This is a genomic window from Altererythrobacter chaiwopuensis (genome assembly GCF_054957755.1).
On record NZ_JBTXJG010000002.1, the window covers coordinates 340,085 to 395,825 of the forward strand.

The window sequence follows — 55,741 nt, forward strand, 5'->3', positions numbered from 1 at the left end:
GCGGCAGCGGCACCGCCTCGGCGATCTCGGCCATGGTCGCGCCCCGGTTCATCAGCCGCACGGTCTGGTCATGCAGATAGCGGTAGTTATCGCGTTGTGCGCTGAGCCACGCCACCCCTGCCTCGCGCCCAAATTGCGGCCAGCAGTGGCTCGAGATCACGACGTCGCTTTTCGGCGCGAAATCCTGCACTGCCTCGTCGAGGAAATGCGCCCAGGCACGTGCATCGCGCACCTTCGCCCCGCGCGGGGTGAGGATATTGTGCATGGTGCAGGTCGCGATCTCGGCCGCAAGGAATGTCTTGGCGGGCGTGACAAACACATTGAGTTCGGCGGGCGCCTCGCTGCCTGAAACGATCTGGAACTCCAGTTCCACGCCATCGACTGTGCGGGTCTCCCCCGTGCGGGTGATCGTGTCGGTGGGCGGGAGCAGGCTGATCGTGCCGCGAGATACGGCTGCACCAATTCCGCTGCCCATCTGGCCACTATTCCCCGGCACCAGCCCGGCACCGAACTGATAGGCCGCGCGGCGCTGCATGGCGCCGCCAGCCATCACGTTCTCGGACGCTGCCTCTTCCATGAAATGTTCGGGCGCGATGATCTGCGTGCGCCCCGCCGCCACATCCTCTGCGCTTGTCACGCCGCGCACGCCGCCAAAGTGATCGGCATGGCTGTGGCTGTAGATCACTGCGGAAACGGGGCGCTCGCCCAGTGTAGCATTGACCAGCTCGAGCGCCGCAGCTGCAACCTCGCTGGTGGTCAGCGGATCGATCAGGATCCACCCGGTTTCGCCGCGCACCACCGTCATGTTCGAAAGGTCAAAGCCGCGCACCTGCCACACGCCGCCTGCTACCTCGAACAGGCCGTGGTGCCTCAGATAGCGCATGTGCCGCCACAGGCTGGGGTTGACCGTGGCGGGCGCCTCGCCCTCGACAAAACCATAGGCATCGAGGTTCCAGACTGGCTCGCCTGCCGCATTGCGGATGATCGGGTCATCGCGCGTGGCCACGAAGCCGCGCAGGGCGAAATCCGCATCGCGCGTGCCGTCAGCCGGCAGGGCTGCTGCCACGGCCTGCTGCGCTTCCACCGTTGCCGGGGAGGCGGGCTTTGCTCCCTCTTGTGCCGCTGCAACGCTTGTGAGCGAGATCCCGGCCAGGAAGCCTGCCAGCATGGTTCTTGTCATTTCCCTCTCCCCTTGTCTTGTTGCCAGATTGCTCGATATGGGCTGCGGCGACAAGCTATCATATCAGGAGGCGCCGCATGGGAAGCTCGCCATTCATCGTCACTGCGGCGCTGCCCGATGACATCTTCGCCTGGGCCGATGACTTGCGGCGTGCCCACTTCCCGCCCGAGCGCAATCACCTGCATGCCCACGTCACCCTGTTCCACGCCTTTGCCCCGGCCTTGTTTCAGGAATTGCGCGACTATTTGCCGCGGGTTGCGCGCGAATTTGCGCCTCCGGTGGGGCGGATTGCCGGGTTGATGAATCTGGGCAAGGGGACCGCGATCGCGCTTCACAGCCCCGAACTGCTCGGGATCAGGGCACAGATTGCCGATCATTTTCACGGCAGCCTGACCGCGCAGGACCTGCACGAGCCAAGGCTGCACATCACCATCCAGAACAAGGTGACGAAGGAAGAGGCGCGCGCGCTGCAGGCGGGTTTGCGCGGTGCGATCGAACCGCGAGAGTTCGCCTTTCCCGCGCTCGAACTGCACATCTATCGCGGCGGCCCGTGGGAGTTTGTGAAGCGTTGCGCCTTTCGGCGGCAATAGCAGTTGACCGGGGCGAGGCTGCGCCCTAAATGCGCCGCCTGCCGAGCGGGCGTTTGCCCCGGCAAGCCTTTCGGGGCGGAGTAGCTCAGGTGGTTAGAGCAGCGGAATCATAATCCGCGTGTCGGGGGTTCGAGTCCCTCCTCCGCTACCATTTCGTCCAGGATTGCGGTCTGGTTTGCGTTGTCGCCGCTGGCCATGAGCGCTGGCTTAAGCTCGGCTTGTAAGCATCGATCCAGTCGACGCCCGGAATTTCCATCATTTATGCGCTTGCCCCTGAACCAATTGGCCGAAATCGGGTGCGGCGCGAACACCCGTTTGGCGAATTAACGATCTGTAGCGTTACCGGCATCAAGGCTTTCAATAACTTTGGCGAGTTTTGCCCGCACCTCGCCGGCAGCGCTGACAAGATCCGGGTTCTCGATAGCCTGCATCGATGCAACTGGATCAATCGCCGCCACTTCAGTGTGCCTATCATCGATCGCTTGCACAACGACATTGCATGGCAGCATCGTCCCGACCTTGTCCTCGATCTGCAGTGCCTGATAGGCCAGCTTCGGGTTGCAAGCCCCAAGGATTGTATAGGGGCGGAATTCCACCCCGATCTTGGTCTTGAGAGCCTCTTGCATGTCGATGCGTGAGATGATGCCAAAGCCTTCGGTCTGAAGGGCCAGTTCGGTCCTTTCGATCGCTTCGGAGAACGAGGTCTCCAGAATTGTCGCTAGATAGTAGGTCAATGGATAGTCTCCATTCGCTGGAAGGTGAGACGTGTGTGTCTGGATTCATTCTGACCCAAGCTGAACTACACCCTTTCAACGCAAAGATCGAATGGCGGCCATCTGGCTCTACGTTGAAGGTCGGCTTCAGATCACCTTAGAGGGAGGCCTCTTGCGCGCCAGCGCCGCGTCAAATGACCTCTTTCTTGCGGTAGGATCGGCCGATCGGGACTTCCATGCCGTTGTCGAGCGTCACGGACGCCCGGCGCTGTTCGAAGATCCGGTCGCGCCGCACGACAAAGGATCGGTGGACTTGGACGAAGTCCTTCTCGGGCAAGGTCTCGAGCAGGTTTCGAAGCGTGGTCGTGGCGAGACAATTTCCTTCGTCGCTCCAGACCTTGACGAAGTTTCCCTCGGCCTGAAAACCGGAGATGCGGTCCAGCCTCAACCGGCGGGTTGCACCGTCGACCCGCAAGGCCAGATATTCCTGCTCGCTTGGCATGTCCTGTTTCTGCTCGGCCAGGCGCCGCCGCGCCTTGTCCAGCGCCGCAGCGAACCGGTCCGAGCTCACCGGCTTTAGCAAGTAGTCGACCACGTCGAGTTCGAAGCCGTCGAGCGCATGCTCGCGGTGCGCGCTGACGATGATTGCGAGTGGAGGGGCCTCCAGCCCGCGCAGCAGGTCAAGGCCGCCGAAGCGCGGCATGCGGACGTCGAGAAACATCAGGTCGACGGGAACTTCGCTGATCTTCACGAGGGCTTCGGCAGCGTTGTGACACTGGCCCACAACCCGCAAGTCAGGATGCGCGCGGCAATGGTGCAGCAGGACTTCGTGCGCCAAAGGCTCGTCATCGACCAGAAGCACGTTCAGCATGGGCGAAGTTCCAGTTCCAGCACTGCGCGCCATCCTTCCCCGCTTCGCTCGCTGCTCAGACCGGAACTGTCTCCGAAAATCAGTTCAAGCCGGCGGCGAAGATTGGCCAGGCCAAGGCTCGATGTCTTTGAGCGCACTGTATCTGGGTCGAGCGAGTTTTCGCAGACAAAGCGCATATGGGTGGCAGAAACACTCAGGTCGATCGTGAGTTCACTCGCCCGGTCCGTAGGTTCGATACCATGCTTGAACGCATTCTCGACCAGCATGATCAGCAGCAGCGGCGGGATACACAACCGGTCCGAAACTTCCGGCCAATTACATCGGACCACGCAGCGATCCCCCAAACGCAACAGCTGCAGGGCGATATAGTTGCGCAAATATTCAATCTCTTCGTCGAGACGGACCAGATCACGTTGCCCGTCATATACAGTGTAACGTAGCAGATCGGACAATTTGACAACGGCATCGGCGGCGGACGAGCGATCCTTGAGACACAGGGCGTATAGCGTGTTGAGCGAGTTGAACAGGAAGTGGGGGTTGATCTGTTGCTGCAGGAGAGCAAGCTCGGCGCTCACCTGTTCGTGGCGCCCGGCCGCATCGCGCTGCTCGGCAAGCAAGCGTTCGCTCGCCAGCACGATGGGCATCGTCACCGCGAGAAAAACGAAGGTGAAGCCATAATTGAGCGGATCGAATAGTTGGCGATCTTCGGATGGCAGAAGGCTCCATTCCGGCAGGTTGATCGGCAGTTGCAGGACAAGGCTGGCCATAAGCGGCGTCGCGATGATCCAGTAACTCAATGACGACAGCGCAAAGAATGTCCAGCCATGGCCGCCCAGCGCGCGCCGGACCAGGAGATAACGGCTGCCCCAGTAGAACGCGTAGAGGAGCAATGCCACGATCGCGAACTGCCAGAGGTAATACAGGGCTTCACCCGGATGACGGGCGAGGCGCACGGGATCGAACCACACGGTAAACGGCTGGTTCCGCACTGCGTCGGCGGTCGATGCGAAGAGTGAAGTCGTCGCCAGTGCCCATCCCATCAGAAGTGCGAGCATCGAACCGTCCAACGTGACCGGCAAACGGCGCAAAAGCGACGCAATTTCACCGGCGCGGAGGCGATAGCTGGACCTGCCGCCTGCCAGTAATGCCATGGCACTGAAGGCAGCTGCGGTCGCGCACTCGCGCATGCCTGGCAGCAGACTGTCGAATTCGCCGCGTGTGGGAACCCAAAAGACGGCGATCGGATAAAGCGCGAAGCCTGCCAGCCAAGCGGCCAATGCCGCAAGCGGTCGCAGACGAAACGCTGAGAGATGCGCAGCCACGAACGGCAGGCTCACCAATCCAGTCTGTGCCACATGCAGCGCGAAGCTGCCCAGCGTTTCATCGCCTGCGGCGTGATGCCGCCATAGCGCAGAGAGCAGGACTGCGGCGATCATAGGCATCAGCTGCACCGACCAGTTCGTCACCGACGCAGGGATGGTTTGAGGCCTCGTCATTACTCCTGCCTTGCCGCTACCGATTGGGTTGGCACGTTCTGCACTTTCCTTCGAATCAAATTCATTCGTGAATGACGAACGGCGCAAAAACGATGATGAGCGGCCGTGTGAACCGATTCTGGTCAATGACGGGTCGTTTGTCACTACCAGCGTCCACTTGGTCATTCGGCAATTGCGAGTTGGCCGGTCGCCCGCAAGGCCAGTGCTCCTGCAATTGGAGGCACCATGCTGGCAATCCGCAATCTCTCAAAGACCTATCGCGGCGCGGTTCGTGCACTCGATGGGCTCGAACTCGACATCGCTGCCGGTATGTTCGGCCTGTTGGGCCCCAACGGAGCAGGCAAGAGCACTCTGATGCGCACGCTCGCCGGGCTTCAATTGCCCGATCAGGGGAGCATCCATTTCGATGGCGTGAGCGTGCTTGATGATCCATTCGCGCTGCGGAAACGCCTTGGCTACCTGCCGCAATCCTTTGGCGCATACCCCTACATCGGCTGTCGCGCGTTGCTGCGCCACATGGCCGTGCTGAAAGGTTTGCCAGATTCAATCGAGACCCAATCCGAGGTGGATCGGCTGCTCGAACTTACCAATCTCACACAGCACGCGCGGCGGCCAGTAAGCACCTTTTCGGGCGGTATGCGCCAGCGTTTTGGCATCGCGCAGGCGCTGCTGGGCGATCCAGCGCTGCTGATACTCGACGAGCCGACTGCCGGGCTCGATCCGGAGGAGCGGCTGCGGCTTTACAACCTCTTGAGCCAGCTAAGTGACGACAGGATCGTGCTGCTTTCGACCCATATCGTCGACGATGCCGAGCAGCTCTGCCCCGAAGTCGCGATCATAGTCGGCGGGGGCATCAGGGCTCGTGGTGGCACGGAGCAGTTGGTGAAGGAACTCGAGGGCTGCGTCTGGCAGGGATCGGCCGAGCCGAGTGCGCAAAGCGGCGCGGTCCTGCTCAACTCGGCCTATCGCCAAGGCGTTCAAATTTACCGCTACTTCAGCCGCACCTGTCCAGCTGCAGGTTTCGAGGCGGTCCGGCCGAATCTTGAAGACCGCTATTTCCTTGAATTGCGCGGATGCGAGGTTGGAGCGTGTTAGGCCGGCTACAGCTGGGCAATGAATGGCGGTTCCTGAGCCGCCAACCGTTGGTATGGCTGGCACTGGCCGGTGCTGTAATAATGAGCGCGGTCATGGCCGGGGGCAGTCCGGCTCCCTCCGGCAGCACGCCAGCTGAGGCGCTTCTGCGGGTCAACCTGTTCATCCCGGCCTTCATCCTGCCATTCCTTGCCGCAGCACTCGGGCCGACGGTGTTTCTCCGCGAGGTCGAACATGACATGAGCGAGATCGTCGGCAGCTATCCTATGACTGTCAGGCACTGGCTGGGGGTGCGGCTGGGTAGCTGCCTGATCTTGCTTGTTGCGGCCTGCGCGCTGGCGCAGCTTGCCATGCTGGCCACGCTGGCATCTGCCGATCCCGCTGCCGTGCCAGGGCTAGCGCTGCAGTCGCTGGGCTGGTTGCTCGTGATCCATGCTCCAGCCTGCCTGATCTGGTCTTGCCTGCTTGCGCGGTTGAGCTGCGCAACGGGGCACCCCGGCATCCTCTATTTCGCCGCCGGCTTTGGTTGGGTAGCCTATATCGCGCTCGCAATGCTGACAGGCACACCGCTGATTGGCGGAAGCTATGTCGCATGGGAACCATTGCGCCAGGCTCTGATCATCTTTGACCCTTACGCGATCACCGCGCTGGTGAACCCTATGCCCGAGAACGGTATGCTGCAATCGCGCGCTGCGAACATCGCGCTTGGCCGGATTGCATGGCTTGCGGTGTGCCTGTGGATGCTGCGCGGGATTATCGACTTGCCTGCCCGCAGCCGGCGAGAAGAGAAGGCCGGCAAGATTGAAAATCCAGACCAGTCACTTCTGCCCGATGTGGTCAGCAGGCTACCTGGCTGGGCAAGGCACGCCGGCCTTCACCTGCGCCATGTCATGCGTGATAGGGCCTTCCCCTTGATGGTCGGGGGGTGGCTCCTGCTGCTTGGCCCTGAAGTCTATAGCGGGCTGGACTATGCAGAACCATTGGCGCAGGTCGATCCGGACAGTCGCGACGCTCTCAACCGTGTGATGTGGGACATTGTGCCGATTGCAGCAGCCCTCTTGCTGCTCTACGCGGCAGACCGGGTTTGCCGGATGTATGGCGCTGTTCGGATGCATGAGCTGGTTGCGGCGACGCCCTATCGTTCATGGCTGATGGTTTGTGTCCAAATCCTCGCCTTGTGGATTGTAGCGGTATTTTTCCTCGCACTTGCCGGGTTGGCGGTGGCGGCGGCGCAGCTGACAGCGGGAAGTCCGATCGAGCTGCGGGAATATATGCTCCAGCTGGGGCTCGCGCTTCCGCAACTGCTGCTCTTTGGCATGCTGTTTGCGGCAGTTCACGCGCTCATTCGGCTGCGATTTGCAGCCAACTTGGTCAACCTCCTGCTGGTCATTTTGGGTTTCTCCAGCCTCGCGCCGTCACTCGGTTTCCATCACCCGCTCTGGCAGCCCCTTGCATCCCCGTTGGCCGCGCCGGACCATTACTGGGGCTTCGAAGGTAGCATTGCGGGCTACGCGCCATACCTCGTCTTCTGGTCTGCGGTTTGCCTGGCGCTAGTCCTGCTGGGGATGGTGTTAAACCATCGGGGCATGGCATTTCGTCAAATGTATTGGCGTAGTGCTCTGCGGCATCCAGCCATTGCGCTGGTCCTGGCCCTGGTTGTCGGCAGTGCCATTCAAGGGCGCCTGATCCATGTGGCACTTGCCGATGAAGGCTTGCTGGTCAGCCCAGACGAGCGAATTGCACAGCGCGCTGATTATGAGCGGAACTATGCGCAATGGGATGCGGTGGCCCAGCCTGATGTCGCGGCAGTGCGTGTCCAGGTCGATTTTCATCCGTCCTTGCGCAGCGCGCAACTGCGCGCGTCGATGACGCTGGTCAACCGCACGAAAGTGCCGATCGAACAGGTGCTGGTGGGCCGCAACCAGATCCCCTGGAATGGCGATGTCCACATGGGGGACGCAGCGTTGGTGCAAGCCGATGCACGATTGGGGCAGGATATCTTCCGCTTTCAAAGGGCGATGCAACCGGGCGAGACACGCGAACTGAGCATGGCGGCCTCGTTCAGGCAATCCGGGCTTGTGACGGCGTCGATGCCGCTTGTGCTGCGTCCTACATTCAGCAGTCTGCCTGCGCATGCATTGTTGCCCGTGATCGGTTTCGAGCGGGAATTCACCTTGCGTGACCCTGATCTGCGCCGCGCGCAAGGGCTGCCCGAGCGGCAGTTGACGCCGCCCAGCCTCTTGCCTCCACAGCCCGCGCGACTGTCAGCGGACCTAGCGAATATCGAGACCCTGATCACCACCGAAAAGGAAAATCACGCGATCGCCCCGGGAGAGCTGGTGAGCAGCTGGCGGGCGAAAGGACGCAATCACTTCCTCTATCGCAGCGAGGGCGCAATGCGGAACCTTCCCGCTTTCTATTCGGTCCCCTGGCAGCCACAGACATGGATGGCAGGCCCGATTGCGCTGGAAGTGCATGCCCCGCAGCGACTCTCTGCCGATGATCCCAATCTGCGTGCCATGCGTGACACGCTGGACTGGCTCGGTAGCGAAGTCGCGCCCTATCAGTCGCGCACCTTGCGCCTGGTCGCGGTGCCGGAGGCGGGGCTGAGCGGCTATGCCTTGCCGCAGACAGTTCTGCTGTCACATAGACTGGCAATTCGCGCGCATCCAACGGCCGATGCGGGGTTTAGCCAGGCCTATCGCCGCGCGGCGCATGAGACCGCGCACCAATGGTTCGGTCACATGATCGGACATGGCATTCCCGAAGAACACGGATTTCTGGTTGAATCGCTCACCAAATACGCCGAACTCGTGATTCTCGAGCGGCATGAGGGGGGCGCTGCCATGCAGGCGCTCGTCGCTTACGAATGGGATCGGTATCGCGGGGCGAGGCTGGATCTCGCTACACCCGTTGCGCCGCTAATCGATGCCGAAGAGATCGAAGACATGTATTCGCGCGCGACGCTGGTGTTTGCCTGCCTTCGACAACAGATTGGCGACGAATCCATACTCAAGGCGCTCCGGACAATTATCAGCCAAGGCGAGACGGCTGGCAGGCCGGTGCGATCGGTCGATTTCGTCGATGCCCTCATCGAAGCAGCCAATCCCATGGCAGAAGAAACCATCCGGGCACTCTTACTCGATCGTGCGCCTATTCCGGTTACCTTGGCAAAGTCCGGTTGCGACCTGAATGGCCCACAGTTTCTTGCGCGGTGACATTCTCAGGTCCTTTTCCGGTGCCGTCGGATCCGTTCCCTGACCAAGAGCAGGCAAATTGGGCATTACGCGAAAGGCGATTGCCAGCCCGTTTGTCTCGCCATCCGGATGCGTGTGCGACGCTTTCCTGCGGAGTCATAATCCGCGTGTCGGGGGGCGCCCACCTCCTCGGCTACCAGGCTTTTCAGAAATTGCGGGCTTGCGACCGTAGCTGCTGGGGCTGTTTGGAGCTTACTTTATGGCATCTGATTGCATGTAGTTGAAAGAACCCGCCTCTCTGGAGGAGTGCTAGTAGCGTGGTTGAGGTAGAACAGCCGACGTTCCTTGTGGATTGAGCAAGGCCTGTCACAGCATTAAAGCACGGCTACGGCGTGGAGCTTGATCTTGATTTGAAGCCCGTCATTCGGAGAACCCAGGATAAATTGTCAAAGCCGGGAACCTTGCCGAACTAATACCATCCAATGTTTGCACGATTGCTTGGAGGCAAACATTGAAAACGACATCGCTGGCTGACCAGACTTTTACGGCTTCCCTTCACGAGAAAGATTCGCGTCATGGCATCGAGGCTTATTCGAGCGGCTATTCACCCCTGCAGGACGCCATTCGCGCATTGATCATCGCCGCCGGAGACGATCCTGACCGCGAAGGTCTGAAGGAGACGCCCGCAAGAGTTGAACGGGCATATTCGGAGTGGTTTGCGGGTTACTCGATCGACCCAGGCGACCTGCTTCGCAAGACGTTCAGTGAAACCAGCGAATACGAAGAGACAGTGCTGCTGCAGGATATTCCCCTAGTGTCCACTTGCGAGCATCACCTGGCACCCATAATCGGCAGAGCACATGTGGCCTATCGTCCGCATCGGCGCGTAGTCGGTATCTCAAAACTGTCGCGACTGGTCGATGCATTTGCAAGGCGGCTACAGCTCCAGGAAAGGCTTACGCAGCAGATCGCGGGGGCAATTGAGGCCGCGCTTCAGCCGCGGGGAGTGGCAGTGGTCATCGAGGCTAGTCACGCCTGCATGTCCACTAGAGGTGTCAACCAGCATGGGGTAACAATGAAAACGCAATGCTGGCTGGGTGATTTCAAATTGGACACTCGCCTACGAGCCGAGCTGCTTGGCTCGCTGACTGCTGCATAGGAAATGACCGTGACCGGCAAGCCCAATCGCGCGATTGATTATCACAACATCAATGATCTCGAGCTTGCAGCGCTGGCTGCTGATCGTGATCCGCAGGCCGTGCGCACCATTACGACGCGAAATAACCAGAGGCTTTTCAGGGTTGCGTGGGGGATTCTCCGTAACCGGACAGAAGCGGAAGACGCTGTGCAAAGTGCGTATCTTCGTGCGTTCTCTTCGCTCGACAAGTTCCAAGGCCGCTCGGCTCTTTCGACCTGGCTGACCAGGATCGTCATAAACGAGGCGCTTGGTGCAAAGAGAGCGCGCGAACGGCAACGCCAGATGCTGGAGACAAATGAAGTGGCCGTATTGGATCTGTATCGGGAAGAACTCATGCAAGGATCACTTGACCGAGCCAGCAACGGAGAGCAGGTCGCGCGCCTACAGATCAGGGGAATTCTGGAACGGGCGATTGCAGCCTTGCCCCAGGAATTCAGGCTGGTCTTCATCCTGCGAGAGGTTGAAGGACTAAGCGTCAAGGATACTGCCGATGCATTGGGAGTGGTCGAGGGAACGGTCAAAACCCGCCTTCACAGGGCCCGGTTGAGACTTCAGGAAATGCTTGCACCGGAAGTTCGCGACGTGTTGCAGGGAACATTCCCGTTCGCAGGGCCGGACTGCGACAGAATGACGAGCGCGGTAGTTGCCGAAATATGCGGCTCAGTATCCCGAAAATCCCAGGCAAAAAGGAAAAATCCAACCCCTGCATGGTCGCCGGGGAACCTTTGAGCGTCAATCCCATCCAATGAAGTGACCGCCTGATGCGGTAGCTTAACGAGGAGATTGAAATGCTCAGGGTAATGTTCTTGGGGATGGCTATTGCGTCCAGTTCGCTCGCAGCAGCATCAAACGATAATGCAAGCAGCGCCGCCAGCACTCAAGAGACCAGCATTGGCGACGCCGAGATTGCGCACATAGCCTATACCGCCGGACAACTGGACGTCGTGGCTGCACAGCAGGCGCTAGAGCGATCGACCGATAAAGACGTGCGCGCCTTTGCCGCCACCATGCTGCGTGATCACAAGGCCGTGAACGATCTGGCCCTGGCGCTGGTCAAAAAACTGGGCGTCACGCCTCAGGCGAACCCCGTCAGCCAGAACCTGACTGACGAGGCTGATGCTGTGCGAGCACGCATCGCCAAGCTCTCGGGCAAGGCGTTTGACCGCGCATATATCGACAGGGAAGTCGGGTTTCATGCGGCAGTCAACGAAGCCCTGCGGAGCACGCTTATTCCGGCTGCGCAGCATCCCGAACTCAAGGATCTCCTTGAGCAAGGTCTTGCCTTGTTCAGCGCTCATCAACAACATGCCGAGGACCTCGCGAGAGAACTTCAATGACAGCGGGGCGCGGATTTGTCGGAGTGCTCGCCTGGGCGGCCTTGGTAATTGGTTCTTCCACGCTACTCGCGACGAATTCCCAATCGCGCAGGGTACATGTGATTTCGATCGAGAAGATGAAGTTCGCGAGTGTGCCTGCGAACCTGAAGGTTGGTGATACGATCAGGTGGGTCAATCGTGATGCCGTTCCGCACACGGCCACTGCGCGTGACCGGAGTTTTGATGTCACAATACCGGGTAACAGCATCCGTGAAATGAAGATTCTGAAAAAAGGGCAACATGAATTTTTCTGCCGCTTTCACCCGGCCATGAAAGGCGTCCTTTCTGCTGCCCCCTGAAGGAGGTCCTTTCTGTTACCCGCAGATGGATTTGCCTGCACGGCAGCCAATCTGCGGGGTTCCCCTCTGCGATACTCCACGTCGCAGAGGGGAATTTTTGGGGTTCGTGTTGTCCCTGGTTCGGTACCAGCTTCTGATGAGAAAACTGTGAGTGGCGGTATTGTCGCAAGGCTACTGCGAAGTGCAACAACAAGCCGAAGACTTAGATTGCCCACGAGCCGTCGCGCGGTTTGCGAAGCAATTCGTCTGCTTGGAGGAGTGCTTACGGGGCACAGGCGGGGGCAATTCAAAACGTCCGAAAATTACGCCGCTAGCGACGGTGTAGCCTGGGAGTGTATGTCGCCTCAACCGATCACGCCTTGCTGCTGATGGGCGCCTATGGCCACTCGCCGATCCGCCGCATGATCGTGGGCAGCACGACGACCGAGATGGTGCGCACGGTGAAGGTTCCGGTGCTGATGGTGCGATAGCGCCGATCGATCCAGCCCGTTTCCGCGATGGACTGCGCCGCCGTTCAGATCGCCAGCACAAGCCCGCCCCAAGGGGGCAGCACAGCCTTGCTTCCTTCAACAGTTCCGGGCAGGCCATAATCCAGTTTCTCGGCCGGACAGGGAAGTTGATATTCAACCTCCTTGTCGCCGAGATTGAACAGGCACAGCAGCGGGCCATCACCTTCTGCCTCGCCGCGCTCAAACGCCAGGATCGGCTCGGGCGCATCAAGGAACCGGCTGCTGCCAAGCCGCAAGGCCGGGTGGGCCTTGCGAAAGGCGATGAATTTGCGGGTCAGCGCCAGGGTGGAAGCCGGATCGGATTCCTGAACATCCACGGCATAGTCATGATGCAGGGGATCCACCGGCAGCCATGGCTCGACGGTGCTGAATCCGGCATTGGGCTGATCCTTGGCCCAGGGAATCGGAGTGCGGCAGCCATCGCGCCCAAGGCTGTCAGGCCAGAACCGGATTCCTTCCGGGTCCTGCAGCCTTTCGAACGGCACATCTGCCTGCGGCAAGCCAAGTTCGTCACCCTGATAGAGGAATATTGTGCCCCGCAGGCACATCAGGATTCCCATCAGCAGATTCGCAAACTCATCACCGGCTGCCTCGCCGCCCCAACGGGTACGGGCGCGCACGACATCGTGATTGGAAAACGACCAGCTTGGCCAGGACGTTTCGCTGGTCCAGCTTTCCAGCGCATTCCTGATGAGTCCCGTCGTCAGCGGTCCATTTTCGAGCAGCAGGAAGTTATACGCTGTGTGGAGCCTGCCAGGTTCGGTATATTCGATCGAGCGGTCGATATAGGAATCGCTGCCGATCTCCGCCACGGTCATCAATTCGCCATAGCTGTCGACCACGCGCCGCAGTTCGCCCATGAATTCGAGATTTTCGGGTTGTGACCGGTCATGGAGATGCCGTTGATGCCAATAGGGGCGGGCGAACCCGCCGTCCGGCGATTTGGGCGGATTGTCGCGCAATTGCGGATCGCAGTAATAGAAATTGGCGACATCAAGGCGGAAACCGTCGACCCCCCGCTCAAGCCAGAATCGCGCGGCATCGAGTATCTCCGCGCGCACTTCGGCGTTGTGAAAGTTCAAATCGGGTTGTTCGGACAGGAAATTGTGCATGTAATACTGCTTACGCCGCGAGTCCCATGACCAGGCCTGCCCTCCGAACAGCGAGATCCAGTTGTTCGGTGGCCCCCCGTCGGGCCTGGCATCGGCCCAGACGTACCAATCGGATTTGGAATTATCGCGCGAGCGGCGACTTTCCTTGAACCATTCGTGCTGGTCGGAAGTATGCGAGTAAACCTGGTCGATCACCAGTTTCAGGCCGCGCGCATGCGCCCCCTCAAGAACATTGTCGAAATCGGCAAGCGTGCCGAAGATGGGATCGACCTTGCGATAATCGGAGATGTCATACCCGAAATCACGCATCGGCGATTCGAAGAACGGCGAAAGCCAGACTCCGTCAACGCCCAGTTGCGCGAGGTAATCCATGCGCGATAACACGCCGGGCAGGTCGCCCACGCCGTCATTGTCGGAATCGCAAAAGCTGCGGGGATAAACTTGATAGATTACTCCGCCACGCCACCATTCGGTCATTTTTGCTCGGTCCTCCGGGGATTGTTGGATGGCATGTCGTTGCAAACCGTTGCAAAGCCAGCGATGCAATTCTTATGATATGCATTTCATAAATGATATGATAGGGCTTTTGCAAGTGACCTTGGACGAATGATGGGCGGAGCAACCGCTGGTCCGGGCTAATTGAGGGGGGAGCAAGCTCGATGACGTCTGACGCAAGCGCTGTTGATCCAGCTGGCGCATCGGTGAAAAGCCGGATGACAGGACTTTTTGCGACGGCGGCCATCTTGAGTGCAGCCTACGGAGTGTTCGCGATCCTGCTCAATAGCGTGGGAACGGTCATTCTTCAGTCGATCGTCTATTTTCGGGTCGATAATGTTACAGCGTCAACGCTTGAGGCATTCAAGGACCTGACCATTGCGGTCGTATCATTCATTATCGCGGCGCAATTGCCTCGCTTCGGGCTCAAGCGATCGATGCTTGCCGCCTTGGCGATAGCCGGGGCGGGTTGCGTGCTGGTTCCGCTTGCAGACGTGTTCTGGGCAACGCAGGCGATGTTCTTTTGCACCGGTTTCGGTTTCGCCCTGATGAAGGTGTCGGTCTATTCGGCGGTCGGGCTGCTTAGCGACAGCACGGCCACCCACGCCCGCTTGCTTGGTATTATCGAGGCGGTCTTCATGACCGCTGTTGTCGCCAGCGCGTGGATCTTTGCATACTTCATTGATCCGACCGATGCCGCTTCGTCATCCTGGCTCGATACCTATTGGTTGCTGGCAGCGTTGTGCCTTGTGGCCGGTCTGCTTGTCGCTGTGATGCAGATCGATGAGAGCCGGCTTGCAGAAGAAGCAGAAGGCAAACCGGCGTCGGTTGCATTTCGCGAGATGATCGCACTGGTCGTCTTGCGAATAACGCAGATTTTCGTAGTCGGTGTGTTTCTCTACGTATTCATCGAGCAGGGCCTGGGAACCTGGCTTCCCACTATCAATCATCAGATGCTTGGGCTTGATGGCCAGATTGCCGTGCAGGCGGCTTCGGCCTTCGCGCTGGCGATAGCAGCCGGGCGTTTCTGTGCAGGACTGGTTGTTACGCGGGTTGGATGGTTTCCGCTTCTGATGGGGTGCTTCATTGGAATGGCGCTGATTCTGGGAGTGGTTCCAAGCATGGCTGCCGCCGTCGATGGCAGGCAGGTGACGAACTGGGGCGATGTTCCATTCGTGACATTCGTTTTGCCGGCGATCGGCTTTTTCATGGCTCCCATCTACCCAACGCTTAATTCGGTTGTGCTTTCCACCATCCCCCCGGCCAAGCAGGCGGGGTTGATCGGGTTGATCGTGGTCTTTTCGGCATTGGGCGGCACCGCTGGCTCGCGCATGGTCGCGGAGCTGTTTTCCGCCATTCCCAGTGCCGATGTGCTCTACAGCCTGCTGCTTCCGATCATCCTGTTGGCTGCGGCCACTGTCTGGCTTCGCCGGCTGGCCCAGGCTTGACGGTTGACGGCATGGGCACTTTGCCAAAGGGCTAGCTCGGGCTGATTGGCAGTTTCAGGTTTCCCGCTCTATCAGCCGGGTCGGCAATAACGTTGAATTGGCCCTGCCGCCTTCGACGAGTTGCATAAGCTTTTCGACCAGGATGGCGCCCGCGAGGTGGGTCTCCTGCTCGACCGTGGTGATTGCGGGTGTGAAGTCCGCTGCGGGCGGAATGTTGTTGTAACCGACCAGCGAATAATCTCCAGGAGAGTTCAGGCCTGCTTCGCGCAATCCCGAGATTGCTGCCATTGCGGCAGTGTCGGAAAAGCAGAAAATCGCATCGGGGGCCGGATTCCGGCCGATATAGGATTTCACCGCGTCAAATGTGGCGGAATAGGACATAGCCGGCACCGGCAGCGTATCGATGGTGACTTCAGCGCCGGATTCGTGCGCCGCCGATTCAAGTCCGGCATGTCGCATGCGAAATTCGATATGATTGTCATTGCCGACATAAAGCCAGCGCTTGCGATTTGAACGGAGGAAATAACGGCCCGCCAGTTGCCCTCCCAGAAAATTGTCACTGCCCACCGCGCAATAGGGTTCAGACGGGTCAACCGCGCCCCAAACCACGAAGGGAACCTTGGTTTTTGCCAGTTTACGCAACAAGGGATCGCGTTCGCCCTGGCCCAGGAAAACGAAACCGTCCACCACCCTTGCGTTGATCTGGTCCAGATAGTCGCGTGCGTCCCCTGAAGAAGGTGGGGCCAGGAGCAAGTCAAGATTTCGGACCGAAAGGGCTTCGGCTACCCCGGCGAGCAATTCGAAAATGAACGGATCGGCAATGCGGCCACCGCGGAACGAGCCGAAATCGAGCACAACTGCGATCGTGTCAGTGCGGGTCTGGCGGAGTTTTTGTGCATTGCGATTGACGGCATAGCCATGTTCGCGCGCGATCCTGAGCACATGCTCGCGCGTTTTCTCGGTTACCAGCGGGCTGCCAGAGAGCACGCGCGACACGGTGGGCTTGGACACATTGGCCAGCCGGGCAATGTCCGCCATGCTGACCCCCATTGCGCGCGACCTTCCGTGTCGCGTTGGCGGGCTTTTTTCACTGGTCATTCAATCATTCCCCCGGGTTCGCTCAATGCTGCGCTCCTCCCCCGATGCAACATGGCACTCCATGCCACAATGTGGAATAAGTGCAACTGATGCTTGAAATGCATTTCACAATTGGTTACAGGACGCCAGTTCCCAATAAGGGTTGTCTTCAAGGGAGAGTGTATCGTGAAGAGCCGTCGCATAAAAATTATCAACCTGATGGCTGGCGCAGCCACCTTGGCCATCACAGCATTGCCGGTTTCGGCATATGCGCAAAGCACGGATGCTGCCGGCGGTGAGAGCGCTGATACAGCTGGCAACGAAATCATTATTATCGGTACGGCCGGCGGTAAGGGCATCAACAAGCTCGACGCGAGCTTCTCTGTCACGACCTTCAATCAGGAAGACCTGGCAATCCTGAGCCCGAAAAGCTCGGCCGATCTGCTCAAGGGCGTTCCCGGCATCTGGTCTGAGAGCTCCGGCGGCGTTGCTGGCGCGAACATCATGGTCCGCGGCATTCCTTCGGGCGGTGATGCTCCGTTCGTGACATTCTCCGTCAACGGTTCGCCCTTGTTCGGCACAAATACGCTTTCGTTCTTCGAAACCAGCACCCTGTTCCGGCCTGACCTGACGGTCAGCAACGTCGAAGTGCTGCGCGGCGGCCCCAATGCGGTGTTTGCGCGCGGTGAGCCGGGTGCGACAATCAACTTCCGGCTCAAGGAAGGCACCGATGTAACCGAAGGTGCGGTGGAAGCGTCGATTACCGATTTTGGCGGAACACGCTTCGATACGGTGCTCAGCGGGCCGCTGGGCAATGACTTTTATTACATGGTGGGTGGCTACGTCCGCCGTTCCGATGGTGTGCGCGACGCTCAGTTCACCTCTGAAGAGGGGCAGCAGCTGACCGTTCAGCTTACCAAGCACTTTGATAACGGCAAGTTGAACCTCTACGGGCGGTACACCGATGATCACGGTCAATGGTATCTGCCGTTCAACCTGGCCAACCCGAATCTCGACCTTGGCGAGTTCTCGCAATTGGGCAATGCCACGCGGCTTCGCACACTGCAGGTCGACCCCAGCGGCACAACCGAAACCTTCGACTTCGCCGACGGTCGCGGCTGGGACGGCTATGTGGTCGGCGCCAATGCCGAGTTTGAAATTGCCGACGGCCTGACGCTGCGTGACAACTTCAATTACGTCAACGGCAACGCGGATACTTTCGGGTTCGTCCCGGCAGGTTCCGCGGTAACCGTGGGCGCGGTTGAAAGCGTGATCGGCGGCCCTGTGGAAACCACTGGCGGTGTGACACTGGCATCCGATGACTTCGTGCAGACCTATGGTCACTGGGTTGTGCTCAAGGACATCGAATCGTTCTCGAACGATCTCAGCCTCACGCAATTGCTCGGTGATCGTGATCAGCACGAACTCACCCTTGGTGTCTATACCTCCTCGTTCAGTTCGGATGACTGGTGGTCGATCGGCAACCCGATTGCCGTTCACAATGCGCCCAATGGCGATACGCTGGCGAATGTCACTCCCGGAGATATTGCCACAGCTGGCGGCAATGGCGGGTTCAACTTCGGCCTGGCCGATGCCGGCGATGCCGATATTCTGGCCTTCTATGCCGGTGGAACCTTCGAGCTGGTCGAAGGGCTCAAACTGGATGGCGGTGTTCGTTTCGAGAACATCGACATCAATTTCGTGCTCGACACCGGGCCGGGCTTTCCTGACGGCGTACGGGATCTTACCTTTTCGGAATCGGATGATGAAATCGCCTGGACCGCAGCGCTCAGCTATGATCTTACGCCTGATCTGATGGTATATGGCCGTTATTCAGACGGTTATCGGTTCCCTGATTTTGACCAGATTCGCGATGGTTCGACTGCTGTTCAAAGCATCAAACAGGCCGAAACCGGCGCCAAATTCAACAATGGCACCGTTGGCTTGTTCGTTACCGGTTTCTACACCAAGACTGACCAGTTCTCGAACACGGTTGGCGGTAGTGTCCCCGCTTCGTTCTTCACCGCAGAAGCCTATGGGGTGGAAGTCGAATCGACCTTGCGGTTTGGCGGTTTCGGCCTTGCCGGCACGCTCACCTATCAGGATGCGGATATCACGCGATCGACCATCACGGCGGACATCGGCAATCAGGTTCAGCGTCAGCCCGAATTCCAGGCCCGCTTTTCGCCAAGCTATGATTTCGATCTCGGAACGCTATCTGGCACGCTCTATGGCAGCCTGACCCATGCCGGGAAGCGGTTTGGCGACAATGCCAATACCGTCGATTTGCCGAGTTATCAGAAGCTTGATCTGGGCGTTCTGGTTCGCCATGAATCGGGCCTTTATGGCCAGGTCCATGCGGATAATCTGAACAATTCGCATGGCATCACCGAAGGCGATCCGCGCAATCCGACGGCACCGAATGGTCGCCCGATCCTTGGGCGTTCGGTCAAGTTCACGGTCGGATACAACTTCTGAAGCGGTTGAACTCAGCTCTTGCAGGGTCGCATTGCTGAGGCTGGCGGGTCAGGGAAAAATCCTTGGCCCGCCAGTTTTCTGTTGGTGAAACGAATTTGTGGCGGTTTGCCGGATTGGCCGGGTCACACCACTGCCATGAGGCTGGCGTTGCCGCCTGCTGCGGTGGTGTCGACCGAGATGGCGACTTCCTCGAACATCCAGTCGGTGCGGTAGGCGCGGGTTTCCCCGCCTAGCTGGACGATCGGGATCGGCCCGTCTTTGGCGGCAATGGCGGCGAGGGTGGGTCGGATGTCCTGCCCCGCATCCTCGACCAGCACATGTGCAAAGGGCGGCTCGGCAGTCCAGTCGGCGACCCAGATGGTGTCCTCGATCACCTCCACGGGCAGATCGCCGTGCAGTTGGCGCGTCTGCGCGTCATCGGGCAGCGCGGCGCTATTGCCGCTGGCCGCGACCGCTTTCAGCTGGGCGTACAGCCCCTCGCTGGTTTGCGGCAACAGCAGCACCCGCCCGCGCGGCTTGACGCTGTAGAGATTGCGTTCGCCCACCGGGCCGGGCAGCCCGGTCATGTGGCCCAGCATCGGTGCGCCCTGTTCGTCGCGCAGGATCGCCGAACTGGGCTCCGCATCCTTGACCAACCGGCCCAGATAAAGCGGCCCGCCAGCCTTGGGGCCGGTGCCGGACAGGCCGCGCCCGCCGAAGGGCTGGACGCCCACGATCGCGCCGATGACGTTGCGGTTGATGTAGATATTGCCAGCATCGGCGTGCGAGATGATCTCTTCGATCGAATCGTCGATCCGGCTGTGCAGCCCGAAGGTGAGGCCGTAGCCGGTGGCGTTGATCTGCCGCATCACTTCGGGCAGATCTTTGCGCGCATAGCGCAGCACATGCAGCACCGGCCCGAACACCTCGCGCTCCAGCTGGCCTATATCGTCGATCTCGATCATCGTGGGGGCAACGAAGGTGCCTTGGTAAGCTGCCTGATCGAGCTCCAGCTGCTCGATCCGGTGCCCGGCCTTGCGCATGGCTTCGATGTGAGCGGTGATGTTGCCCTGCGCTTCGGCGCTGATCACCGGGCCGACATCGACCCGCAATGCGTCGGTCGGGCCGACCCGCAGCTCTTTCAGCGCGCCGCGCAGCATCTCCATCAGCTCGTCGGCTATGTCTTCCTGCACGCACAGGATCCGCAGCGCTGAGCAGCGCTGGCCGGCGCTGTCGAAGGCGCTGGCGATGACGTCGCGCACCACCTGTTCGGGCAGGGCAGAGCTATCGACCACCATCGCGTTCTGTCCGCCGGTTTCAGCGATCAGCGGAATGGGCGCGCCACCGCGCAGGGTGCGGGTGGCCAGTTGGCGCTGGATCAGCTTGGCCACTTCGGTCGAACCGGTGAAGATCACCCCGCAGGTCTCGGGGGCCGATACCAGCGCGGCACCGATCTCGCCCGCGCCCGTCACCAGCTGCAGCACGCCCGGCGGGATCCCGGCCTCGTGCAATATCGCCGCCGCCTGCGCGGCGATCAGCGGGGTTTCCTCGGCCGGCTTGGCGAGTACGGTGTTGCCAGCCGCCAGCGCGGCGGCGACCTGCCCGGTGAAGATTGCCAGCGGGAAGTTCCACGGGCTGATGCAGACCATCGGCCCCACCGCCTCGGCGCCCTGCAGCCCGGCGCGCGCCTCATTGGCGTAGTAACGCAGGAAGTCGACTGCCTCGCGCACTTCGGCAATGGCATTGGAGGCAGACTTGCCCGCCTCGCGCATGATCAGGCCCAGCAGTTCCTCCATCCGCGCGTCGAGCAGGTCAGCGGCCTTCTCCAGGCAGGCAGCGCGGGCATCAACCGGCGTTGCCGCCCAGGCGGGGAAGGCCGCGGCCGCGTTGCGCGCGGCGAGCTGCGCATCGCGGGCAAGCGCATTCTCGACCTGGCCCACCACATCGCGGTGAGCGGCCGGGTTCAGCACGGCTTCGGCCTTGCGGGTCGCCTGCAGGCCTGGGATGAGCGGCGCAGCGCGCCACATTCTGCCCGCACTTTCGCGCAGGGTCTCCGAAAAGCGTGCCAGCACCATCTCATCGGTCAGGTCGAGCCCGCGTGAGTTGACGCGATCGGGATAGAGCTCGCACGGCAGCCTGATCATCGGATGGAGCGAGCCGACAGGATCGATCGCTTCGGCCTCTGTCACCGGATCGACCGAGAGTTCATCTAGCGACACCTGCTCGTCCCAGATACGGTTGACGAAAGAGGAGTTGGCCCCGTTCTCGAGCAGGCGGCGCACCAGATAGGCCAGCAGCGTCTCATGCGTGCCGACCGGGGCATAGATCCGGCACGGGCGATCGAGCTTCTTCTTGCCCACCACTTCCTCGTACAGCGCTTCGCCCATACCGTGCAGGCACTGGAACTCGTAATCGCCGGTGCTGAAATCCTCGCCTGCCAGGTGATAGATCGTGGCCAGCGACTGGGCGTTGTGGGTCGCGAACTGCGGGAACACGTGCTCGCGTGCGGCCAGCAGCTTGCGGGCGCAGGCGAGATAGCTGACATCGGTGTGGACCTTGCGGGTAAAGACCGGGAAATCGGGCAGGCCGTCGACCTGCGCGCGCTTGATCTCGCTGTCCCAATAGGCACCCTTGACCAGCCGCACCATGATGCGGTGCCCCGATCGCCGGGCAAGATCGATAATCCAGTCGATCACGAAGGGGCAGCGCTTGCCATAGGCCTGCACCACGAAGCCCAGGCCGTCCCAGCCCGCGAGCTCGGGATCGAGCGCCAGCGCTTCGAGAATGTCGAGCGACAGTTCGAGCCGGTCGGCTTCTTCGGCATCGATATTGAACCCGATGTCATATTGCTTCGCCATCAGCGCCAGTTCGCGCACCCTGGGCAGCAGCTCGCCCATCACGCGATCGGCCTGCGCGCGGACATAGCGCGGGTGAAGCGCGGACAGCTTGATCGAAATGCCGGGGCCTGCGTAAACCCCGCGGCCCTTCGCCGCCTTGCCGATGGCATGGATCGCGCGCTCGTAATCGGCGTAATAGCGCTCTGCATCGCGCATCGTCATCGCCGCTTCGCCCAGCATGTCATAGCTGTAGGCAAAGCCCAGTTCCTCTTGCTTGCGCGCGCGCCGCAAGGCCTCGGAGATGGTCTCGCCGGTGACGAACTGTTCGCCCATCATCTCCATCGCCATGTTCACGCCGCTGCGTATCACCGGCTCGCCCGCGCGCTTGATCAGGCCGGAGAGCGAGGCGGCAAGTCCGCGCTCGCGCACCGGCGAAACCAGCCGGCCCGAAACCACCAGGCCCCAGGTGGCGGCATTGACGAAGATCGAGCGCCCATCGCCCAGGTGCGCGCGCCAATTGCCATGCGCGATCTTGTCACGGATCAGCGCATCGCGGGTGGCCTTGTCGGGCACGCGCAGCAGCGCTTCGGCAAGGCACATCAGCGCGACGCCTTCCTGCGTCGACAGCGAGTATTCCTTGACCAACCCCTCGACCCCGCCGCGCTGCCCCTTGCGGCGCAAACGCGTGATCAATTCGCGCGTGATCGCAGCGATGGCCGCATTGTCCTGAGCCGATACCCGTGCAGCCTCGATCAGTGGCAGAACCGCCTCAGGCTCGGGCAGGCGATAGGCTGCAGTAATCGCGCGCCGCAACGGCGTGGGGGCGCTGATCGGCGGGGCAAAGCGGGTGAAGGGGGAGGAGTGAGTCAACTGGTCCACGGCGAATCCGGTGTGGGTGGGGGCAATTTTTCCAGGCCGGGGAAATTGGCTGTCCCTCTGGCTGAATTGCGCGGCAACTTTGCCCGAGGTGCGGATGAGACAGCGCAATGTCAAGGCCAGCGTCCAGTCCTGCGGTGGCGGGCTATCGATGCCGCGGCCATGACCGCGAATGCCCGCTACAATGTCGGATGCAATCGTTCTGGAATGGCTATCAAGCACCGCCCGGACCGTCATTATTATGGCGCACTGCAATCGTTTTGCTATCCCACTCGCAGCAGATAAGCTTGCGACCCGAGATTCGGCGAAGGCGCGGCGAGCCGGGACAAGGCGAGTTAGAAAGGTACGCAATGAACCTGAGGCTGGAAAAATCGGGGACCGTTGCCCGGCTGCTGATCGACAGGCCTGAGGCGCGCAATGCGATCAACATGGCGATGTGGGAGGCATTGCCCGGCCTTATTGCCGACGCTGAAAGCGATTCCGCGATCCGGGTGCTGGAGCTGCGCTCAGCGGAGGGGACGGGCGCCTTTTGTGCCGGGGCCGACATCAAGGAAATGCTCGCGCACAAGGATGATATGGCCTGGCGCGAGGCCAACCAGGCGGAAATCAACCGTGTGCAACACGAACTTGCGCGCGTCAGTTTGCCTACCATTGCCTTTATCGATGGGGATTGCATTGGCGGCGGCTGCGGATTGGCGCTGGCGTGCGACATTCGCGTTGCCACGGGCCGAGCGCGCTTCGGCATCACGCCGGGCAAGCTTGGGCTGGTCTATCCGCTGCATGATGTGAAGCTGCTGACCGATCTGGTCGGGCCCGGCCAGGCCAAACGCATTCTGTTTACCGCAGAGCTTCTGAACGCGCAGGAGGCCCAACGTATCGGACTTGTCGAAATCCTGGCGGACAGTTCAGACGCATTGATAGAGCAGATTCTTGCCACTTCCACGCACTCTGCCGTCGAAAACAAGCGCTTCGTGCGCCGCGTGCTCGATGGGCAGGCGCAGGATGATGCAGAAACTCTGGGGATCTTTGGCGCTGCCTTCACGCGGCAGGATTTCGCTGAAGGCGCCGCAGCCTTTGCAGAGAAACGCAAACCGGAATTCAGCTGATGAAGCTATTCGCCTTTTACTGCCGCGACGGCGAGCACGGCGAGATTTTTCGCGAGCATAGCCATGACGCCTTGCTCAAGCACTTCGAAGAGCATGGCGAGCATTTCGCGGTCGCCGGCCCGCTGGCCAAGGGCGACAAGATTGTCGGTTCGCTGCTGATCATCAAGGCCAGGGATGAAGCCGAAGCCCGCTCCAGGCTTGAAGCCATCCCCTATTTCTCGGTTGGGGTGTGGCAATCGATTCGCGCGGACGAATTCCAGCCGTTGTTCGGTGATTGGGCTGGCGGTAGCGGGCAATAGCGCGGAACGCCGACGCGGCCGACCGCCAGGATACGGTCAATTGCCAAACAGCATCTGCAGGAGACCACGCCGTTTCGGCCTGGATTGGCCGGTCACTTCGTAGAGGTAATTCGCCAACAGGACTGCCTGGTTGCGATCCAGCAGCACCGCACGTTCGCGCAGCTGTTTATCTTCTTGTTCCGTCCGGTGCATGGTTTGCAGTCGCAGCACCATGCGCTGTCCCAGATCATTGATCTTCCAGCCTACCAGCGCGCCGGAATCGAGTGGATCCATTGACCACCTCCCAGATTGTGCGACCCTGGTTGTGCCGCAGTGAATAGCGTGCTTGCGCCCCAACGCCAATATCGGTCAATGCTGTCATATTAGCCAAGTTTTGTTGTCGCGTCTGTGCTGGCATGGCACAGTTCGGCCTGACTGCCGTGAACAGCGGCCACAAGTTCCAATCCTGAGCCTAAGAAAGCCAGATCAATGCTCGATACCAGCAAGCGCACCGCCTACAATGAGGACCACGAGGCCTTTCGTGACACGGTTCGCAAGGTCTTTGCCCAGCACCTCACTCCCTATCTCGATGAGCATGAGGAAAAGGGAATCGTCCCGCGCGAGACCTGGAAGGCAATGGGCGAGGCAGGACTGCTTTGCCCCACGGTCAGCGAAGAGAATGGCGGGCTGGGGCTCGATTTCGGCTTCAACTGCGTGCTGTGCGAGGAACTGTCCTATCTCGGTTCATCTGCCGGCTTCACGCTCCAGAACGATATCACCGCCAATTATTTCCAGCGGCTGGGCACCGAGGAACAACGGCAGAAGTATCTCCCCGGCATGGTATCGGGCGACATCATCACCGCCATCGCCATGACCGAACCGGGCGCGGGTTCGGACCTGCAGGGTATTAGAACCACCGCAGTGGAAGATGGCAATCACCTGGTGATCAATGGCTCCAAGACTTACATCACCAATGGCCAGAACGCCGATTGCGTGATCGTGGTTGCCAAGACCGATCCCAGCCAGGGGGCCAAGGGCACCACGCTGGTGCTGGTCGATGCCGATACGCCGGGCTTCGAGCGTGGCCGCAATCTCGACAAGATCGGCCAGCATTCCGCCGACACATCCGAACTGTTCTTCAACGATTGCCGCGTTCCCAAGACGAACATACTGGGCGGCGAAGGGCGGGGCTTCGTCCATTTGATGGAGGAACTGCCGCAGGAACGGCTGGGCATTGCGGTGGCGGCGCAGGCGGGGGCGCAGCGCGCTTTCGATGAAGCGGTGAAGTTCACCAAGGATCGCAAGGCGTTTGGCAAGACCGTGTTCGAATTCCAGAACACCAAGTTCACTCTGGCCGATCTCAAGGCCAAGCTGCAGGTGGGCTGGGCGCATCTCGACTGGGCGATCTCTCGGCATCTCAAGGGTGAGCTCACCACCGATGAAGCGAGCGCGGCCAAGCTGTGGCACACCGACCTGCAGTGGGAGGCTTGCGACGCGGCACTGCAGCTGCATGGCGGTGCGGGCTACATGAATGAATATGCCATCGCACGGCTGTGGCGCGATGCGCGCGTGACGCGCATCTTCGGCGGCACCAACGAGATCATGAAGGAAGTGATCAGCCGTTCGATCTGAAGGGAGAAAAGCATGACCAATCCACTCGATTTTTCGCAGCGGCGCGTCCTTGTGGTCGGCGGATCGGGCGGGATTGGCAATGGCATCGCTCACGGCTTCCGCGAGCGGGGAGCTGAGGTGCATGTAACCGGCAGGCGTCCTGATGAAGGCGACTATCTCGAAGCTGAAGACAGCGATTTCACCGGGCTGACCTACCACAAGCTGGACGTGACCGACCGCGATGCCGCCGCCAGACTGGCGTCACAGCTTGGCGCGGTGGACGTGCTGGTGCTGTGCCAGGGCGCGGTGCGATATGGGCGCGAAGAATTCGAGCGCGAAGGCTGGGACGCGGTGATCGACGTCAATCTCAATTCGGTGATGGACTGCGCGCGGGCTTTCCATCACGGCCTGGCACAGCGCCAAGGCTCGATCATCATCGTCAGCTCGACCGGGGCGTTCCACGCCATGATCGGCAACCCGGCCTATGGTGCGAGCAAGGCCGGTGCCGCCAGCCTGGTCGGCTCGCTGGCACAGGCCTGGGCGCGCGAGGGCATCCGGGTTAACGGTATCGCTCCGGGCTTCGTGCCGACCAAGATGACCAGGATCACGACCGAGAACGACAAGCGCCGCGAAGGTGCAATTGCGCGCATCCCGCTCGCGCGGATGGGAACGCCGCAGGACATGGCCGGGGCGGCATTGTTTCTGGCATCGCCGCTTGCGAGCTATATTACGGGGCAGTCGCTGATCGTTGATGGCGGCCTTTCATTGTAAAATTAAGGAGATAGAAGGTGAAATTCTCACGCCTCGGCAATTCCGGGCTCAAGGTTTCGCGGCTGTGCCTCGGTTGCATGAGCTATGGCGATACGACCAAGGGGTGGCACGGGGACTGGCTGCTCGACGAGAATCAGAGCCGTCCCTTCTTCCGCAAGGCGCTGGAGAGCGGGATCAATTTCTTCGATACCGCCAATGGCTATTCGGGCGGCACGTCTGAAGAGATTACCGGCCGGCTGCTGAATGAAATGGCGCTGCGCGACGAAATCGTGGTCGCGACCAAGGCCTATTTCCCGTGGCGCAACGCGCCCAATGCCGGCGGCAATTCGCGCAAGGCCCTGATGCAGGCGATCGATGACAGCCTGCGGCGGCTTGGGATGGACTATGTCGACCTGCTCCAGATCCATCGCTGGGATGATGCGACACCAATTGAAGAGACGATGGAAGCGCTGCATGACATCGTGAAAGCGGGCAAGGCGCGCTATATCGGGGCCTCCTCCATGTATGCGTGGCAGTTTGCCAAAGCGCAGGAGGCGGCGCGCGCCAATGGCTGGACACGTTTCATCTCGATGCAGAACCAGCTCAACCTGCTCTATCGGGAAGAAGAACGCGAGATGTTGCCGCTGTGCGAGGCAGAAGGGGTAGGTGTGATCCCGTGGAGCCCGCTGGCGCGCGGGCGGCTGGCCCGCGCCAATGACGAGGAAACCGTGCGCAGCCAGACTGATGGCGTTGGCAAGGTGCTCTACAAGGAAGGGGATGCGGCCGATCGCGAGGTGATCGATGTGATCGGCAAGGTCGCCGATGCGCGCGGTGCGGCGCGCGCCAGCGTTGCGCTGGCGTGGCATTTTACCAAGCCGGCGGTAACGGCGCCGATCATCGGGGCGACCAAGCCGCAGCATATCGATGCTGCGCTGGCCGCCCTCGAAATCGGGTTGACGCCGGAAGAGATCGCCGCGCTCGAAGCGCCCTATCGGCCCAAGTGGCCGAACGGGCTGGGCTTGCCCATGCCGCCGATGGAGCATGTTACACTGCGCCAGGATTGATCGCGGCCAGCGTAAGCGAAAACGCACCAGTCCGTCACGAACGCGTCACACGCATGCGCCATTCCATCGCTGGAAACAGGGTGAATGGCTGTGGGTGTCATCAATATTTTGCTGACTAGCGAATTGGGCGAAACGCTTGACGATTTCGTGCATGATGCATTCCATCTCAAATTCGACCGGGTCGGCCCGGAGGGTCCGCGCAGCCTGATCGAAGGGCCGGTCTGGGCCTTTGTCGACTGGGTGATGGAAGACCTTGCCGGACTTGAAATGTGCCGCCGTCTGCGCGCCGATCCCCGCACTGCCGATGCGCATATTACCATGGTGCTGGAAGAGGATGATCCTGACGACCGGCGCCGGGCCCTGCGTGCCGGGGCCGATGATTATATGGTCGGCCCGATCGACCGCAAAATGATGCTTGATCGGGTATTGGCGCTCAAGGCGCATGACGTGGTTGGGGAAACCACTGCGCTTGCTGCGCGCCGCGTGGTGCCGCTGATCGGGCTTGGCCAGCTTACCATCGACACGCTTGGCCATCAGGCGAGGTGGGCAGGTGAACCGATTGAATTGAGCCCCAACGAATTCCGCCTGCTGCGCTATTTTGCCGAGAACCCCGACCGGGTGCTGTCTCGGCAGGAATTGATTGCGGGGCTGGGCAAGCGCGAACCGCCGATTGACGAACGTACAGTCGATGTCTGGGTCGGACGATTGCGGCGCGGGCTCAAGGCGGCAGGAGCGGGCAATCCGCTGCGCACGGTTCACGCGCTGGGATATGTGTTCGACACATATTAAGCGCTGGTGCAATTGGCTGGCGGGCCGAAACATCTGCCTTGCGCAAATTTAAAGGGCCGCCTCGCAGCAGCGAAGCGGCCCTTCTGACCTCGGGAGGAAAGGTCAGAATTGCGTCGAGATTCCGATCGAGAAACTCGTTCCGACATCGTAGCTGTTGATCTCGATGCGGTTGGTGTCATTCCTCTGGAATTCGAAATTGTCGCGCCCGAAGATGTTGCGCACTTCGAACGAAAGCTCGAATGGCTGCCCGAACGCGCCGATTTCCGCCCGCGAAACGAAATCGACGGTCAGGCCCGGATTCTCGAGCACGTCAGGGCGCTGGAAACCACGGCTAGTCACTCGCTTGCTGGCATAGTTGAACAGCAAGGTGGCCTGCTGCGTCTTTTCGGTGTCTTCGATCCCGACCTGGAAGTTGGCAACATGGTCTGACTGGCCGGTTAGCGCATCGCCATCGTCGAACAATTGCGAGGCCGGAGTTGCCCCATTGGGAGGGAGCAAGGTGATGTCGCCATCAACCACCGAGATATCCGATTTGGTGTAGGTATAGTTGGCAATGAGCAACAGCTGCTTGGTTTCGAACAAGCCGCCAAGGTCAATCAGGTCGATCCCGTATTGCAGTTCAACCTCGCCGCCATAAAGCGTGGCTTCGGGTGCATTGGCAAAGCTGGTAAGCAGGCGCCCGCCACCTGAAGAAGTGATGAAAGCTTCGATCGGATTATCGATCTTCTTCCAGAAACCGGCCAGGCTGACCCGGTCACCGCCGCCGAGATAATATTCCCCGCGCGCTTCGAAATTCAGCAGTTCGCTGTCGACCAGGAACGGGTTGCCGCGCAGCGCGCGGTTCGATTCAGGGTCGAAATAGAGCTGCTCAACCAGTTCGCGGAACTGCGGCCGGGCAATCGTCTGCGAAGCCGAAAGGCGCAGCTGCAGATCGTCCATCGCTTCCCAGGTTATCGTTCCGGCGGGGAGGAAGTAATCCTCACGATTGTTGGTCGGTGTGGCGCCGACAATCGGTGTGTTGAAAATCGACTGGTCCAGCGCCACGGTCTGCACGGCATCTTCGTAGCGAACGCCAAGCTCCACTGTCAGTGTGTTGCTCGGCAGGAAGCGTACCAGGCCATAGCCGGCATGGATGCGCAGCCCAGCGTCAAAGGCCGGGAAATCGCTTGTTTCATCAAGCCGCACGGTAAAACCGGCCAGTGTCGATCCGTTGAATATGTCTCCGGGCCGGCGCAGGCCAATTGCCGGAATCAGGCTTTCGTCCAGCAAATCCCCTTCGACTCTGGGGGCGAATTCGCGCCGGATGGAATAGCGATCCACATCCGTATAGGCGTAGCCAAACGAGGTTTCGAGATTGTCAGTCAGCGGATAGCTGACGTCGATGCCACTATAGATGAGCTCTTCCTGCAGGTCGTCAAAGGCGATCCGCGTCAACCCGCTGTCTGACAGGCGGTTGAAATAGGCCACGAACTGGTCGCCAAAGGGGCTGTCAGCCACATTGGTGCGGGTATAGGAAAACAGCGCATTGAACGGCGCTTCCCGATCAGTCCGTGCATAGCCGCCGCGCAGGTCCAGTTGCAGATCGCCGAACTTGAATTCGCCCACCAGCTGCGTGTCGATCAACTGACGCTCGAACCATGCCGTATTCTGGTTCACGAAGTCAAAGCCCGTCTCGCCCAGCTGGAAGCTGGTACCCTGTTCGAGCCGCGCGGTCTTCAGCGTGTCGCGAATGTAGAGATTGGTCCAGCGGATCGTATGTTCGCCAATGTCCAGCCCGAAACCAAGCAGGCCGTTCACCAGTATGTTGTTGTCGGTGATGAAATTGGTGAAATCGTCGGTGATCACCGTCAGATCGGTATTGGCCGCCTGGGAGCGGACCGAGCGGTTGCGCCAGCTGTTCTTGATGCTCGCGGTCGCGATCACGCCAAGATAGTCGCCGTCACCCACTTCGAATGAAGAACCGCCGGTGATCGAGGCCGAAAAATTCGCCGGTAGCGTGTTATTCTTCTGCACTGTGACAAGGTTCGCCGGGAACAATTGACCCGCTATGCCTTCCTGTATCTCGATCGAGGTATCAGCAAGGCGTTCGCCGCTGTCGAAGAAGGCCTGAAGGTTGGCGGGGATGTCCCGATTGCCGTTATCGAACCCGGTCCAGTCGGTAGAGGAGCCGAAATATTGCAAGCCATTCTGGAAGGTCGTTTCGCTGTCGCCACTGGCGCTGACGCTCAGTTTGAGGAAGCTCTCCTCTGGAATCGCGCGCGTGGTGAGATTGATCACTCCGCCGCCGAATTCGCCCGGATAATTTACCGAATAGGTCTTTTGCACCAGCGAGGATGCGATCACGCTGGTCGGGAAGATGTCTAGCGGGACCACGCGGCTGAGCGGTTCGGGGCTCGGCAATGGCAGCCCGTTGAGCAGTGCCAGCGAATAGCGATCTCCCAGGCCGCGCACGAACACGCGCCCGTCGCCGACAAGCGAAAGGCCGGTCACGCGGCCCAGCGCGCCAGCGATGTCGCCTTCACCGGTTCGCGCGATGTCGGCTTCGGACAGCACATTGAGAACCTGGGTCGAGGATCGGGCAGGGTCGCGGTTGCGCCGCCCGGTGACGATGATCCCGCCGCCGGGAACCGAGACATCGGGCTCGACATATTGTTCGTCCTGCGGGGAAGCTTGAGCCGCAGTTTCTTCGGCATCGGCCGGTTCTTCCGGCAGCGTTGATTCCTGCGCCGCTGCAAGTGCCGGAAAGGTTAGCGAAGAAGTTAGCAGCAACAGCCCTGCCAAGCGCTTGACGGTCGACATGGTGGAAGACCCCTTCATGTTTTAAGGTCCTGAATTTGAGCCAGAAGCATGCGCTCTGGCGGTAAATGCGGGTGTGGGAGGCGCCGCTATGCGTGGCGCCTCCCACTTGGTGCGAAAGGCGCGATCAGTTGACCGGCAGCGAGGTGCAGGTTCCACTGGAGCTGCCGAAGTTGAGCGTCGCCGAGTTGCAGGTCCAGCCGGTGAAACGGGTATCGGATTCGTTCTGGACTGCACCGATATAGTTCACCGCTTCGAAGAAGCTCGACAGGCCGGTCACATCGAAAGCTGGAACCGCTGTCTCATTGGTTCCGTTGGCGATGCTCATGGTCAGCGTGATGACAACATTTTCATTGTTGTTGCTGCCTGCGTCCCATGCCGCCTTGACCTGGGCATCGGTAACACCGGCATCACCGCGGAACGGCCGCGCCGGGTCGAAGTCACCGATTACTGACTGGAATACAGGTGCGGCCGCCAGCGTTACTGCTTCATCCACGCGGATGCCGGTTTCGTTGTCAGTGTCGATCACGCCATTGGCGAGCACGCCCTTTGCGCCGCCGCGATAACGCACGGCCTGCGAATTGGTGGTCGAGCGTTCGAGGAAGGTGAAGTTCGCGACCTGCAGCACAGTTTGCGGGTTTGCAGCCGTCGAGAAGTCCGAATCGGGCGAATCGAGTTCGATGATGCTGTCGCCTCCGCCGCTGCGCTGCGCGGCGATCACGAACTGAAGATTGGCCTTTGCTCCGGAGTCGACATCGAGTGAATCGTCATCCGCGCCGACTACTGCCAGGTTCTTGATGTTTACCTCACCGCCGAAAATCTCGATTCCGTCATCGGAACTGTTGAACGACATGATATTGTTCAAGGTCGTGCCGGTGCCGACACCGCCGGTGGTCAGCGATTGCAGCTCGCTGCCCGGAGCGATGCTGAAGCCCGAATAACGAATCTGCACGAACTCGAGAGAGCCGGAGCTGTCGGCTGCGTTGGCACCGCCAAACAGCGTGGTGGTATTGGTCCCCTCAAGCTGCTGTTCGCAATCAGCCTGATTGGCCGGATTGATGGTGCCGGAACGGCAATCCGAAACTGGCGCCCGGCCCAGCAGGACAACGCCGCCCCACTGCGAGATCGAGGCGTCGGTGCTGAGTCCAAGCACATTGTCGCGGCTGGTGAAGATGATCGGCTGTGCGGCGGTGCCGCTCGCCTCGATCGAGTTGCCACGATTCACCACAAGAAACGAACGGCCCGTTGCCCCATACACGATTACGCCTGGCTCGATGGTCAGCGTGACATCGGTTCCAGTGCTGGTGGGGCCGCGGTCCGAGCCGACATCAACCTGGCCAGGCAGGGAGTAGAGCAGACCGCTAATACGGGGTAGGGTGGTGTCGGCGTCAATCAGGGCCGGAAGCTGGCAAATGCGATATTCGCCCGTGGGGCCGGAAATCGTCCCGCCGTCGGTCAGTCCGCCGGTCGCCGCAATGGTGGGGCAGCCCGCAGCCGGTGTTACACCACCAGAGCCGGGCGGCGGCGTGGGCGTGGGCGTGGGTGTTGGCGCCGGGTTGTTGATGATAATGTTCCCGCCAGTGCCGGGAGAGACGATTTCGTCTGCACCACAGCCGGCCAGGGCGACCAGGCTGCAACCAAGAATGAGCGTTTTTTGAATGTTTTTCACAGCGAGCGGTCCCCTCAAGAAAACCCAGAATCGGAAAAGTCTGCGCGTTGGTGCGCACCGGTTCGCTAGGGGGGCTTGATGACAGTTTGGGGGCCAAGATTGCGGTTTTGCAACAATCCACAAACTATGACTGAAGAATGACAAATATGACGTCGGGCGCGCTACGGCTCCAACTCGCTTCTCACAGTCTGGGTGTGTATATTACAGATATATATCAGTGTGTTAGTAGTTAAAGATTGCGGATTTATGACAATGTTTCATTTTTATTGCTCCCCCATGCGCATTGCGTCATTCTTGATGCGTCAATGGGAGAACAAACATGATCGCAGCAGCTATCGCCTGCACCATGATTCTGGCTCAGTCGGCTGCATTGCCTGCTGGCGAATCGGTTGAAATCGAGGTTCGTTCGGCGGACAGCCAGGTTGGCTATGAAGCGCTGATGGCCGGTGACAACGAACGCGCCATCGCCGAGATCGAAGCCAATCGAGTTTTGGCGCAGAACGATCCGGCGCGGCTGCTCAATCTGGGTATTGCCTATGCGCGCAGCGGTGATGAAAGTCAGGCCCGCGCAATGTTTCAGGCGGCTCTGACGAGCACTGACCAGATGGAACTCGAAACCTCTCAGGGCGATTGGGTCTATTCGCGGGCGCTCGCGCGCCAGGCCCTGCGCATGCTTGGAGATGGCTCGCTCTACACTACGCGCATGGCGGTGCGCTGACGGGCGGGTTCCGCATCATATCGGCAGGCCTCACCCTAAGGCGCTTCGGGATACTGGTTCCGGGGCGCTTTTTCTTGTCCTGACCGGGGAATGCCGCCGATCGAGCGGCAATCGCCGGGCGGGGTGTGGATAGCCTGTGCATGACTTGAGAAACGCGTCCTTCGCAGTTTTGTCACTGCATTGTCACTTGGGCTAAGCATGGGGGCCTGATGAAGGCGTCCCAAGTGATTCTCGCGCAAGCCGGTTGTTTATCGGCAGCGGCGATTCTGGCGCTGGTGGCTGCGCCAGTTAGGGCAGACGTGCTTGAAATCGGCGCGGAGGGCTCGCGCTGGGTGTCCGGTGGCCCGCTCGAGATCGGCCTGGCGGCCGAAACGCCGCCGCAAGCAATCGTAATTCCCGATCAGGCTGCTGTGCCAGCGCGGTATATTCCCGTGGCCCAGGCAGAGGCCAGCAGCCGGGGAGTCCCGCCGCAATTCGCCGCCAAGGTTGCCGAACTTTCGGCGCGTTACGATCTTAGCCCCGCACTGATCGAGGCGCTGGTCTGGCAGGAAAGCCGCTGGCGCGCTGCTGCGGTTTCGCCCAAGGGCGCGCGCGGGCTGGCTCAGCTGATGCCGGGAACTGCCAGCTATCTGGGCGTCAATCCTGACGATCCCTTTGCCAACCTTGAGGGCGGCGCGCGTTATCTGCGCGAGCAGCTCGACCGGTTTGGCGGCGATCTGGAAAAGGCGCTCGCCGCCTACAATGCCGGGCCGGGGCGGGTCGAGCGCGCGGGCGGCGTGCCGCGTATCCGCGAAACCCAGCAATATGTCGTGGCGATCATGGATCGCCTTGCCAATCACAGTTCCAAGGAAACACCATAGATGCGTCTCTTCTCTCGCCTGACGGCCCTGGCATTGCTGCTTAGCCCCACCGCCGCATTTGCGCAGCAGGCTGGCGATCCGCAGGGCTCGGGCCCGATCGTGGCGGCGCTGGCGTGGCTTCAGGGCACGCTGCTGGGCACAGTCGCGACCACGGTTGCGGTGATGGCGGTGGCCGCGATCGGCTTCATGATGCTGACCGGGCGGATGAACTGGCGCTTCGGCGTGACGGTGATCGTGGGCGTGTTCATCCTGTTCGGCGCGACCACCATCGTGGCCGGTATCCAGGCGGCGGCGGGGTAGGGCGCGCATGAGCGACCTCGTCCGCCATCCTGTGCACCGCGCACTCACCCGGCCGCAGATGTTCGCGGGCGTGACGATGAATTTCTTCATCATCAATCTGATGGTGACGACGATCGCTTTCCTGGTCCTGAAAAGCTTCTGGATCATTCCCGTGCCGATCGTGACCCATGTGGTCGGCTATTTCGTTTCGCTGCGTGAGCCGCGCATCTTCGATCTGTGGATCACGAAGGTGTCGCAATGCCCGCGCGTGAAAAATTACAAGCGCTGGGGCTGCAACAGCTATGCGCCGTAACGCAGGACATTGATCTGATGAGCAAATGGATCGGAGCGGCGGCCTGGGGCGCAAAGGAAGCCCGCGCGGGCGACCGCTTGCCTTATCTGCGGCTGATTGACGAGAGCACGATGCTGCTGCGCGACGGATCGGTGATGACATCGATCCAGGTGCCCGGCCTGCTGTTCGAAACCGAGGATTCGGACAGCCTCAATGCCCATGCCGCAACCCGCGAAGTGGTGCTGCGCTCCACGCTCGATTCGCGCTTCGTGCTCTACCATCATGTCATCCGGCGGCGGGTCGAGGTGGAGCTGGAGGCGGATTTCGAGGATCCGCTATGCCGCCATATCGATGCCCGCTGGAAGGAGCGGCTGGCGGGCGGGGCGCTGTTCGTCAACGATCAGTTCATCACGCTGATCCGCCGCCCTGCGCGCGGCAAGACCGGGCTGGCCGAACGCATTGCACGCAAGTTCAGCCGCAGGGGTGGCGGCGAGATCGAGGCCGACCCCAAGGATGTGCGCACGCTCAAGGCGGCGGTGACCGGGCTGGTCGCTTCGCTGCAGGCCTATGGCGCGCAGGTGCTGGGCGATTATGACAATCCCGGTGGCGGCACCAATTCCGAGATGCTCGAGCTGCTCTCTGCGCTCTACAATGGCGAAATGCGCCCGGTGCGCCGGCCCGCCGAAGACACCGATATCGGGCAGATGCTGCCCTATCGCCGGGCGAGCTTCGGGCTCGACGCGATGGAATTGCGCGGCTCGAGCGGCTCCGAGTTCGGCGCGATCCTTGGCCTCAAGGACTATCCCGAAGCGACTTCGCCCGGACTGCTTGATGGGTTGCTGCGGCAGCCCTTCGAAATGATCGTGACGGAAAGTTATGCCCCGGCAGAGCGGACGACGGCCAAGGAGCGGATCGATCTTGCCCTGCGCCGGCTTCGTTCGGTCGACGAGGAAGCCGCCGCCGAGCGGGCGGACATGCTTTCGGCGCGCGACGCGCTGGGCAATGGCGCGGTGGGCTTTGGCGACCATCACCTCACGGTGCAGGTGCGCGAAAGCAGCCTGCTGCGGCTCGACGAGGCGGCCGCCGCCTGCGCCGCAGCCCTGGCGGACACCGGCGCGATTGCGGTGCGCGAGGACATCAATCTCGAGCCCGGCTTCTGGGCGCAGTTTCCTGGCAACGAGCAATATGTCGTGCGGCGCGCGCTGATCTCCAGCGCCAATATGGCCAGCTTCGGGTCGATGCACGGCTTTGCTCTGGGCAAGGCCAGCGGCAACCATTGGGGCGATGCCGTAACCCTGTTGCAGACGACCAGTTCGACCCCGTTCTTCTTCAATTTTCACCACGGTGACCTCGGCAATTTCTCCGTCATCGGCCCATCGGGTTCGGGCAAGACCGTAGTGATGAATTTCCTCGCCGCGCAGGCCCAGAAATTCTCACCCCGCACCATCCTGTTTGACAAGGACCGCGGGGCCGAGCTGTTCATTCGCGGCATCGGCGGGCGTTATGACCGGATCAGCGCGGGTGAGCCGACAGGGTTCAATCCGCTTGCGCTGCCCGATAGTGCGGCAAACCGCGCCTTCCTGCGCGACTGGCTGGGCGTGCTGCTTGCAGCCGAAGGGCCCGAGGAACTGGCGCTGATTTCGGCAGCGGTCGATGCGGCCTATGAAAACGACGCCTCGCTGCGACAACTCAGGCATTTCAGGGAACTGCTTGCCGGGGCAAGGCGGCCCGAGCGCGGCGATCTTGCCGATCGGCTTTCGGCCTGGATTCATAATGGCGAACATGCCTGGCTGTTCGACAATGAACGTGACGAGCTCAATCTCGAGAACCGCGTGCTTGGCTTTGACATGACCGCGCTGCTCGAAAATCCGCGGCTGCGCACGCCGGTGATGATGTATCTGTTCCACCGGATCGATGAGCGGCTTGACGGCAAGCCGACGATGATCCTGATCGACGAGGGGTGGAAGGCGCTTGACGACGCGGTGTTCGCCGCGCGCATCCGTGACTGGCTCAAGACGCTGCGCAAACGCAATGCACTGGTCGGCTTCGCCACGCAGAGCGCGCGTGACGCGCTTGAGAGCCGCATTTCGGCGGCGCTGGTCGAACAGACCGCGACGATGATCTTCATGCCCAATTCGCGCGCCCGGGCAGAGGATTATTGCGACGGGTTTGGGCTGACTGCCCACGAATTCGCGCTGATCCGTTCGCTGCCCGCGCACAGCCGCTGCTTCCTGGTGCGCCAGCCCGATGCCAGCGTGGTTGTGCGGCTTGACCTTTCCGGGGCACCCGAAGTGCTCACCATCCTTTCGGGCCGCGAAGCTTCGGTCCGGCGGCTGGACCTGCTGCGCGCGGCGGTGGGCGATGATCCGGCGGACTGGTTCCCGCCGCTTACCGGGCGCGTGTGGCCGGGCCACAGCGATGGCGGCGAAATGGGCGAGCTGCCGATCTGGCAGGCAGCCGAATGAACGGCTTTTGTGACAGTGCACTGTCCGAAATGGGCGGGGGCATTGCGGCGGCGCTGCAGGCGGTGGATTGCATTGCTGCCGATGGTGCCGCGAGCGCATTTGGCAAGATCTTCGCGCCGGGCGGGGCGCTCGAAACCGCGCTCGTCATCCTGCTGACGCTGTATGTTTCCTTCTTCGCCATCAGCCTCATGCTGGGGCGTTCGAACCTCAGCGTCAGGGCGCTGTTGCCGCGCATGATCACGGTTGGCCTGGTGCTGGCATTTTCGACCAGCTGGGTTGCCTTTCGCAGCTTCATCTGGCCGCTGTTCGTCGAAACGCCGGATTATCTCGCTACGCTGCTGACCGGCAGCGACGGATCGGCAACGCGGGTGTTTGCCGAGAAGCTCGACGTGGTGTTCGCCGCGGTCCAGCAGGCGAGCCAGGGGCAGCAGAATTTTGAGGCCTTTTCGCCGGCCGGCCTGATGTGGCTGGGTGCTGTCATGCTGCTGCTGGGCACCGTGGGCGTGCTGGTCACTTCGCGTATCGCGCTGGCGCTGCTGGTGGCGCTGGGGCCGATCTTCGTTGTCATGGCACTGTTCAATGGCACGCGCGGGATTTTCGCCGGCTGGCTCAAGGGACTGGTGATGCTGGCGCTGACCCCGCTATTCGCGGTGCTCGGCGGCACGATCATGCTAGAGCTTGCGGTGCCGGTGTTGGCGGGGCTGACCGGGACACCGGGCCAGATTGACCCACGTGCCGCCATGGCCTTTTTCCTGGTCGGCGCAGTGCATGTTGCGCTCATGGTGATGGTGCTCAAGGTTGCGGCCACCATGGTCTCCGGTTGGGAGGTGTTCGGGCTTGCTGCGGGCAGGGAAGACAGCACAAGCCATACGCCCGCGACAGCCACCGGACCGGCTCAATCGCGCCAACCCGATCCGCGCTATGCCGCCGCTTCAGGAAATGCTTCGCGCCGCATCGATGTGAATGCGGTGACTGCCATTACCCCCGCCAATGATGCGGGCGGACAAGCCGGATCGAGCCGAATTCGCGAAACGCGGGTCTATGCCACCAGTTCGCCGCCATCGGCAGCAGGTGACAGTGCCGCCGCACCCTCACGCACGCGCGGAATCGGCAATCGCTTCCGCCCTGTGCAAGCGCGCGCATTGGCGCGCAAATCGGAGATGCCAACATGATTCGCGCCGCGATCCCAGCGCTTGCGTTAGCGCTTTCGACATTTGTTTGCGGCCCGGCGCTGGCTGATGATCCGCGACTGGTCGAGCGCCTTTATGATCCTGCCCAAGTGGTGCGGATCGACGGCAAGGCGCGGGTCCAGGCAACGATCATGTTTGGCGATGACGAAGTGATCGAAAATGTCGCCATCGGGGATTCGCAAAGCTGGCAGGTAACGCCGAACAAGCGCGCCAACCTGCTGTTTGTGAAACCCCTTTCGGCAACTGCTGTGACCAATATGACAGTGGTGACCAGCAAGCGCACCTATCTGTTCGATCTGGTTGCCAGTCCGCGAGGCCGCCCGGTCTATGTGCTGAGCTTTACCTATCCCGATCCGCCTGAGCCCACGGCAGAGGAGGCCGCACTGGCAGCGCGCGAGACCGCCAATCCGGCGGAAATGGCGGCCGCGACAGACCCCTATGCCGTGGTCGATCCAGCCGCGCTCAATTTCGACTGGGAGAAGCAGGGCAATGCCGGCCTTCTGCCGGTGCGGGCCTATGACGATGGGCGCGCGACCTTCCTTTCCTGGCCTGCCGATCGTGCAGTTCCGGCGATATTGATCAAGGATCAGGAAGGTACAGAAGGGCCGGTCAATTTCACGGTGCGGGGCGACACGATCGTGGTGCAGGCCGTGCCCCGCGAGATTGTGCTGCGATCGGGCGAGAATAGCGCGCTGCTGGTCAATCGTGGCCCTGTCCGCCTGGCGCTGCCGCTGCGTGACGATCCTGCTTTAGCAAGGGCCGAAGCTCAATCGAGGGAGGAGAACTGATGCGCCTGGCAATGAGGCTGCCCGCCAAGGGCAAAACCGGCGAAGCCAGTGGCGCCGATCCGCGCGAACGGGAATCGGCAGAGATCATCGATCTTGCCAGCCGCACCGCCTATCCTGTGGTGGCGCAGCAGCAGGGCAAGTCCGACACTCTCGGCTTGGTTGCCGGAATTGCAATCGTAGCGGGGTTGGGCGCGGTTGCCTTCTGGGGGATGAATTCGGCGCGGCTGGAAGACCAGGCCAGCGTGCCTGCGCCCGCGCCGGTCGAGGCGCCGGTGCAGGCGGCTGTCGTTCCCGCGCCGCAGCCCGCCGAGGCACAACCCATGCCCGCAGCGAGCGTGCAACCGATCAATGAAAGCGCCGCGCCAGCCCCCGTTTCCGCTGTCAATCCCTATGCCAGCCCGACCATGGTGTTCGATGCCAGCGCGGCGGTGCAGCAGGCCCAGTCTCCTGCGGGTGAAGCAGCCTCCGCCGATGCCGCCACCGCCACCAGCGCCGGTGCAGGCTCGGCAGCCGACTTCGCCAGCCGCATCGGCGGCGTGGGCGGCGCCCCCGCGCAAGCGCGGGCGATGACCAATCCTTCAACCACTGTCACCCAGGGCACGCTGATCCCTGCGATCCTGGAAACCGCGATCGATACAAATGTGCCGGGCTATGTCCGCGCCGTGGTGAGCGAGAATGTGCGCAGCTTTGATGGCACGCGTATCCTGGTGCCGCGCAGCTCGCGGCTGATCGGGCAATATCAGTCGGGCCTGCAGGGCGGGCAGAAGCGCGCCTATGTCATCTGGACGCGGTTGATCCGGCCCGATGGCGCTTCAGTGAACCTTGCCTCGCCTGCGGTGGGTTTTGATGGCACCACCGGGCTTCAGGGCCAGGTGAAATCCAACTTCTTCCAGCGGTTCGGTTCAGCCATGCTTTTGTCGGTCGTCGACGGGCTGACCGCGATCGCAACGGGCGGCACTTCGATTGTGCTGGGAGGCGGCAGTTCTGCGGCGGCCGCAGCAGCCCAGCAGGATGGCCAGATCGGTCCCACCGTGCGCGTGCGCCAGGGAGAGCCGATCCGGGTGTTCACGGCGCGCGATCTCGATTTCTCGCAGGTCAGCGGATGAGCGCAGAGATACATCCGCTGCCGTCCGATAGCACCGGCGCTGGCGAACGCAGCGTCTATCTTGAGGCCTATCTGGCGCCGTTCAGGCGCTGGCTTGACCTGGATACCGTGACCGAAATCATGGTGAACCGTCCCGGCGAAGTCTGGGTGGAGGATGCCGCCGATCCCGGCATGAAGCGGATCGAGACGCCCGAGATTGACGATGCACTGGTGCAGCGCCTGGCCGAGCAGGTTGCGCGGGTCAGCCATCAGGGGATCAATCGCGAGCATCCGCTGCTGGGTGCAACACTGCCTGATGGTGCGCGTATCCAGTTTTGCGGGCCGCCTGCCGCGCGCAAGCATTGGGCGATGGCGATCCGCCGTCACCGCCGGCTCGATCTGCCGCTTGACGCCTATGACAGCGGTCCGCTGACAAAGCCCGATGCGCCCGCCATGCCTGACCCGCAAGCCCAGCCGATCGCCTATCTACGCGAAGCGATCCGCCAGCGCCGCACCATCCTGATTTCGGGCGGGACCAGCACCGGCAAAACCACCTTCCTCAACGCCATGCTGAAGGAAATTCCGCGCAGCGAACGGGTGGTGCTGGTGGAGGATACACCCGAGCTAAAACTGCCAGGCGCCAATGGCGTTGGCCTGGTGGCGGTGAAGGGCGAATTGGGCGAAGCAAAGGTTTCTGCCAACGAGCTGCTGCAAGCGGCATTGCGTTTGCGGCCCGACCGGATCGTGCTGGGCGAATTGCGCGGGGCGGAAAGCGTAAGCTTCCTGCGTGCGATCAACACTGGCCACCCGGGAAGCTTTTCAACCATTCACGCCAACAGCCTCACGGGCGCGCTGGAGCAATTGTCGCTGATGGTGATGCAGACCGGGATCGGTCTGTCGCGCAGTGACACAATCCAATATGCCGCATCGGTGATCGATGTGATCGTGCAATTGGGGCGTGACGGGCAAGGCAAGCGTGGGATCACCGAAATCGCAGACTGCCGCTCGCTGATTTGACCCGCGCACCAGGACGTCTGTGGCCACCTGCTTTTCGACATTACCCAAAGCGCATAGTAGACTGAGCGTTCGATCATGAGCAGCCAACCCATCACGAAATTGCCCACCGCAGCCCCGCGCGATGCGAGCGAGCTTTATTTCAATCGCGAGCTGAGCTGGCTGGCGTTTAACGAACGCGTGCTGGCCGAGGCCTCGAACGGGAATTATCCGCTGCTCGAGCGGCTGCGTTTCCTCGCCATATCGGGCAGCAACCTTGATGAGTTCGTGATGATCCGCGTGGCTGGCCTGGCGGGCCAGGTGCAGCGCGGAATTGACCGCCTTTCGATCGACGGGCGCACTCCGCAGCAGCAATTGATTGCGGTGCGCGAGAGGGTTGCCCAGCTATCCCTGCGTCAGCAGCAGGTATGGAGCGAGTTGCACGGCCTGCTGGGTCAGGCTGGAATTTACGTCGCAGATGATCACTTCGTAAAACCCGAGGCATATTCGTGGCTGAAGGAATATTTCCTTGAAGAAATCCTGCCGGTCATCACCCCGCAGGCGCTAGATCCGGCGCACCCGTTCCCCTTTGTTGCCAATCGCGGGCTTGGACTGCTGTTCACGCTCACGCGAGAGAGTGACGGAGAGCAACTGATCGAGATGGTGCTGATCCCGCCCGCGCTGCCGCGTTTCGTGCGCGTGCCGGGCGAGGAGGCGTGTTACATCAGCATCACAAATGTAATCTGCCGCTTCGCCGAACATGTATTTCCGGGCTTTGCGATAGAAGGCGACGGACTGTTTCGTGTGCTGCGCGATAGCGATATCGAGATTGAAGAAGAGGCTGAAGATCTTGTTCGCACTTTCCGCAGTGCGATCCAGCGCCGCCGCCGGGGCACGGTGATCCAGCTAGAGCTGGAGCAGGATTTTGATCCGGTGGCAGAGCAGATACTGCTCGAACAATTGGGCGTAAGCGATGCGCTGGTGCTCAAGAGCGCAGGTGTGATCGGGCTTGAGAGGCTGAGCGAGATCGTGGAAATCGATCGGCCCGATCTGAAGTTCGAAAGCTATACCCCGCGTTATCCCGAGCGGATTCGCGAACACGACGGCGATTGCTTCTCGGCCATCCGAGAAAAGGATATCGTGATCCACCACCCCTATGAAAGCTTCGAAGTGGTGGTCGATTTCCTGCGCCAGGCGGCGAGCGATCCTGACGTGGTGGCGATCAAGCAAATGCTCTATCGTGCCGGCAATCAGTCTGCGATCATCAGTGCGCTGATTGCGGCGGCGGAAGAGGGTAAATCGGTCACTGCGGTAGTCGAAATCAAGGCCCGCTTCGACGAAGAGCAGAACCTGATGTGGGCCTCGCAGCTTGAGCGCGCAGGCGTGCAGGTGATCTACGGCTTTGTCGACTGGAAAACCCATGCAAAGGTGGCGATGGTGGTGCGGCGCGAGGAAGATGGCTTTCGCACCTATTGCCACTTCGGCACCGGCAATTACCATCCGGTGACCGCGCGTACATACACCGACCTGAGCTTCTTTACCGCTGCCCCGGAATTCGGGCGCGATGCGGCCAAGCTGTTCAATTTCGTGAGCGGTTATGTCGAGCCGCGCGGCACCGAAGCGCTGGTGATCTCGCCGCTCAATCTGCGTGCCGAGATCAATGCGGCGATCGACCGCGAAATTGCCCATGCGCGCAGCGGCAAGCCTGCGGCGATCTGGATCAAATGCAATCAGGTGACTGACCAGGCGATAATCGACAAGCTCTATGACGCCAGCGGGGCTGGGGTCGAGATCGAGCTGGTGGTGCGCGGGATCTGTTGCCTTCGGCCCGGTGTCGAGGGCGTGAGCGAGAACATCCGCGTGAAATCGATTATCGGGCGTTTTCTTGAGCACGGCCGAATCTATGCCTTCGCCAATGGCGAGGCGATGCCGAGCAGCGCGGCCCTGGTCTATATTTCGTCGGCTGACCTGATGGAGCGTAATCTTGACCGGCGGGTCGAGACCTTCATTCCGATCCGCAACCACACCGTGCATGACCAGGTTTTGCAGCAGGTGCTGCTCGCGAATATGCTGGATACCGAACAGAGCTGGCTGCTGGGGGCCGACGGGGGGTATTTGCGCATGGTGTCGAAAGACAGGTCATTCAATTGCCACCACTATTTCATGACCAATCCCTCGCTTTCGGGGCGGGGCGAGGCGCTTGATCCCGATGCCGTGCCCAAGCTTTCATTGCGCAAGGTGCGCCCAGCATGATCGCACGGCGGCGGCGGGACCGGGCGGGGAGTTTTTCGGGCAATGTCGCCGAACGCGCGATAATCGATATCGGTTCGAATTCGGTGCGTCTGGTGGTTTATGGCGGCACCATGCGCGCGCCAGTTGTGGTGCTGAACGAGAAGGTGGTCGCCCAGCTCGGGCGCGAAATCGCGGCCACCGGGCTCCTGCCTGCAGACTCGATCGAGTTGGCCATGCGCGGGCTGAAGCGCTTTGCCCTGCTGCTTGAGGATCTGGGTGTCCAGGATGTCGAGACTGTGGCGACCGCCGCCGTGCGCGAGGCCGACAATGGCCCGGAGTTTCTGGAACATGTGCGTGCACTGGGCTTTGAGCCGCGCCTGCTTTCGGGCGAGGAGGAAGCCGGCGTCAGCGCCAGCGGAGTGATCGGTGCCTTTCCCGGCGCGCAAGGCGTTGTAGCGGATCTTGGTGGAGGTAGCCTGGAGCTGGTCCGAATCGCCGATGGAATGTGCGACACTGCAACCTCGCTGCCGCTTGGCACATTGCGGCTGAACGAATATCGCGGCGAGGGCGAAACCAAGCCAGGCGGTATGCGCAAACGGCTTGGCATGGCGCTCAAGCAGGGCGGCTGGGGCAATCCGACCGATGGGTCGCTTTATCTTGTCGGTGGCACATGGCGTGCGCTCGCGGTTTACGCGATGGAAGAGCGCAATTATCCGCTGTCAGACCCGCATGCCTTCGAACTTGATGCACACGAAGCGGCACTGCTGGCGAGGCGAGTAGCGCGCGCGGCGCCCGAAATGCTGGCCTCAATTCCGCGCCTGACGTTGAACCGTGCGGATGTTCTGCCCGATGCTGCGGTATTGTTGCAGGCCTTGCTCAATCAGCTCGCCCCGACCCGCGTCGTGTTTTCGTCATGGGGTCTGCGCGAAGGATTGCTTTACGTGCGGCTCGAACCGCACCAGAAGGCACAGGACCCGCTGTTGGCCGGCATGGCGCACTTTGTTGGCCATCGCGGTGCGCCGCCCCAGCTCGCGGCGCGCATTGCCGGGTGGACGGTCGAGGCGGTGCCGACCGGTGAGACTGGCAGTGAACGGGTGCGGCTGGCGGCTACCATGCTGGCGCTGGCGTCGATCCAGATTGAGCCCAACCTCAGGGTCGAGCAGGCGATCGACTGGGCGCTGCACAAGCGCTGGATCGCGATTGATCCGGTCGGCCGCGCGCAAATGGCGGCCACTTCGGCGGCCAATGGCAACCAGCTCGGCATGCCCAAGTCGCTCACCAAGCTGGCCTCTGCCGAAGCGCTTGAAGAGGCGATCTGCTGGGGCCTTGCGATCCGGCTTGCGCGCCGGGTGGGCGCGCGTTCGCGCAAGTCTTTCCAGGTCAGCCGGTTGATGCGTGACGGGGGACGCTTGGTGTTGCGGCTGCAGGAAAGCCACCGCGACCTCTACGGTATCACGGTCGAGAGAGACCTCGCCCTGCTGGCCGAACGGCTAAGGCTTGAGCCGGCGGTCGAGATCGTGGCGGAAGACATGGTGTGGGATAGCGATGAGGCTGACGCGCGTTTCAGCCTCGCCAAATAGCGCCGTTCAGGCGTTGCGGCTGGTAGTGGCGAAAGGCGAGAAATCGGTTTCGGTATCGTAGAGGTCGATTCCCTCCCGCCGCTTGAGGGTGCCCACCACCAGATAGGTAACGGGCGTCAGCAGCGCTTCCCATGCGGTCTTGATCAACCATTGCGAGAGCACCACCTGCGCCAGTGTCTCGGGCGGCCAGCCGGCCAGGCCCCAGAAGGCGAGCGGATAGAAGATCAGGCTGTCCAATCCCTGCCCCACCACGGTTGAGCCGATCGTGCGCATCCACAGGAAGCGCCCGCTGGTCCAAACCTTCATCTTGGCCAGGACATAGGAATTGGCGAATTCGCCCACCCAGAAAGCGGTCATGGAGGCAAGCACGATGCGCCAGCTATTGCCGAACACGGCTTCATAGGCACCCTGATGCGGCCACCCGTCAGCAGGCGGAAGCGACACGACCACCCAGGCCATGAAGGCCATGAATAGCAGCGCGCCAAAACCGGTCCAGATCACGCGCCGCGCACGGGCATAGCCGTACACCTCGGTCAGCACGTCGCCGATGATGTAGCTGATCGGGAAGAACAGCACGCCTGCACCGAAAATCCAGCTCTCGCCGCCGGGCAGCGGGATATAGCTCGGCTTGCTAGCCCCGATCAGGTTGGAGAGCAGCAGGATCGCGACAAACGCCGCCATTACCAGATCGTAATAGCGGAAGGCTTGCGGCGCGTGGCTGGTGGCGACCGGGATTTGCGATTTTTCCATTGCGGGGATGACTAACGGCATTTGAACCGGGGGGAAAGCACGCTAATGCGGGTCCCGGCGCGCGCCCGTAGCTCATCTGGATAGAGCGCGAGACTTCTAATCTTGAGGTAGCAGGTTCGAGTCCTGCCGGGCGCGCCAGCCATCAGGCATCCCGCAGGGGTGCGTGGTGGCTGATGTGTTCGCGGGCTCGAACAGAGTTCGGAATCGGAGCGCCGCAGGCGCGAAGATGAACGAGCCGCGTAGCGGCGAGGACAGTCCTGCCGGGCGCGCCAGCCATCAGGCATCCTGCCGCACTGCCGCCCGATTGCGCCGCTACCCCCGCATAACGCTATCGAGCGGCTCGCCCGTCACCGGATAGCCAAGGTCCTCGCCGATATTGAGCCAGGTCTTTCCGTCCACATCGTCCATGAAAGGCGTGATCGTGCGCACCGGAATGGCTTCGGCTTGCGCGCGCGCTTCCTCGAAGCTGCCGAACAGTGCGAGCCGCTCCAGATTGCGGCGGGTCGGAAAGATCAGCTTGATCTCTCCCCGTTCGGCCGCATCGAGCGCGCCCTGCGCCGTGGTCCAGAACAGATGGGTGTTTTCCGACAGGTCGGCTTCGATCTGGACCGCGCCGGTGCCCAGGTTGGCGAGGTAGAAGCGTGTGTCATAGACGCGCGGAATGCGCTCGTTCTTGGGAAACCAGCGCGCGAAGGGCGTCAGCTGCGCCAGATCAAGCTCCCAGCCGAAATGCTCCAGCACCGGTGTCAATTGGCCCGTCTCGTGCAGGAATGCCCGCGCGGCGTGTGCCCTGGCTGCATCGATTTCACCCGCAAGCCCGATCGCAAGGCCGGTTTCTTCCAGCGTTTCGCGCACCGCCGCCACCTGATGCGCCGCTTCGTCAGGATCGAGTTCACCGCCAATTTGCGCCCCCAGCTCGAAATCGGCGGGGTCAACCCGCCCGCCCGGGAACACAGCCATGCCGCCCGCGAACACCATCTCGCGCGAGCGGATGGTCATGAGGATTTCAGGCGGTTGACCTTCCTCGCCATTGCGGAAGATTATGACAGTGGCGGCTGGAATGCCGCTGGGTGATGGATCTGCTGGCGCGCTCATTGCCGAGCATAAGAGCGCAGCGGCAAGCAATTGCCAATCACCAAATATGCGAGCCTGTCGGAAAATTTGACAAACGCGGCATGGTTATCGTGGGCGTTAACCATCGGACTCTGGATGAAAGCGCCGTTTTCTGAAACTGGCACACCTTGTGCTGAGGGAAGAGTACCCGAAACAGTCTTCGATGAATGAGGCAGCGCCACCTGGTCTCCCCGGCGCAGCCTCCCCGAACAGGAAAAGCCGCCCCACTGGTACCCCCGGGGCGGCTTTTTTGTTCCAGGGATGGGCGTGCAGAAACTAAGAAGTTTTCGCGACCTGCTTTTCGTCGAGCAGCTGTTGCAATTCACCAGCCTCGAACATTTCCATCATGATGTCGCTGCCGCCAACGAATTCGCCCTTCACATAAAGCTGCGGGATGGTCGGCCATTCGGAAAAGGCCTTGATCCCCTGGCGGACTTCCATGTCCTGCAGCACGTCGACGCCTTCATAGGCGATGCCGCAATGGTCCAGGATCGCCACGGCGCGGCTGGAAAAGCCGCATTGCGGGAACAGCGGCGTGCCCTTCATGAACAGCACGACATCATTGTCATTAACGAGGGTAGAGATTCGGGCGTTGACGTCAGACATATAATCAAAACCTGGAGTTGGTGTGCGTGGTCAGCCTGAAGTGGGGACGGCTGTGGTCAGTTGCAAGGCGTGCAGCACGCCGCCCATGCGCCCGTCCAATGCCTCGTAAACCATCTTGTGCTGCTGGACCCTGGTCTTGCCCGCGAACTGCGGGGCGGTGACCTTGGCTGCCCAATGGTCATTGTCGCCGGCAAGATCGGTCATTTCCACCGCCGCCCCGGGCAGTGCGGTGGTAATCATGTCTTCGATTTCAGCGGCAGACATCGGCATCGGGTCAGGCTCCGCTCATCAGCTGGCGGCGAGCCTCGATATTTTTCTCTTCCAGCTTGCTGCGAATGTCGGCTTCGCTGACATCGCAGCCTGCGCCGGTCAGATCTCCCAGGACCTTGCGGATCACGTCCTCATCCCCTGCTTCTTCGAAATCGGCCTGCACAACCGCTTTCTTGTAGGCGTCGGTTTCCTCGTCCGTGAGGCCCATCAGGCCCGCGGCCCATTCACCCAGCAGCCGATTGCGGCGCGCCGCGATCTTGAAGGCGGTTTCCTCGTCGAATGCAAACTTGGCTTCCTCGCCGCGCTCGCGATCCCTGAAATCGGTCATCTGTGCAGTCCCTTTGGGGTTTGAGTTCTATCTGGAAATAGGGCGCGCAAGCCGTGGCGGCAAGCCGCTTCAGTCCATGGTGACCACAAGCTTGCCTACCGCCTGGCGGCTTTCGAGCTTGGCAATGGCGTCGCCGCCGCGCTCGAGCGGGAAGGTTTCGGAAACCAGCGGATCAATCTTGCCATCCTTCAGCATCTGGAACAACTCCTCCACCTGCTGGCGGAATTTGATCGGCTCGCGCGCCGTGAACGCGCCCCAGAAAACGCCTGCAATATCGCAGCTTTTAAGCAGCGTCAGGTTGAGCGGCATCTTGGCGATGCCCGCCGGGAAACCGACCACCAGAAACTTGCCCTCCCAGGCGATGGCGCGCAGCGCAGGTTCGGAATATTGCCCCCCCACGATGTCATAGACGATGTTCGCGCCTTCAGGGCCGCAAGCTTCCTTGAAGGCATTGGCAAGCGCCTTTGAAGCGTCCTTGTCCATCTCGCCCTTGGGATAGATCACCACTTCGTCAGCGCCCGCCTTGCGCGCAACCTCGCCTTTTTCCTCGGAGGATACGGCCGCGACTACGCGCGCACCGAAAGCCTTGGCAAGTTCGACTGCGGAAAGGCCCACGCCGCCAGCAGCCCCCAGAATCAGCACGGTATCGCCTGCCTTGATATGGCCGCGATCCTTCAAGCCATGGATTGTGGTGCCATAGGTCATCAGCAGGCTGGCGGCCTTTTCGAACGGCACGCCATCGGGGATGGGGAACATCCGGCCGGCGGGCACCACTACCTTTTCGGCCAGCCCGCCATTGCCGATCCCGGCCATCACCTTGTCGCCGACCTTGAAATCTTCGATCCCTTCGCCGACGGCTTCGATCACTCCGGCGATCTCGCCTCCGGGGGCATAGGGGCGCTGGGGTTTGAACTGGTAAAGATCGCGGATCATCAGCGTATCGGGAAAGTTTATGGCACAGGCCTTGACCGCAACCAGCACCTCACCTTTGCCGGGGGAGGGGACCTCCACTTCATCAAGCGTCAGGGTTTCCGGCCCACCAATTGCGTGGGTTCTGAGGGCTTTCATGCGCTAATCTCCGTTCCTCTCTCGATCCAGGGCATGTCGCGGCCCCGGCGTTGTTCATATGCCGCAATCGCTTCATCGCGCGCCAGCGTCAGGCCGATTTCATCGAGCCCGCCCATCAGGCAGTGCTTGCGGAAGGGATCGATCTCGAAGGTGAAGCGATCCTGAAACGGCGTCGTCACCGTCTGGTTCTCAAGGTCAATCGTTATCTCGTCGGTCTCGGCGACTTCCATCAGCCGGTCGACCGCATCCTGCGGCAACACCACGGTGAGAATGCCGTTCTTGAACGCATTGCCCGAGAATATGTCGGAAAAGCTTGGGGCGATCACTGCCTTGATGCCCAGATCGCCCAGCGCCCAGGCCGCGTGTTCGCGGCTCGATCCGCAACCGAAATTGTCGCCCGCGATCAGGATCGGCGAACCCTTGTAGTGTGGGTCGTCGAAGACATTGCCTTGCTGCGCGCGGATGCTTTCGAAGGCGCCCCGGCCAAGGCCTTCGCGGGTGATGGTCTTGAGCCATTCGGCAGGAATGATCACGTCCGTATCGATATTCTTCGCGCCAAAGGGATAGGCGCGCCCCTCGATCTCTTTGACCGGCTCCATTACTTTGCCGACTCTGGAAACGCTGGCAATCGATCCAGGTGACGCGCGTCGTGCTGGATAATCACAGTCGCATCAAGCGACTTGGCGATTGCGTTGAAGCGTTCCATCGAAGCAAGTGTATCCGCGCGGTTGGTGTTGAATTGGGGTACGCCACGGTTCGTAACCTGCTCTTCGAAATGATAGAGATCACCGGTCAGCAGGACGTCGCCCTTCTCGGGCAGGCGGACCAAAAGGCTTGTGTGGCCCGGCGTATGACCCGGCATCGCCTTGATCAGTACCGATCCGTCATCGAAGACGTCATGGTCCTGCCCGATGGCGGTAACCGGTGCGGCCTCTTCGCTCAGCCACGGAGCGAAAGGGCGAGGATCGACAAGCGGATTGGGCTCTGGCGTGGCCTTGACCACTTCCCAGTCGGCAGCACCGATCAGCAAGGTTGCTTCGGGGAAGTCTGCCAGCTGGCCGGTATGGTCGAAGTGGTAGTGGCTGGCTGCTGCGTAGGTGACATCTGCGGGGCTGATGCCCAGTTGGGCAAGCTGATCGGTGATTGTCCGCTCCAGCGAGACGGTGAACGCACCATCGGTAAAGCTCGTGCCCAACAATTGCGATGACAGGCCCGTATCCCACAAGAGGTACTGCCCCCCGTTGCGGATCAGATAGCAGCTTACGGTCAGAGTCCGCGGCTGTCCGTCGTAAAGATGCGCGTCGGAAAACGATTCGGAATCGCTCAAATCGATGGTGCCGCAATCAAGCCGCCACATCTCGAGATCGGGGGTGTCTTGCGCCGCGAGTGGCGCGGAGAGAGCGGCTGCAAAGATCGTGGCAAGAAATCTCTTCATCATCGTATCCCCCTACTTGCGCCAAGCGTTCAATCGGTCTCCGGATTTTCGCCCGATGGAATGGTGGGCTTGGGCTCGTCCTTCTTCTTGCGCTTGCTGGCATAAAGCAATGCAGCGGCGATGGCTGCGGAACCGATTGCGGCAGCGCCCAGGGCTGCCTTGCCTTTGTTCGATTTGGTCATGGTTTCTCTATGGTGTCGGTATCGCTTGGGGGCAAGGGATCATGCGGTGAACTGGCGCACATCGGCGAGATGGCCGGCAACCGCCGCCGCTGCTGCCATGGCAGGCGAGAGCAGGTGCGTGCGCGCACCCGGCCCCTGGCGGCCGACGAAGTTGCGGTTGGAGGTGGAGGCGCAGCGCTCGCCCGGCGGGACCTTGTCGGGATTCATGCCAAGGCAGGCCGAACAGCCCGGCTCGCGCCATTCGAACCCGGCGTCGAGAAATATCTTGTCGAGCCCCTCTTCCTCGGCCTGCGCTTTTACCAGGCCCGATCCCGGCACCACGATCGCCCAGCGCACGTTAGGTGCCTTTGTGCGCCCTTTCAGTACCGCTGCAGCAGCGCGCAAATCCTCGATCCGGCTGTTGGTGCAACTGCCGATAAAGATGTTCTCGATCGCAATATCCTGCATCGCCAAGCCCGGCGTAAGCCCCATATATTCAAGGCTTTTTTGAGCGGCCGTCTGCTTTGAAGGGTCGGCAAAGCTGGCCGGATCGGGCACCACACCGCCAATCGCCACCGTGTCCTCGGGGCTGGTGCCCCAGGTGACAGTCGGCTCGACCTTGCTGGCGTCAATAGTGACCGACTTGTCGAAAACTGCGCCTTCATCGGTACTTAGCGTCTTCCACCAGGCAAGCGCGGCATCCCATTCCTCGCCCTTGGGAGCCAAGGGCCGGCCCTTGATATAGGCAAAGGTTGTCTCGTCCGGCGCGATCAGACCCGCGCGCGCCCCGCCTTCGATGCTCATGTTGCAGACGGTCAGGCGTTCCTCGACGCTCATCGCCTCGAAAACCGAACCGCGATACTCGATCACATGGCCCGTGCCGCCGGCCGCGCCGATGGTGCCGATGATGTGGAGGATGAGGTCTTTCGCGGTGACGCCCGGGCCAAGCGAGCCATCGACCCGAACCTCCATCGTCTTTGAACGCTTCAATTGCAGCGTCTGTGTCGCGAGCACATGCTCGACTTCGCTGGTGCCGATGCCAAAGGCGAGGGCGCCCAGCCCGCCGTGACAGGCGGTGTGCGAATCCCCGCAGACGATCGTTGTGCCCGGCAGCGAGAAGCCCTGCTCTGGCCCGACGACATGGACGATCCCCTGCGTCGCTGCGGCCGCGTCGATGTAACGAATTCCGAAAGCCGGCGCATTGGCTTCGAGCGCGGCAAGCTGCTGCGCGCTCATCGGGTCGGCGATCGGGATGCGCTTCCCGCTCGCGTCCAGGCGCGGGGTGGTCGGCAAATTGTGATCGGGCACAGCCAGAGTGAGATCTGGGCGGCGCACTTTGCGCCCACTCATCCGCAATGCTTCGAACGCCTGCGGGCTGGTCACCTCATGCACAAGATGCCGGTCGATGTAGATCAGCGAGGTGCCGTCATCGCGGGTTTCGACAACATGTGCGTCCCAGATCTTCTCGTATAACGTGCGCGGGTTGCTGGCCATGGGTTCCTGCTCTTTCAACGGCGCGATTAGCGGCCAATCGGCAACACTGGCAAGCCAGTTGAGCGCCACGAATTGAATAGTCATGGAAAGGAAAGCTTTGCATACCTAACTAACATGCATGTCAGCACAACCCTTTACCTTTCCGATCAAGGTCGCCCCTGAAGATATCGACTTCATGGGCCATGTGAACAATGCCCGCTATCTCAACTGGGTGCAGGACGCCGTCCTGGCGCATTGGAACAAGCTGGCCCCGGCCGAAGAGGTGGCAGACAAGGCCTGGGTCGCGCTCAAGCATGAGATCACCTATCGCCGGCCCGCCTTCCTCGAGGACGATGTTATTGCACAGACCGTGCTCGAACATTTCCAGGGTGCGCGCGCATTCTATCACACCGTGATCCGCCGCGGCGAGGAAGTCCTGGCCGAGGTCAAATCGAGCTGGTGCTGCATCGATGCCCAGACTTTGCGCCCGGCGCGGATCGGCGAGCATTTACGCAGCTTCTTTTTCCCGGACGGCTGATCGGCTATAAGCCTTGCCATGCCCCACTGGTTGATCCCATTCGTCATTATCCTCGCCACGGTCGTGGCGATGGAATGGGTCGCATGGGCATCGCACAAGTATATCATGCACGGCTTCGGCTGGGGGTGGCACCGTGACCACCACGAACCGCACGACAAGGCGCTGGAGAAGAACGATCTATTCGCGATTGTTGGTGCCGCGATGAGCATTTCCATGTTTGCCGTTGGCTCGCCCATGGTGATGGGGGCGCAGGCGTGGTGGCCGGGCACATGGATCGGGCTGGGTATCCTGATCTACGGCATCATCTACACACTGGTGCACGATGGCCTGGTCCATCAGCGCTATTTCCGCTGGGTGCCCAAGCGCGGTTATGCCAAGCGACTGGTGCAGGCACACAAGCTGCACCATGCGACGATCGGCAAGGAGGGTGGGGTGAGTTTCGGCTTTGTCTTTGCGCGCGATCCAGCGAAATTGAAGGCCGAGCTCAAGTTGCAGCGCGAAGCAGGCATAGCCGTCGTGCGAGGGGCGGCAGACACCTGATCACTCGTTGCGTGTCCAGATCCAGCTTCCCGAGATCAGCAGAATTGCCAGCGAAAGGAACACCCACGGCGCACCCAGCGTAAGCCAGGTGAAGCCGACCCCTGCAGTAAGTGCGCCCAGCGCCATCACCTTGGCGCGGCGGTTGATCGCGCGGCGTTCACGCCAGTCCAGGACCTGCGGCCCCCAATGCGGGTGATCGAGGATCTTCTTTTCCCACGCAGGGTTGCTGCGGGCAAAGCAGAAAACCGCGATCAACAGGAATGGCACAGTCGGCAAGATCGGCAGGAACGCGCCCACCGCAGCCAGCGCGACCGAGGCAATCCCTCCTGCCAGATAGAACCCGCGCATATCAGCCCGCAGCAATGCGCGCGGCATGCTCGCGTACCAGAGCGATCATATTGGGCACGCCTTGTGTGCGGTTGGAGGAAAGCTGGTTCCTGAGGTCGAACGGCTCAAGTGCCGCAGTAACATCGAGCCTGGCGATCTCACTCGCTGGCTTGTCCTGAACGGCAGAGATTACCAGCGCGACGATCCCCTTGGTGATTGCGGCGTTGCTGTCAGCCAGGAAATGCAGCTTGCCGTTCTGCTCGGTGGGATAGACCCAAACGCTGGCCGAACAGCCGCGCACCAGCGTTGCATCGGTTTTCAGCGCATCGGGCATTTCGTCGAGTTCACGGCCAAGTTCAATCAGCAGGCGATAGCGTTCATCGCCTTCAAGGAACTCGTATTCTTCAAGGATATCGGACAGGGATCGCAAGTGTTCAATACTCGTCATTGCGAGCGGAGCGAAGCAATCCAGGGTCTTGCGCGCATCCGCTCATGGATTGCTTCGTCGCTGCGCTCCTCGCAATGACGATCTCCGGGGATGCTGCACATGTAGGCGGCCCTGATTACAAATCCACCCCGCTGGCGATGGCTTCCAGCTTCTTGATGCGTTCCTTGAGGTCCGCAATCTCGATCCTTGCCGCGCTGTTGCCCACGCCGCCTTCGATTTCGCGCGGCGCAATGTCGAGCTCTTGCTGCTTCAATGCCAACCAGCCTTGCCAGGCCTTGAGCAGCGCAAAGGCGACCACGCACAGGCCCACCAGCGATGCGGCGGCGATAATCATTGTCGGTTCAAACATGCCCTCATGCCCTCCTTGAACCCTTGGCCCTACCTGTCCTGCTTGCCATGATGGTCGCGCAGGCCTTCGATTTCTTCAGCGATCCGGCGCGTCTCGCGCGCGTCGACCGAATTTCCGTCAGTGGCTATGCGTTCGAGTACCTGGATACGTTCGCGCAGGCTTTCCACTTCATCCTGTAGTTCGGCCTCGCGGGCGCTTGATTGGCCCTGGTCATGATAACCAGGCCGGTCGCTGCCGCGGTAGCGCGAGCGCATGACGCCGGCGACTGCGGCTATCAGCACGATCAGGACTATGGCACTCCACATGGTCATTGTGCGGCTTCCCGTTGCTGGGGCAGCATATCGTGTTTCTCGGCATCACGCAGTCGATTGATTTCATGCGTCAAATGGTATCCGCTATCGGTCACGATCCCTTCCACATTGGCGAGCCGGTTTTTGATCGATCCGAGTTCTGCGTGCAGCTGCGCGTTTTCCTGTGTCAGACGCTTGACCCGATCTTCGGATTCGGTGTTTTTGGGATAGACGGCCTTGCCCCAGCTGTTTTCCAGTGGGTAGCCGTGCTTGACCCGGATGAAAGTGTTGATCACCCAGGCAATCGACATGGCGACTGCGCCGACGCCAATCGCGGGGGCCAATACTTCAAGCATTGCCGCGTCCATTATGCGCGCTCCCGTTTGGCCATGCCCAGCGGCACGCCGCTGTCATGCTCGTCCACACGGCGCGTGTCGCGCAGTGCTTCGATCTGCGTGGCAACATCATAGCCTTTGTCAGTGACGATGCGTTCGAGCACCTGCACGCGGTCTTCGAGCCGCTGAACCTGCGAAGCATATTGCGCCGCGCGTTCGGCCGTATTCTCGGCGGTAGTACTGACCTGCAATTCGGCGATCTTCTGCTGGTGCTTGGTCCAGACAATGAAGCTGACCATCAGGAAAGGTGCTAGCGGTACCAGTATCCAGATGATGTCTTCCA

General features: G+C 61.1%; 55 protein-coding genes and 2 tRNA genes (2 of these 57 cut by a window edge). 31 read left to right on the forward strand and 26 right to left on the reverse strand.

Annotated elements, in window-relative coordinates; all coding sequences use genetic code 11:
- On the reverse strand, positions 1 to 1,180 hold the 5' portion of the coding sequence (locus ACX2DJ_RS12210; protein WP_462572955.1) for an alkyl/aryl-sulfatase. 770 nt of this gene lie to the left of the window's left edge; only the first 1,180 of its 1,950 coding nucleotides appear in the window; the start codon lies at positions 1,178 to 1,180; its stop codon lies off the left edge, out of view.
- A 77-nt stretch (positions 1,181 to 1,257) separates the two neighbouring features.
- Here ACX2DJ_RS12210 and ACX2DJ_RS12215 point away from each other — a divergent pair, with 77 nt between their 5' ends.
- Positions 1,258 to 1,770: a 2'-5' RNA ligase family protein gene (locus ACX2DJ_RS12215; RefSeq protein ID WP_462572957.1), complete on the forward strand. Its 513-nt coding sequence runs from the start codon at positions 1,258 to 1,260 to the stop codon at positions 1,768 to 1,770.
- 74 nt (positions 1,771 to 1,844) lie between these two features.
- Positions 1,845 to 1,921: transfer RNA gene (locus ACX2DJ_RS12220), tRNA-Met, on the forward strand.
- A gap of 172 nt (positions 1,922 to 2,093) precedes the next feature.
- Here the strand turns inward: ACX2DJ_RS12220 and ACX2DJ_RS12225 are convergent.
- From ACX2DJ_RS12225 to ACX2DJ_RS12235, 3 genes are all read right to left on the reverse strand, one after another.
- Complete coding sequence (locus tag ACX2DJ_RS12225) at positions 2,094 to 2,504, reverse strand: DUF302 domain-containing protein (RefSeq protein WP_462572959.1); 411 nt, start codon at positions 2,502 to 2,504, stop codon at positions 2,094 to 2,096.
- A gap of 169 nt (positions 2,505 to 2,673) precedes the next feature.
- Positions 2,674 to 3,354, reverse strand: a complete 681-nt coding sequence (locus ACX2DJ_RS12230; RefSeq protein WP_462572960.1) for a LytR/AlgR family response regulator transcription factor — start codon at positions 3,352 to 3,354, stop codon at positions 2,674 to 2,676.
- The gene (locus tag ACX2DJ_RS12235) at positions 3,348 to 4,850 is read right to left on the reverse strand and encodes a sensor histidine kinase (RefSeq protein WP_462572962.1); all 1,503 of its coding nucleotides are present in this window, start codon (positions 4,848 to 4,850) and stop codon (positions 3,348 to 3,350) included. Before ACX2DJ_RS12235 ends, ACX2DJ_RS12230 begins: the two co-directional genes overlap by 7 nt.
- A gap of 225 nt (positions 4,851 to 5,075) precedes the next feature.
- Between ACX2DJ_RS12235 and ACX2DJ_RS12240 the strand changes: the two genes are divergently transcribed.
- The 7 genes from ACX2DJ_RS12240 to ACX2DJ_RS12270 all read left to right on the forward strand — a co-directional run bounded on the left by ACX2DJ_RS12240 (position 5,076) and on the right by ACX2DJ_RS12270 (position 12,482).
- Complete coding sequence (locus tag ACX2DJ_RS12240) at positions 5,076 to 5,945, forward strand: ABC transporter ATP-binding protein (protein ID WP_462572963.1); 870 nt, start codon at positions 5,076 to 5,078, stop codon at positions 5,943 to 5,945.
- The gene (locus ACX2DJ_RS12245; protein ID WP_462572965.1) at positions 5,939 to 9,160 is read left to right on the forward strand and encodes a M1 family aminopeptidase; all 3,222 of its coding nucleotides are present in this window, start codon (positions 5,939 to 5,941) and stop codon (positions 9,158 to 9,160) included. The genes ACX2DJ_RS12240 and ACX2DJ_RS12245 overlap by 7 nt, the downstream gene beginning before the upstream one ends.
- 490 nt (positions 9,161 to 9,650) lie before the next feature.
- Positions 9,651 to 10,298 carry a GTP cyclohydrolase I FolE gene (gene folE, locus ACX2DJ_RS12250; protein ID WP_462572967.1) on the forward strand — a complete coding sequence of 216 codons (648 nt, stop codon included), beginning with the start codon at positions 9,651 to 9,653 and terminating at the stop codon, positions 10,296 to 10,298.
- A gap of 9 nt (positions 10,299 to 10,307) precedes the next feature.
- Entirely contained in the window at positions 10,308 to 11,066 is a 759-nt protein-coding gene (locus tag ACX2DJ_RS12255; RefSeq protein WP_462572969.1) for an RNA polymerase sigma factor, read from the forward strand.
- Positions 11,067 to 11,125: 59 nt separating this feature from the next.
- On the forward strand, positions 11,126 to 11,674 hold the full coding sequence (locus ACX2DJ_RS12260; RefSeq protein ID WP_462572971.1) for a DUF4142 domain-containing protein: 549 nt from the start codon (positions 11,126 to 11,128) through the stop codon (positions 11,672 to 11,674).
- Positions 11,671 to 12,012, forward strand: a complete 342-nt coding sequence (locus ACX2DJ_RS12265) for a cupredoxin domain-containing protein (RefSeq protein ID WP_462572972.1) — start codon at positions 11,671 to 11,673, stop codon at positions 12,010 to 12,012. Before ACX2DJ_RS12260 ends, ACX2DJ_RS12265 begins: the two co-directional genes overlap by 4 nt.
- Positions 12,013 to 12,344: 332 nt before the next feature.
- A complete protein-coding gene (locus ACX2DJ_RS12270; protein ID WP_462572974.1) occupies positions 12,345 to 12,482 on the forward strand; it encodes a universal stress protein in 138 nt (45 codons plus the stop codon).
- A gap of 44 nt (positions 12,483 to 12,526) precedes the next feature.
- Here ACX2DJ_RS12270 and ACX2DJ_RS12275 read toward each other — a convergent pair whose 3' ends face one another.
- Entirely contained in the window at positions 12,527 to 14,110 is a 1,584-nt protein-coding gene (locus tag ACX2DJ_RS12275) for an alpha-amylase family glycosyl hydrolase (protein ID WP_462572976.1), read from the reverse strand.
- A gap of 266 nt (positions 14,111 to 14,376) precedes the next feature.
- Here ACX2DJ_RS12275 and ACX2DJ_RS12280 point away from each other — a divergent pair, with 266 nt between their 5' ends.
- The gene (locus ACX2DJ_RS12280) at positions 14,377 to 15,576 is read left to right on the forward strand and encodes an MFS transporter (protein ID WP_462572977.1); all 1,200 of its coding nucleotides are present in this window, start codon (positions 14,377 to 14,379) and stop codon (positions 15,574 to 15,576) included.
- Positions 15,577 to 15,630: 54 nt separating this feature from the next.
- Here the strand turns inward: ACX2DJ_RS12280 and ACX2DJ_RS12285 are convergent, their stop codons facing one another.
- Positions 15,631 to 16,674 carry a LacI family DNA-binding transcriptional regulator gene (locus ACX2DJ_RS12285; protein WP_462572979.1) on the reverse strand — a complete coding sequence of 348 codons (1,044 nt, stop codon included), beginning with the start codon at positions 16,672 to 16,674 and terminating at the stop codon, positions 15,631 to 15,633.
- 198 nt (positions 16,675 to 16,872) lie between these two features.
- Here ACX2DJ_RS12285 and ACX2DJ_RS12290 point away from each other — a divergent pair, with 198 nt between their 5' ends.
- Positions 16,873 to 19,131, forward strand: a complete 2,259-nt coding sequence (locus ACX2DJ_RS12290; RefSeq protein WP_462572981.1) for a TonB-dependent receptor — start codon at positions 16,873 to 16,875, stop codon at positions 19,129 to 19,131.
- 122 nt (positions 19,132 to 19,253) lie between these two features.
- Here ACX2DJ_RS12290 and putA read toward each other — a convergent pair whose 3' ends face one another.
- Complete coding sequence (gene putA / locus ACX2DJ_RS12295) at positions 19,254 to 22,817, reverse strand: bifunctional proline dehydrogenase/L-glutamate gamma-semialdehyde dehydrogenase PutA (RefSeq protein WP_462573088.1); 3,564 nt, start codon at positions 22,815 to 22,817, stop codon at positions 19,254 to 19,256.
- Positions 22,818 to 23,173: 356 nt separating this feature from the next.
- On the opposite strand from putA, the gene ACX2DJ_RS12300 reads away from it, so the two are divergent.
- Complete coding sequence (locus tag ACX2DJ_RS12300) at positions 23,174 to 23,929, forward strand: enoyl-CoA hydratase/isomerase family protein (RefSeq protein WP_462572983.1); 756 nt, start codon at positions 23,174 to 23,176, stop codon at positions 23,927 to 23,929.
- Positions 23,929 to 24,228: a YciI family protein gene (locus ACX2DJ_RS12305; RefSeq protein WP_462572985.1), complete on the forward strand. Its 300-nt coding sequence runs from the start codon at positions 23,929 to 23,931 to the stop codon at positions 24,226 to 24,228. The genes ACX2DJ_RS12300 and ACX2DJ_RS12305 overlap by 1 nt, the downstream gene beginning before the upstream one ends.
- Positions 24,229 to 24,264: 36 nt before the next feature.
- On the opposite strand, the gene ACX2DJ_RS12310 is transcribed toward ACX2DJ_RS12305, so the two are convergent.
- A complete protein-coding gene (locus tag ACX2DJ_RS12310) occupies positions 24,265 to 24,501 on the reverse strand; it encodes a hypothetical protein (RefSeq protein ID WP_462572987.1) in 237 nt (78 codons plus the stop codon).
- A 195-nt stretch (positions 24,502 to 24,696) separates the two neighbouring features.
- On the opposite strand from ACX2DJ_RS12310, the gene ACX2DJ_RS12315 reads away from it, so the two are divergent.
- The 4 genes from ACX2DJ_RS12315 (at position 24,697) to ACX2DJ_RS12330 (ending at position 28,421) form a co-directional block, all read left to right on the forward strand.
- Positions 24,697 to 25,839, forward strand: coding sequence for an acyl-CoA dehydrogenase family protein (locus tag ACX2DJ_RS12315; protein WP_462572988.1), 1,143 nt, complete (start codon positions 24,697 to 24,699; stop codon positions 25,837 to 25,839).
- Between the two features lie 12 nt (positions 25,840 to 25,851).
- On the forward strand, positions 25,852 to 26,589 hold the full coding sequence (locus tag ACX2DJ_RS12320; protein ID WP_462572990.1) for an SDR family NAD(P)-dependent oxidoreductase: 738 nt from the start codon (positions 25,852 to 25,854) through the stop codon (positions 26,587 to 26,589).
- 17 nt (positions 26,590 to 26,606) lie between these two features.
- Positions 26,607 to 27,632, forward strand: a complete 1,026-nt coding sequence (locus ACX2DJ_RS12325) for an aldo/keto reductase (RefSeq protein ID WP_462572992.1) — start codon at positions 26,607 to 26,609, stop codon at positions 27,630 to 27,632.
- Between the two features lie 84 nt (positions 27,633 to 27,716).
- A complete protein-coding gene (locus ACX2DJ_RS12330) occupies positions 27,717 to 28,421 on the forward strand; it encodes a response regulator transcription factor (protein ID WP_462572993.1) in 705 nt (234 codons plus the stop codon).
- A 102-nt stretch (positions 28,422 to 28,523) separates the two neighbouring features.
- On the opposite strand, the gene ACX2DJ_RS12335 is transcribed toward ACX2DJ_RS12330, so the two are convergent.
- Together ACX2DJ_RS12335 and ACX2DJ_RS12340 are read right to left on the reverse strand one after the other, a co-directional pair.
- A complete protein-coding gene (locus tag ACX2DJ_RS12335) occupies positions 28,524 to 31,220 on the reverse strand; it encodes a TonB-dependent receptor domain-containing protein (RefSeq protein WP_462573089.1) in 2,697 nt (898 codons plus the stop codon).
- Positions 31,221 to 31,344: 124 nt separating this feature from the next.
- Positions 31,345 to 32,886, reverse strand: a complete 1,542-nt coding sequence (locus ACX2DJ_RS12340) for a beta-helix domain-containing protein (protein ID WP_462572995.1) — start codon at positions 32,884 to 32,886, stop codon at positions 31,345 to 31,347.
- A gap of 319 nt (positions 32,887 to 33,205) precedes the next feature.
- On the opposite strand from ACX2DJ_RS12340, the gene ACX2DJ_RS12345 reads away from it, so the two are divergent.
- From ACX2DJ_RS12345 to ACX2DJ_RS12395, 11 genes are all read left to right on the forward strand, one after another.
- Positions 33,206 to 33,604 carry a hypothetical protein gene (locus ACX2DJ_RS12345; RefSeq protein ID WP_462572996.1) on the forward strand — a complete coding sequence of 133 codons (399 nt, stop codon included), beginning with the start codon at positions 33,206 to 33,208 and terminating at the stop codon, positions 33,602 to 33,604.
- 209 nt (positions 33,605 to 33,813) lie between these two features.
- Positions 33,814 to 34,464 (forward strand): lytic transglycosylase domain-containing protein, encoded by a 651-nt coding sequence (locus tag ACX2DJ_RS12350; protein WP_462572998.1) that lies wholly within the window; start codon positions 33,814 to 33,816, stop codon positions 34,462 to 34,464.
- Positions 34,465 to 34,764, forward strand: coding sequence for a TrbC/VirB2 family type IV secretion system protein (locus tag ACX2DJ_RS12355; RefSeq protein WP_462572999.1), 300 nt, complete (start codon positions 34,465 to 34,467; stop codon positions 34,762 to 34,764).
- A 7-nt stretch (positions 34,765 to 34,771) separates the two neighbouring features.
- A complete protein-coding gene (locus ACX2DJ_RS12360) occupies positions 34,772 to 35,056 on the forward strand; it encodes a VirB3 family type IV secretion system protein (protein WP_462573001.1) in 285 nt (94 codons plus the stop codon).
- A gap of 17 nt (positions 35,057 to 35,073) precedes the next feature.
- Entirely contained in the window at positions 35,074 to 37,500 is a 2,427-nt protein-coding gene (locus tag ACX2DJ_RS12365; protein ID WP_462573003.1) for a VirB4 family type IV secretion/conjugal transfer ATPase, read from the forward strand.
- The gene (locus tag ACX2DJ_RS12370; protein ID WP_462573005.1) at positions 37,497 to 38,672 is read left to right on the forward strand and encodes a TrbL/VirB6 family protein; all 1,176 of its coding nucleotides are present in this window, start codon (positions 37,497 to 37,499) and stop codon (positions 38,670 to 38,672) included. The genes ACX2DJ_RS12365 and ACX2DJ_RS12370 overlap by 4 nt, the downstream gene beginning before the upstream one ends.
- On the forward strand, positions 38,669 to 39,478 hold the full coding sequence (locus tag ACX2DJ_RS12375; RefSeq protein WP_462573006.1) for a TrbG/VirB9 family P-type conjugative transfer protein: 810 nt from the start codon (positions 38,669 to 38,671) through the stop codon (positions 39,476 to 39,478). The genes ACX2DJ_RS12370 and ACX2DJ_RS12375 overlap by 4 nt, the downstream gene beginning before the upstream one ends.
- Positions 39,478 to 40,584 (forward strand): TraB/TrbI/VirB10 family type IV secretion system protein, encoded by a 1,107-nt coding sequence (locus tag ACX2DJ_RS12380; RefSeq protein WP_462573007.1) that lies wholly within the window; start codon positions 39,478 to 39,480, stop codon positions 40,582 to 40,584. The genes ACX2DJ_RS12375 and ACX2DJ_RS12380 overlap by 1 nt, the downstream gene beginning before the upstream one ends.
- Positions 40,581 to 41,579, forward strand: a complete 999-nt coding sequence (virB11, locus tag ACX2DJ_RS12385) for a P-type DNA transfer ATPase VirB11 (RefSeq protein ID WP_462573009.1) — start codon at positions 40,581 to 40,583, stop codon at positions 41,577 to 41,579. Before ACX2DJ_RS12380 ends, virB11 begins: the two co-directional genes overlap by 4 nt.
- Positions 41,580 to 41,654: 75 nt before the next feature.
- A complete protein-coding gene (locus ACX2DJ_RS12390) occupies positions 41,655 to 43,808 on the forward strand; it encodes an RNA degradosome polyphosphate kinase (protein ID WP_462573011.1) in 2,154 nt (717 codons plus the stop codon).
- Entirely contained in the window at positions 43,805 to 45,367 is a 1,563-nt protein-coding gene (locus ACX2DJ_RS12395; RefSeq protein WP_462573013.1) for a Ppx/GppA phosphatase family protein, read from the forward strand. Before ACX2DJ_RS12390 ends, ACX2DJ_RS12395 begins: the two co-directional genes overlap by 4 nt.
- A gap of 6 nt (positions 45,368 to 45,373) precedes the next feature.
- On the opposite strand, the gene ACX2DJ_RS12400 is transcribed toward ACX2DJ_RS12395, so the two are convergent.
- A complete protein-coding gene (locus ACX2DJ_RS12400) occupies positions 45,374 to 46,117 on the reverse strand; it encodes a queuosine precursor transporter (protein WP_462573014.1) in 744 nt (247 codons plus the stop codon).
- A gap of 61 nt (positions 46,118 to 46,178) precedes the next feature.
- On the opposite strand from ACX2DJ_RS12400, the gene ACX2DJ_RS12405 reads away from it, so the two are divergent.
- Positions 46,179 to 46,255, forward strand: a tRNA-Arg gene (locus tag ACX2DJ_RS12405).
- 174 nt (positions 46,256 to 46,429) lie between these two features.
- On the opposite strand, the gene ACX2DJ_RS12410 is transcribed toward ACX2DJ_RS12405, so the two are convergent.
- The 9 genes from ACX2DJ_RS12410 to leuC form a co-directional block, all read right to left on the reverse strand.
- Complete coding sequence (locus tag ACX2DJ_RS12410) at positions 46,430 to 47,212, reverse strand: NUDIX hydrolase (protein ID WP_462573015.1); 783 nt, start codon at positions 47,210 to 47,212, stop codon at positions 46,430 to 46,432.
- A gap of 294 nt (positions 47,213 to 47,506) precedes the next feature.
- Entirely contained in the window at positions 47,507 to 47,836 is a 330-nt protein-coding gene (gene grxD / locus ACX2DJ_RS12415; RefSeq protein WP_462573016.1) for a Grx4 family monothiol glutaredoxin, read from the reverse strand.
- A 30-nt stretch (positions 47,837 to 47,866) separates the two neighbouring features.
- The gene (locus ACX2DJ_RS12420; protein WP_462573017.1) at positions 47,867 to 48,106 is read right to left on the reverse strand and encodes a BolA/IbaG family iron-sulfur metabolism protein; all 240 of its coding nucleotides are present in this window, start codon (positions 48,104 to 48,106) and stop codon (positions 47,867 to 47,869) included.
- Between the two features lie 4 nt (positions 48,107 to 48,110).
- Positions 48,111 to 48,434 carry a DUF1476 domain-containing protein gene (locus tag ACX2DJ_RS12425; protein WP_462573019.1) on the reverse strand — a complete coding sequence of 108 codons (324 nt, stop codon included), beginning with the start codon at positions 48,432 to 48,434 and terminating at the stop codon, positions 48,111 to 48,113.
- Positions 48,435 to 48,503: 69 nt separating this feature from the next.
- On the reverse strand, positions 48,504 to 49,502 hold the full coding sequence (locus tag ACX2DJ_RS12430) for an NADPH:quinone oxidoreductase family protein (protein WP_462573021.1): 999 nt from the start codon (positions 49,500 to 49,502) through the stop codon (positions 48,504 to 48,506).
- The gene (gene leuD / locus ACX2DJ_RS12435; RefSeq protein WP_462573022.1) at positions 49,499 to 50,101 is read right to left on the reverse strand and encodes a 3-isopropylmalate dehydratase small subunit; all 603 of its coding nucleotides are present in this window, start codon (positions 50,099 to 50,101) and stop codon (positions 49,499 to 49,501) included. Before leuD ends, ACX2DJ_RS12430 begins: the two co-directional genes overlap by 4 nt.
- Positions 50,101 to 50,940, reverse strand: a complete 840-nt coding sequence (locus ACX2DJ_RS12440) for an N-acyl homoserine lactonase family protein (protein ID WP_462573023.1) — start codon at positions 50,938 to 50,940, stop codon at positions 50,101 to 50,103. The genes leuD and ACX2DJ_RS12440 overlap by 1 nt, the downstream gene beginning before the upstream one ends.
- A 26-nt stretch (positions 50,941 to 50,966) precedes the next feature.
- Complete coding sequence (locus ACX2DJ_RS12445; protein ID WP_462573025.1) at positions 50,967 to 51,119, reverse strand: isopropylmalate isomerase; 153 nt, start codon at positions 51,117 to 51,119, stop codon at positions 50,967 to 50,969.
- Positions 51,120 to 51,158: 39 nt separating this feature from the next.
- Positions 51,159 to 52,592, reverse strand: coding sequence for a 3-isopropylmalate dehydratase large subunit (gene leuC / locus ACX2DJ_RS12450; protein ID WP_462573090.1), 1,434 nt, complete (start codon positions 52,590 to 52,592; stop codon positions 51,159 to 51,161).
- 118 nt (positions 52,593 to 52,710) lie between these two features.
- Here leuC and ACX2DJ_RS12455 point away from each other — a divergent pair, with 118 nt between their 5' ends.
- Both ACX2DJ_RS12455 and ACX2DJ_RS12460 read left to right on the forward strand, forming a co-directional pair.
- Positions 52,711 to 53,109, forward strand: a complete 399-nt coding sequence (locus ACX2DJ_RS12455) for an acyl-CoA thioesterase (protein ID WP_462573027.1) — start codon at positions 52,711 to 52,713, stop codon at positions 53,107 to 53,109.
- 30 nt (positions 53,110 to 53,139) lie between these two features.
- Positions 53,140 to 53,649, forward strand: a complete 510-nt coding sequence (locus ACX2DJ_RS12460) for a sterol desaturase family protein (RefSeq protein ID WP_462573028.1) — start codon at positions 53,140 to 53,142, stop codon at positions 53,647 to 53,649.
- Here ACX2DJ_RS12460 and ACX2DJ_RS12465 read toward each other — a convergent pair whose 3' ends face one another.
- From ACX2DJ_RS12465 to ACX2DJ_RS12490, 6 genes are all read right to left on the reverse strand, one after another.
- Positions 53,650 to 54,024: a YbaN family protein gene (locus tag ACX2DJ_RS12465; RefSeq protein WP_462573030.1), complete on the reverse strand. Its 375-nt coding sequence runs from the start codon at positions 54,022 to 54,024 to the stop codon at positions 53,650 to 53,652.
- Complete coding sequence (locus tag ACX2DJ_RS12470) at positions 53,999 to 54,406, reverse strand: SufE family protein (RefSeq protein WP_462573091.1); 408 nt, start codon at positions 54,404 to 54,406, stop codon at positions 53,999 to 54,001. Before ACX2DJ_RS12470 ends, ACX2DJ_RS12465 begins: the two co-directional genes overlap by 26 nt.
- A 133-nt stretch (positions 54,407 to 54,539) precedes the next feature.
- Positions 54,540 to 54,773 carry a hypothetical protein gene (locus ACX2DJ_RS12475; RefSeq protein ID WP_462573032.1) on the reverse strand — a complete coding sequence of 78 codons (234 nt, stop codon included), beginning with the start codon at positions 54,771 to 54,773 and terminating at the stop codon, positions 54,540 to 54,542.
- A gap of 29 nt (positions 54,774 to 54,802) precedes the next feature.
- Positions 54,803 to 55,084: a hypothetical protein gene (locus ACX2DJ_RS12480; protein ID WP_462573033.1), complete on the reverse strand. Its 282-nt coding sequence runs from the start codon at positions 55,082 to 55,084 to the stop codon at positions 54,803 to 54,805.
- Positions 55,081 to 55,431, reverse strand: a complete 351-nt coding sequence (locus tag ACX2DJ_RS12485; RefSeq protein WP_462573035.1) for a hypothetical protein — start codon at positions 55,429 to 55,431, stop codon at positions 55,081 to 55,083. The genes ACX2DJ_RS12480 and ACX2DJ_RS12485 overlap by 4 nt, the downstream gene beginning before the upstream one ends.
- Positions 55,431 to 55,741, reverse strand: the 3' portion of a protein-coding gene (locus ACX2DJ_RS12490; RefSeq protein WP_462573037.1) for a hypothetical protein. Its footprint extends 1 nt past the window's final position; the window shows 311 of its 312 coding nt (coding positions 2–312); only part of the start codon is in view: it crosses the right edge, with 2 bases visible at positions 55,740 to 55,741; the stop codon is at positions 55,431 to 55,433. Before ACX2DJ_RS12490 ends, ACX2DJ_RS12485 begins: the two co-directional genes overlap by 1 nt.

Bases quoted from the DNA above. Each gene is read 5' to 3' on its own strand.
- ACX2DJ_RS12410 (WP_462573015.1), bottom strand. From the start codon at position 47,212: ATGAGCGCGCCAGCAGATCCATCACCCAGCGGCATTCCAGCCGCCACT.
- ACX2DJ_RS12300 (WP_462572983.1), top strand. From the start codon at position 23,174: ATGAACCTGAGGCTGGAAAAATCGGGGACCGTTGCCCGGCTGCTGATC.
- ACX2DJ_RS12235 (WP_462572962.1), bottom strand. From the start codon at position 4,850: ATGACGAGGCCTCAAACCATCCCTGCGTCGGTGACGAACTGGTCGGTG.
- ACX2DJ_RS12475 (WP_462573032.1), bottom strand. From the start codon at position 54,773: ATGTTTGAACCGACAATGATTATCGCCGCCGCATCGCTGGTGGGCCTG.
- ACX2DJ_RS12350 (WP_462572998.1), top strand. From the start codon at position 33,814: ATGAAGGCGTCCCAAGTGATTCTCGCGCAAGCCGGTTGTTTATCGGCA.
- ACX2DJ_RS12480 (WP_462573033.1), bottom strand. From the start codon at position 55,084: ATGACCATGTGGAGTGCCATAGTCCTGATCGTGCTGATAGCCGCAGTC.
- ACX2DJ_RS12355 (WP_462572999.1), top strand. From the start codon at position 34,465: ATGCGTCTCTTCTCTCGCCTGACGGCCCTGGCATTGCTGCTTAGCCCC.
- ACX2DJ_RS12230 (WP_462572960.1), bottom strand. From the start codon at position 3,354: ATGCTGAACGTGCTTCTGGTCGATGACGAGCCTTTGGCGCACGAAGTC.
- ACX2DJ_RS12285 (WP_462572979.1), bottom strand. From the start codon at position 16,674: ATGACCAGTGAAAAAAGCCCGCCAACGCGACACGGAAGGTCGCGCGCA.
- ACX2DJ_RS12260 (WP_462572971.1), top strand. From the start codon at position 11,126: ATGCTCAGGGTAATGTTCTTGGGGATGGCTATTGCGTCCAGTTCGCTC.
- ACX2DJ_RS12455 (WP_462573027.1), top strand. From the start codon at position 52,711: ATGTCAGCACAACCCTTTACCTTTCCGATCAAGGTCGCCCCTGAAGAT.
- ACX2DJ_RS12290 (WP_462572981.1), top strand. From the start codon at position 16,873: ATGGCTGGCGCAGCCACCTTGGCCATCACAGCATTGCCGGTTTCGGCA.
- ACX2DJ_RS12400 (WP_462573014.1), bottom strand. From the start codon at position 46,117: ATGGAAAAATCGCAAATCCCGGTCGCCACCAGCCACGCGCCGCAAGCC.
- ACX2DJ_RS12370 (WP_462573005.1), top strand. From the start codon at position 37,497: ATGAACGGCTTTTGTGACAGTGCACTGTCCGAAATGGGCGGGGGCATT.
- ACX2DJ_RS12345 (WP_462572996.1), top strand. From the start codon at position 33,206: ATGATCGCAGCAGCTATCGCCTGCACCATGATTCTGGCTCAGTCGGCT.
- ACX2DJ_RS12330 (WP_462572993.1), top strand. From the start codon at position 27,717: ATGGCTGTGGGTGTCATCAATATTTTGCTGACTAGCGAATTGGGCGAA.
- ACX2DJ_RS12420 (WP_462573017.1), bottom strand. From the start codon at position 48,106: ATGCCGATGTCTGCCGCTGAAATCGAAGACATGATTACCACCGCACTG.
- ACX2DJ_RS12390 (WP_462573011.1), top strand. From the start codon at position 41,655: ATGAGCAGCCAACCCATCACGAAATTGCCCACCGCAGCCCCGCGCGAT.
- ACX2DJ_RS12360 (WP_462573001.1), top strand. From the start codon at position 34,772: ATGAGCGACCTCGTCCGCCATCCTGTGCACCGCGCACTCACCCGGCCG.
- ACX2DJ_RS12315 (WP_462572988.1), top strand. From the start codon at position 24,697: ATGCTCGATACCAGCAAGCGCACCGCCTACAATGAGGACCACGAGGCC.
- ACX2DJ_RS12320 (WP_462572990.1), top strand. From the start codon at position 25,852: ATGACCAATCCACTCGATTTTTCGCAGCGGCGCGTCCTTGTGGTCGGC.
- ACX2DJ_RS12465 (WP_462573030.1), bottom strand. From the start codon at position 54,024: ATGCCGCGCGCATTGCTGCGGGCTGATATGCGCGGGTTCTATCTGGCA.
- ACX2DJ_RS12365 (WP_462573003.1), top strand. From the start codon at position 35,074: ATGAGCAAATGGATCGGAGCGGCGGCCTGGGGCGCAAAGGAAGCCCGC.
- grxD (WP_462573016.1), bottom strand. From the start codon at position 47,836: ATGTCTGACGTCAACGCCCGAATCTCTACCCTCGTTAATGACAATGAT.
- ACX2DJ_RS12425 (WP_462573019.1), bottom strand. From the start codon at position 48,434: ATGACCGATTTCAGGGATCGCGAGCGCGGCGAGGAAGCCAAGTTTGCA.
- ACX2DJ_RS12265 (WP_462572972.1), top strand. From the start codon at position 11,671: ATGACAGCGGGGCGCGGATTTGTCGGAGTGCTCGCCTGGGCGGCCTTG.
- ACX2DJ_RS12215 (WP_462572957.1), top strand. From the start codon at position 1,258: ATGGGAAGCTCGCCATTCATCGTCACTGCGGCGCTGCCCGATGACATC.
- virB11 (WP_462573009.1), top strand. From the start codon at position 40,581: ATGAGCGCAGAGATACATCCGCTGCCGTCCGATAGCACCGGCGCTGGC.
- ACX2DJ_RS12335 (WP_462573089.1), bottom strand. From the start codon at position 31,220: ATGTCGACCGTCAAGCGCTTGGCAGGGCTGTTGCTGCTAACTTCTTCG.
- ACX2DJ_RS12305 (WP_462572985.1), top strand. From the start codon at position 23,929: ATGAAGCTATTCGCCTTTTACTGCCGCGACGGCGAGCACGGCGAGATT.
- ACX2DJ_RS12395 (WP_462573013.1), top strand. From the start codon at position 43,805: ATGATCGCACGGCGGCGGCGGGACCGGGCGGGGAGTTTTTCGGGCAAT.
- leuD (WP_462573022.1), bottom strand. From the start codon at position 50,101: ATGGAGCCGGTCAAAGAGATCGAGGGGCGCGCCTATCCCTTTGGCGCG.
- ACX2DJ_RS12440 (WP_462573023.1), bottom strand. From the start codon at position 50,940: ATGATGAAGAGATTTCTTGCCACGATCTTTGCAGCCGCTCTCTCCGCG.
- ACX2DJ_RS12375 (WP_462573006.1), top strand. From the start codon at position 38,669: ATGATTCGCGCCGCGATCCCAGCGCTTGCGTTAGCGCTTTCGACATTT.
- ACX2DJ_RS12240 (WP_462572963.1), top strand. From the start codon at position 5,076: ATGCTGGCAATCCGCAATCTCTCAAAGACCTATCGCGGCGCGGTTCGT.
- ACX2DJ_RS12310 (WP_462572987.1), bottom strand. From the start codon at position 24,501: ATGGATCCACTCGATTCCGGCGCGCTGGTAGGCTGGAAGATCAATGAT.
- ACX2DJ_RS12275 (WP_462572976.1), bottom strand. From the start codon at position 14,110: ATGACCGAATGGTGGCGTGGCGGAGTAATCTATCAAGTTTATCCCCGC.
- leuC (WP_462573090.1), bottom strand. From the start codon at position 52,592: ATGGCCAGCAACCCGCGCACGTTATACGAGAAGATCTGGGACGCACAT.
- ACX2DJ_RS12485 (WP_462573035.1), bottom strand. From the start codon at position 55,431: ATGGACGCGGCAATGCTTGAAGTATTGGCCCCCGCGATTGGCGTCGGC.
- ACX2DJ_RS12445 (WP_462573025.1), bottom strand. From the start codon at position 51,119: ATGACCAAATCGAACAAAGGCAAGGCAGCCCTGGGCGCTGCCGCAATC.
- ACX2DJ_RS12380 (WP_462573007.1), top strand. From the start codon at position 39,478: ATGCGCCTGGCAATGAGGCTGCCCGCCAAGGGCAAAACCGGCGAAGCC.
- ACX2DJ_RS12430 (WP_462573021.1), bottom strand. From the start codon at position 49,502: ATGAAAGCCCTCAGAACCCACGCAATTGGTGGGCCGGAAACCCTGACG.